The organism is Modestobacter lacusdianchii, from assembly GCF_054177765.1.
Window position 1 is genome coordinate 111,834 of record NZ_JBJJTJ010000011.1, and the last position, 41,506, is coordinate 153,339.

Sequence of the window (41,506 nt, forward strand, 5' to 3'; positions counted from 1 at the left end):
CGTCGCTGGTCGGCATCATCGGTGAGGGCGGCGGTGCGTACCACGCCCTGATGGGCACGCTGATCATCACGCTGCTCACCACGCTCATCTCGGTCCCGATCGGCCTGATGACCGCGATCTACCTGGTCGAGTACGGCTCCGGCCGGCTCAAGCGGGCGATCACGTTCCTGGTCGACGTGATGACCGGCATCCCCTCGATCGTCGCCGGCCTGTTCGCCTACGCCCTGTTCGTGCTCGCCTTCGGGCCGGGTGTCCGACTGGGCATCATGGGCGCGATCGCACTGTCGGTGCTGATGATCCCGGTGGTCGTGCGCTCCTCCGAGGAGGTGCTCAAGCTCGTCCCGAACGAGCTGCGCGAGGCCGCCTACGCCCTCGGCGTGCCCAAGTGGCGCACCATCCTCAAGGTGGTCATCCCCACCGCCATCGCCGGCCTGGGCACCGGCGTCACCCTGGCCATCGCCCGGGTGGTCGGCGAGACCGCCCCGCTGCTGATCACCGTCGGCATCACCAACGCCACGAACTTCGACCCGTTCGACGGGCGGATGGCGACGCTGCCGGTCTACGCCTACTACCAGCTCACCCAGCCGGGCGTGCCGCCGGAGTTCGCGATCGACCGGGCCTGGACGGCAGCTCTCCTGCTCATCATGCTGGTGATGGCGCTCAACGTCGTCGCCCGTCTGATCAGCCGCTTCTTCGCACCCAAGACCGGTCGCTGACCGACCCGATCCGGAGGATCTCCCTGTGGCCAAGCGCATCGACGTGTCCGACCTGGACATCTACTACGGCAACTTCAAGGCCGTGGAGGGCGTCAACGTCTCCATCGAGCCGCGCAGCATCACCGCGCTGATCGGCCCCTCGGGCTGCGGCAAGTCCACCTTCCTGCGGTCGCTCAACCGCATGCACGAGGTCATCCCGGGTGCGCGGGTGGAGGGCAAGGTCGTCATCGACGGCCAGGACCTCTACGGCTCCGACGTCGACCCGGTCGACGTCCGCCGGCAGATCGGCATGGTCTTCCAGCGGCCCAACCCGTTCCCGACCATGTCGATCTACGACAACGTCGTGGCCGGCGTGCGGCTGAACAACACGCGGATGAAGAAGTCCGACCTGGACGACCTGGTGGAGCGTTCGCTCAAGGGCGCCAACCTCTGGAACGAGGTCAAGGACCGGCTCAACCGGCCCGGCTCGGGGCTGTCCGGTGGTCAGCAGCAGCGACTGTGCATCGCCCGGGCGATCGCGGTGCAGCCCGAGGTGCTCCTGATGGACGAGCCCTGCTCGGCGCTCGACCCGATCTCCACGCTCGCCATCGAGGACCTGATGACGGAGCTCAAGGAGCAGTTCACCATCGTCATCGTCACCCACAACATGCAGCAGGCGGCCCGGGTCAGCGAGTCCACCGGCTTCTTCAACCTGAACGGCGTGGGTCAGCCCGGTCGGCTGATCGAGTTCAACCCGACCGAGAAGATCTTCAGCAACCCCGACCAGAAGGCCACCGAGGACTACATCTCCGGTCGCTTCGGGTGATCCCCCGCTGAGCCCGGCTCCCGGCGCTCAGCTGCAGGACGACGCGGCCCCGGCCTCCGTGCTCACGGAGACCGGGGCCGCCGTCGTCGGCACCGGGGTGCCCAGCCCGACCGGCGCGAGGCCCGCGTGGTCCGGGCCGACGACCAGCTGCACGGCCGCGCCGACCTCCTCGGTCTCCAGCAGCACCGAGCCGGGGACCGCGGCGGCCACCGTCCGGGCCGGCTCCAGCGCCGCCGGCCCGTACCGGACGACGGTCCGGGTGACCGCGGCCGGCTCCACGCCCCGTGCGCCCACCCGGAACCCGGCAGCCGCCAGCCCGTCGGCGACCTCCGCCGCACGCCCGGCGCCGCTGGCGTCGAGCACGTCGACGGTCACCCCGGCAGGCTCCACCGTCACCGTCGTGCCCTCCGGCACCGGGTCGGTCACCGCCGGCACGGTCCCGGCTGCGGGGTCGCCCTCCGCCGGCACCTGCTCCACGGCCGCGACGGGCACCCGGCCCTGGTCGATCACCGCGTCGAACAGCTCGCGGGTCGCGGTCGCGTCGACCACCACGGCGGCCTGGTCGCTGCCCGCCGGCAGGTAGCCGACCTGCGCCACCGGCAGGGCCGTCCGCTCCACGGCGTCCCCGTCGAGGCCGCCCAGCGTCGCACCCAGCGCGCGGACGTCGCCCAGCGTGGTCTCCGCATCGACGGTGAACGCATCCCCGACGCGGGTGAGGAAGCGGGTGAGCGTCCACGGGTCGGCCAGCGTCCCGGCGTCGAGGGCCGAGCGCAGCGTCGAGCTGAGCACCCGCTGCTCCCGCTCGGCCGCCGCCGCGCCCGTGACGTCGGACCCGTCCCCGGCCGCCTCGAGGTAGCCGCCGACCTCCGCGGCGCCCAGCTCCTGCTGCCCCGCGGGCAGCCCCAGGCCGGTGTCCGGCTGCGGCAGGCAGACCGGGACGCCGCCCAGCACGTCGACCAGGCCGGGCAGCCGGCCCACGTCCAGGGACAGGTAGTGGTCGACCCGCAGGCCGGTCAGCTGCTGCACCGACCGCACGAGGCAGGACGGGCCGCCGTCCACGAGCGCGGTCGCGAACGGCTCGGTGACCGGGCCGCGCACCGACCCGTCCGGCGTCCGGCAGGTCGGGGTGTCGCTCAGCGCGGTCGGGGGGACGGTCACGAGCACGGCACGCTCGTCGTCCCCGTCGCCGGAGACGTGCACGACCAGCGTGCTCACCGCTGCGAGCCCACTCCGGCCGGGCAGGTCGGTGCCCACGACGAGGTAGGTGCGGGAGGCCTCCTGCAGCTGCGGGGCCAGCACCTCCGGCCCGTCGACGACCAGGGCGTCGACCTCGTCGATCGACTGGTCGACGTAGAAGTAGAGCCCGACGTAGAAGCTGGCCACCAGGCCGAGCAGGGCCGTCAGCGCGAGCGCGACCCGGGTCAGCCGCCGGCGGACCGGACCGACCGGCGCCCGGGCCGGCTCGACCCGGGCCGCCGTCGCGCCGTTGAGCGGCAGGTCGCGGCCGGGGATCGGCGGGATCGGCAGGCTGCGCCGCAGCCCGGGCACGGGCACCGAGGGCTGCGCGGCGCCTGCACCCCGACCGGGGCGGACCACCGGGCTGCCCACCGCCGGTGCCGGGCCACCCACGGACACGGACGGGGGCGCGGCCGGCGGCGGTGCGGACGGCGGTGTCGGGGTGAGCGGGCGGGGCGACGACCCGGGGGACGCCACCGGCGCAGGCACCGGGCGGGCGGGCGCACCTGGTCCGTCCACCGGTCGGGACGGTGGTGGTGCCTCCGGTCGCGCCGCCGCAGGTGACGGTGCTGGCCGGGCACTCCCGGCCGAGGGGGTGGCGGGCGCCTCGGCCGGCACGGGCCGCATGGCCGGAGGTGGCGGCGTCCAGCCCTGCCCCGCGGGACCGGCGGCGGCCGGGCCGGTCGGCCGGACGGCCGACGGGGGCACTGGCGGCGGCGGGGGCGTCCCGCCCGGCCGCGGACCGGGCGACGGAGCGGCCGGGGCCGCCGACGGGGTGTCGCCCACCCGGGAACCGGGCGCTGGCGCGGCCGGGTGAGCCGTGGCCGGCCGGGGGGCGAGCGACGGCTGCGACGGAGGGACGGGAGCCGCCGGAGGTGCCGCGCCCACCCGGGGTCCGGGCGTCGCGGGGACCGGCCGATCGGGGGTCCGGGACCCCTGCTCGGGTGCGGTCGACCGGGACCCGGTCGACGACGTCCCCTCCGGGTCGGTCACCGGCCCGGGCATCGCCGGCTGCCAGCCGGTCGGCAGCACCGGCGGGGACGGTGGGGCCACCGGATCGCGGCGGACCCCGCCCCGGGGCGCCGGCCCGGTCGCGGGAGTGCCGTCCGGGACGTCGGACCGACCGCCCCGGCCGGTGGACCGCCCCGTCTCGTCCACCGGGTCCTGCCGACCGGTGGCCTCGGCCTCCCGGCGACCGGCGCGCCGCCGGGGCACGCCGTTGCCCTGCCGGGCGAGCAGTTCGGCCACGGTCAGCGGAGCGGCCGGGGTGCCGTCCTCGGCCCCGCCTCGCGTCGGCTGGTCGGCCACCGGCGTCGACATCCCATCGTGTGGTCGGTGCAGCCCCGGCCGGAGCTGCTCGTGCTGCGCGCGGTCCGACCGGTGGTCGACCTGGCGACCGGCCCACGATACGGGCGGTCCGGCCGCCTGCGGGCCCGGACGCGCGGGCAGCCGGGTGATCGTCGAGCCGGTGACGGACCCGTCCCGACCGGCAGTCCGGGCAGGCGGACCGTAGCGTCCTGGGCGTGAAGCTGCCCTTCCCCGGCCCGTCGGACGTGCTCAGCGCGGCAGGTGGGCTGCGCGACGGAGTCACCGAGGCCCTCGCCCTGCTGCCCCGCGTGGTCGGCATCGTCGACGAGTTCGAGCAGCTGCTCGGGCGGGTGACCACGCTGCTGGAGCGGGTGGAACGGGTCGCCGACCGCGCGGAGCTGGCGGTCACCGGGATCGACGCGACCCGGATGCTGGCCGACGAGGCGATGGCCCGGATCGCGGTCACGCAGGCCCGGGCCGACGAGGCGGTGGGCCGGATCGGGGTCACCAACGACGCCGCCGACGCCGCCGTCGCCCGCATCACCACCACCAACGACGCCGCCGATGCGGCCGTGGCCCGGATCGGCGTGACCAACGACGCCGCCGATGCGGCCGTCGCCCGCATCACCACCACCAACGACGCCGCCGACGCCGCCGTCGCCCGCATCACCACCACCAACGACGCCGCCGACACCGCCGTCGCCCGCATCACCACCACCAACGACGCCGCCGACGCCGCCGTCGCCCGCATCACCACCACCAACGACGCGGCCGATCTCGCCGTGGCCAGGATCGGCGGCACCACCGACGCCGCAGACGGGGCGCTCGACCGGGCAGCGGCGATGCTCCGGGCGGTCCAGCCGCTGCTGGACGACTACCGCCCTGCGCTCAGCGCGCTCGCCCCGGCGTTCACCCGGTTCGCCACCCAGCTCGACGACGAGGAGGTCACGGCGCTGATCACCCTCATCGACCGGATGCCCGCCCTGGTCGTCCACCTCGACGACGACGTGCTGCCGGTGCTCGCCACCCTGGGCGACGTCGCGCCGGACGTGCACGCCCTGCTCGACACGGTCCAGGACATGCGGCAGATCGTGAAGGGCTTCCCCGGGTCCCGGCTGTTCCGTCGCCGCGGGGCGGAGGAGATCGCCGAGGAGGAGGCCGAGGCGTCCGACGGCGCCCACTGACCCGCCGTCCGGGTCCGGACACGCCACCGGCGCCGCCCCCGGGAGGGACGGCGCCGGTGGGCGCTCGCCGCGACGGTGCGCGGCGGGCCGATCAGGTCTCGGTCGGGTACCCGAGGGCGCGGACGACGTCGCCGATCCGCTCGTAGACCTCTCCCTCGGGGAGCCGGGACAGCTCGTCGGCGACCACGTCGGGGGCCCGGTGGTCGCGCGCGGCCTCGACCAGCTCGGGGCCGCTGCTGGGGAAGTCCGCCCGGTCCAGCCAGCGGGCCAGCTCGGCGCGCGTGGCGACCGCGTCCGGCGTCATGCCGTTCGGGACCCCTCCGGTGAGGCTGCCGGCCGGGTCGGCGTCGACGTCGGGCTGGCCCTCGCCGACCGGCTCGACCTCTCGCCACTCCTCGGAGCGGGTGGCCCGCTCGGCCTTCATCATCCCCTGCACCTCGTGCTCGAGCTCCTCGTCGAGCCGGGGGTTGTGCTTGGTGCTGCGGCTCCCGATGAAGCCGGCGTCGCTCTCGCTCACGTTCTCCTCCTCCGTGCCGCCGCTCGCGGCGGGGTCAGTCCTCGTGCAGTGCGCTGCCCTTGTGCACCGCTGTGCCGCCGCTCTTCTCGCTCTTCACCTCGTACTGGGGCTCGTCCTCGCTCGCGCGCACGGTCCGGCCGGCCGCCTCGGTGTCCTCGGTGATCGTCCGCTGGACGGTGCCCTCGGCCTCGCCCCCGTGGCTCTTCCAGCTCACGTGGTCGCCCTTGGTGAACTCATCGGCCATCTCGCGTCCCCTCCTCGGCGGTCGGTAGGCCAGTGCCTGCCCGAGGGGCGGCACTGCCACACATCCGGCTGGGACGGCGATCGGGCGCGCGGGTTCACCGCATCGGACTCACTCGATCGGGGGGACTCTGCGCGGAGCGTGGTGCCGCCCGGAGGACCGTCACGTAGCGTGGCCATCCGGCGGAGCTCACGGAGCATCTCCCCCGGTCAGCGCAGTCAGCTGATCACGTTCCGTGATCGCCCCGTCCTCGATCGCCGGCCCGGTCGGCCCCATTCCCCCGGGGCTGGCCGGGTCGGCCTCGTTAGGCTCGCTCCTCGTGAACCCGCCCGAGGATGCCGCTGTCCGCCCGGTCGACGTCCTCACCGTGACCACGGTGCGGGACGTGACCCCGGCCGTCCGCCGGGTCACCCTCACCGCCCCCGCCGAGGTCGTCGCAGCCGCCGGGCCGACGCTGTCCCTGCTCGTCCCCCGCGCTGACGACCCGGCTCCACGGTGGCCCGAGGTCGCCCGCGACGGCCGGATCGTCTGGCCGCAGGGCAGCCACGGGGTCGCCCTGCGCAGCTACACCTCCCGCCGCCAGGACCCCGACACCGGCGAGCTCGACATCGACTTCGTCCTGCACGGCGACGGGCCGGCCGCGAGCTGGGCGGCCGCCGCGGCTCCCGGAGCCGTGCTGGCGGTGGCGAGCGCCGCGCCGCTGGGCGACGCACCGGCCGGCTGGCTGCTGCTGGCCGGCGACGAGACGGCGATCCCGGCGATCAGCCGCATCCTGGCGGCAGCGGACCCGCACACCCGGGGCCTCGCGTTGCTCGAGGTGGCCGGTCCGGAGGAGGAGCAGGACCTGGCCGGCCCCCCGGGTGTCGAGCTGCGCTGGCTGCACCGCGCGGACGCCGCACCCGGCAGCAGCCTGCTGGCCGACGCGGTGGCGGCCCTCCCCCGCCCGGAGGGCGAGGACCTGTTCGCCTGGGTCGGCGCCGAGTCGGCCGCCGTCCGCGCCGTCCGGGCCGACCTGCGGGGCCGCTGGGGCCTGCGCCGGCACCAGCACCACGCGATCGGCTACTGGCGCCGAGGCCGGGCCATGTCCCCCGCCGGCTGACCCACGCGGGCGCGGCACCGGACGTCCAGCGTCCTCACAGGTAGCGTCCAGGCCAGCCGCAGCCGGGCCGCCGAAGCTGGTGGGATGACGACGACGGCAGCACAGGGTCCATCGGGAGGGGTCGTGTCCAGCAGTTCCGGCCAGGCGGGCCCGACCACGCCCGAGGCCCGTCTCCTCGTGGTCGACGACGAGCCGAACATCCGCGAGCTGCTGTCGGCCAGCCTGCGGTTCGCCGGGTTCGAGGTCGCCACCGCGCCCGACGGGCAGCAGGCCCTGGCGGCCGTCGACCAGTTCCGCCCCGACCTGCTGGTGCTCGACGTGATGATGCCCGGCCTCGACGGCTTCGGCGTCGTCCGGCGGCTGCGCCAGAACGGCACGCACACCCCGGTGCTCTTCCTGACCGCCCGGGACGCCGGCCAGGACAAGGTCACCGGCCTCACCCTCGGCGGGGACGACTACGTGACCAAGCCGTTCAGCCTGGACGAGGTGCTGGCCCGCATCCGGGCGGTGCTGCGGCGCAGCCAGGCCGTGCAGCAGGCCAGCGAGTCGCCGAAGCTGACCTTCGCCGACATCGAGCTGGACGAGGAGTCGCACGAGGTGCTCAAGGCCGGGAAGCTGGTCAGCCTCTCCCCCACCGAGTTCAAGCTGCTGCGGTACCTGATGACCAACTCGGGCCGGGTGCTGTCGAAGGCGCAGATCCTCGACCACGTGTGGAACTACGACTTCAACGGCGAGGCCAACGTCGTGGAGTCCTACATCTCCTACCTGCGCCGCAAGATCGACACCACCGAGCCGCGGCTGCTGCACACCCTCCGCGGCGTCGGCTACTCGCTGCGGCTGCCGCGCGGCACGTGACCACTGCCGCCCCCGCGCAGCCCGCCCCGCCCGCGCCACCCGGCCCCGCCGGTGACGGGCAGGCGCGCCGGCGACCGTCCGACCCCGGGCAGCGCATCCCGCTGCGGGTGACCCTGGTGGCCCTGCTGGTCGCCCTGGTCGCGGTGGCCCTCACCGCCACCGGCGTCGCCGCCACCTCGTTCCTGCGCGACTACCTGCTGGAGCAGCAGGACAGCCAGCTGCTCCTCGGGCGGGACCAGCTGGCCCAGCAGCCGGTCGCCCTCAGCCAGGCCTGCGCCGGCCAGCAGCTGCGGATCCCCAACAACCAGTACGTCGCCTGCCTCGACGTCACGTCCGGGGACGACGCGGTGTCCGTGGTCACCGGCCCCCGGGACGACGACGCCCTGCCCGACGTCAGCGACCTCGATGCCGCGTCGGTCGGGCCCGAGGGGACGACGGCGTTCTCGGTGCGCTCGGAGGACCGGCACACGACCTGGCGGATGGCCGCGATCCGGGTGCCCGGCACCCCGGTCAGCGAGGAGTTCGTCCTGGTGGTGGGCCTCGACCTGTCCGACGACGAGGCGGCGCTGGGCCGGCTGGTGCGGATCGAGCTGGTCGTCGGCCTGCTGGTCCTGGCGGTGCTGGGCGTGGCCGGCTACCTGCTGGTGCGCAGCAGCCTGCGGCCGCTGGAGGACGTCGAGCACACCGCGCAGGCGATCGCCGCCGGTGACCTGTCCCGCCGCGTGCCGGTCGGTGACGAGCGGACCGAGGTCGGCCGGCTCTCCACCGCGCTCAACGGCATGCTCGGCCGGATCGAGAGCTCCTTCCGCGCCCAGCAGGCCTCCGAGGAGCAGGCGGTCGCCTCCGAGGCGCGGATGCGCCGGTTCGTCGCCGACGCCAGCCACGAGCTGCGCACCCCGCTGACCTCCATCCGCGGGTTCGCCGAGCTGCACCGGCAGGGTGCCGTCCGCGGGCCGGAGGACACCGGCCGGATCATGCAGCGGATCGAGGCCGAGGCGACCCGGATGGGGCTGCTGGTCGAGGACCTGCTGCAGCTGGCCCGGCTGGACCAGCAGCGGCCGCTGACCCTGGGCCCGGTCGACCTGGCCGAGCTGGCCGGGGACGCCGTCCACGATGCCCGGGCCGTGCAGCCCGACCGGCCGCTGGGCCTCCAGCTCGACCCCTCGCTGACCGACGTCCCGGTGGTGCGCGGCGACGAGGCGCGGCTGCGGCAGGTGATCGGGAACCTGGTCACCAACGCCCTCACGCACACCCCCGGCGACGCCCGGGTCACGGTGCGGCTGTCGGAGGACCCGGCGGAGCCGGGCACGGTGGTGCTCGCGGTCAGCGACGAGGGCCCGGGGCTGGCGCCGGCCGACGCCGAGCGGGTGTTCGAGCGGTTCTACCGGGTCGACGCCTCGCGCACCCGCGCCGCCGGCGGCACCGGCCTCGGCCTGTCGATCGTCGCCTCCCTGGTGGCGGCGCACGGTGGCCGGGTCGAGCTCCGCACCGCCCCGGGCGAGGGGGCGACCTTCGCCGTCCACCTGCCCCGGTCGGGCCCGGTCACGGCCGAGCCGGGACCCGCCTGAGCCGGCCGGGGCGCCCGGCTGGTCTGATCCACCGGTGACCACGGAGACGACGGCGGACCAGGCGGAGCTGCTGGCGGCCGTCACCGAGCTCGGCGGCGCCCTGCGGGAGCTGGTCGAGGCAGCGGTGACGACGACGGTGGACCCGGGCGAGCTGCGGGCCGCGGCCGCCACCGCCCGTGAGCTGACCACCCGGCTGGCGGTCTCCCGCCGCCGCCGCGACCAGCTGCCGGTGCTCGACGACCCGGTGCGGTTCCGCCGGGTGTTCAACCCGGTCACCGGGGTCGGCAGCGCACTGGCCCCGCCGCTGACCATCCGGCGGGAGGACGGCGGCGTGGTCGCCGAGGCGGTGCTGGGCCTGCCGTACGAGGGTCCGCCCAGCTACGTGCACGGGGGCATGAGCGCCCTGCTGATGGACCAGATGCTGGGCTCGGCGGCGATCGTCGCCGGGCTGTGGGGCATGACGGCCCGGCTCGAGCTGGACTACCGCCGCCCGGTGCCGCTGGAGACCCGGCTGCTGCTGCGCGCCGCGGTCACCGAGACGGCGGGCCGCAAGGTGGTGGTCACCGGCACGATCGCGCTGGCCGACGCCCCGGAGCAGCCGCTCGTCGAGGCGCACGGCGTCTTCGTCACCCCGCGGCCGGAGCGCTCGGCCGAGTACTTCGGCTCGATCACCGACGCCGGCGGGCGGCCCTCCCCGCCCGGGCGGCCCAGCGACGCGACCGCGGTGACCGAGGGCTGAGGCGCACCGGGCGACGGGGGCAGGGGCGCCATGCCGGACACTGGTGCCCGGGAATCCCCACCACCCCGATGGGGTTGCCCCACTGAACTGCGTCACCGGCCGGTGACGCCTGCCGCCGTCCCCGGGAGCCCGACAGCGTGACGACCCCCGATCACCGGCTCAGCCAGCTGCAGACGCTGGAGGCCGAGTCCGTCCACGTGCTGCGCGAGGTGGCCGCCGAGTCCGAACGACCGGTGCTGCTGTTCTCCGGCGGCAAGGACTCCATCGTGATGCTGGAGCTGGCCCGCAAGGCGTTCGCGCCGGCCCGCATCCCGTTCCCGGTGATGCACGTGGACACCGGGCTGAACTTCCCCGAGGTGCTGGAGTTCCGCGACAAGCGGGTCGCCGAGCTGGGCGTGGAGCTGGTCGTCGCCTCGGTGCCCGACGCGATCGCCGCCGGCACCGTGCGCGAGGAGCCCAACGGCTCCCGCAACCGGATCCAGACCCCGGTGCTGCTGGACGCGGTCGAGCAGCACGGCTTCACCGCCCTCTTCGGTGGGGCCCGCCGGGACGAGGACAAGGCGCGGGCCAAGGAGCGGGTGTTCTCCTTCCGTGACGAGTTCGGTCAGTGGGACCCGAAGAACCAGCGCCCGGAGCTGTGGGACCTCTACAACGGCCGCACCCACCTGGGCGAGTCGATCCGGGTGTTCCCGCTGTCGAACTGGACCGAGCTCGACATCTGGGGCTACATCGCCCAGGAGGAGATCGCGATCCCGCAGCTGTACCTGGCGCAGGAGCGGGACGTCGTCGACCGGCAGGGGATGCTCTACGCGGTCAACCAGTTCATCACGCCCCGGGACGGTGAGCCGGTGCTGCGCGAGAGCGTCCGCTACCGCACCGTCGGCGACGCGAACCTGACCGCCGCCGTCCGCTCGACGGCGACCACCGTCGCGGAGGTCATCGCCGAGATCGCGGTGACCCGGCTGACCGAGCGGGGCGCCACCCGCGGCGACGACAAGGTCAGCGACGCCGCCATGGAGGACCGGAAGAAGGAGGGCTACTTCTGATGAGCGCGCTCTCCCAGGCGGCGGCCGAGATCGCCACCGCCCGCAAGGACATCCTGCGGATCGCCACCGCCGGCTCCGTCGACGACGGCAAGAGCACCCTGATCGGGCGCCTGCTCTACGACAGCAAGGCGGTCTTCGAGGACCAGTACGCCGCCATCGAGCGGGCCAGCCGCGGCGACTACGTCGACCTGGCGCTGCTCACCGACGGCCTACGGGCCGAGCGCGAGCAGGGCATCACCATCGACGTCGCGTACCGCTACTTCACCACCCCGCGGCGCACGTTCATCCTCGCCGACACCCCCGGGCACGTGCAGTACACCCGCAACATGGTCACCGGCGCCTCCACCGCGGACCTCGCGATCGTGCTGGTCGACGCCCGCAAGGGGATGGTCGAGCAGAGCCGCCGGCACGCCTTCCTCGCCTCGCTGCTGCGGGTGCCGCACCTGGTCGTCGCGGTCAACAAGATGGACCTGGTCGACTGGTCGGAGGAGGTCTTCGAGGGCATCCGCGACGAGTTCGCGGCGTTCGCCACCAAGCTCGAGGTGCCCGACCTGACCGTCGTCCCGATCTCGGCGCTGCAGGGCGACAACGTGGTGACCCGCTCGGCGAACATGCCCTGGTACGAGGGGACGTCGCTGCTGCACCACCTGGAGAACGTGCACGTGGCCAGCGACCGGAACCTGGTCGACGCCCGGTTCCCGGTGCAGTACGTGATCCGGCCGCAGTCCGACGCGTTCCACGACTACCGCGGCTACGCCGGCCGGGTGGCTGCCGGGGTGCTGCGCCCGGGCGACGAGGTCCAGGTGCTGCCCAGCGGACTGACCACCACGATCGCCGCGATCGACGGCCCGGACGGCCCGCTGGAGGCCGCCTTCCCGCCGATGTCGGTGACCGTGCGGCTGGCCGACGACCTGGACGTCTCCCGCGGGGACATGATCTGCCGCCCGCACAACGCCCCGCACGTCACCCAGGACCTCGACGCGATGGTCTGCTGGATGGCCGACGCGCCGCTGGTGCCGCGGATGCGGCTGGCGGTCAAGCACACCACCCGCACGGTGCGCGCGATGGTCAAGGACCTGCAGTACCGGCTGGACGTGAACAGCCTGCACCGCGACACCGACGCCACCGAGCTGGAGCTCAACGACATCGGCCGGGTGCGGTTCCGCACCACCCAGCCGCTGTTCGTCGACGACTACCACCGCAACCGGGTGACCGGTCGGTTCATCCTGATCGACGAGTCCACCAACGCCACCGTCGGCGCGGGGATGCTGACCCCCGCGGGCTGATCGCCGCGGGCGCGCGCGACGCCGTCCGGGAGGACGGCGTCGCGGCGCCGGTCGGACTCAGGCCTGCGGGTCGGTGGCCGCGCTGGGTGCGGGGGTCTCGGCGGCCTCGCCGTTCCAGTCCTTGCCGGCCTCGTCGGCGTTCTCCGAGGCGCTGTCGGTCTGACCGGCGACGGTCTGGACCATCTCCTCGTCGGACAGCCCCTCGCCGGCGGCCTCGGTGTGGCTGGTCGGCTCACTCATGCGACGACTCCTCTGTCTGGCGATCGTGGACCTCGGGACCCTCCCCTCGGCAGGTGCGGCGCAAACCCGCGGGGTCAGCGAGCATCGGGCTCGCCGACCCCGCCGGGCGACAGCTCGAACCACACCCGCTTGCCGCCGCGGTGCTCCTCGGCACCCCACCGGTCGGCGATGGCGGCGACCAGCCGCATGCCCCGCCCGCGCTCCTCGGTGTGCGACAGCTCGCGCACGACCGGCATCACCGCGGAGTCGTCCACCACGCCGATCTGCAGCCACGCCCCGGCGAGGGCGAGCTCGAGGGTGAGCACGTCGACCCCGGCGTGGTCGACGACGTTGGCCACCAGCTCGGTGACCAGCAGCTCGGCGTCCGCACGGTCCTGCGGGGCGTCCCAGGTGCGCAGCACGTCGCGGACCAGCCGCCGAGCGAGCGGAACGCTGCTCGGCACCGGTGGCAGGTCGATGCTCGCGGTGTAGGTGGTCATGGGATCCCGTCTCAACTGTCCTGGGCCGGTTGGGCACAACCGGATCTGGACCACCATGACACTCGTCCGAGTGATCTGCAACCCCCATTGCATGCAACTGCAGTTGCATGCAATGGGCACTGCACGCAACGCCTGTTCAGTCCGGTAGTGTGCAACTCAGACCGGGGCGTGGCCCCACCGCACGAACACCAGGAGACCGCCGTGAGCGCCACCGACGTCCCGATCGAGGACGAGGCGACCCGCGCGCTGTGCACGCTGATGGAAGAACTGGACACGTGCACCGCCCAGCTGCAGCAAGCCCGAGAGCGGGCTGAGCTCCTGCTGCACAACCGGCGGGCCGGTCACTCCTGGGCCGAGATCGTCACCGGTGAGGAGCGGCCGCTGATCGTGGAACAGCTCAGCAGCGTGCTGGCCACCCTGTCCACCGCCGGAGCCGACTGGCGGCGGGAGCAGGCCGCCGCCCTCCAGGCGGAACACGTGAGCATCAACCGGATCGCCGCGATGTTCGGCGTCACCCGGCAGCGGGTCTCCGCGCTCCTCAAGGAGTCGGGCACCCCCGACCCGGACTGACCCGGCCCCGCCGCCCGGACCCGCGGGCGAGCCCGCGACGCGTGGCCAGCGAGGTCCGTCAGGCGGCGGAGACCTGGTCGATGGCCTTGTAGACCCGCTGCTCGGAGACCGGCCGCGGTGTGCCGACGTGCTGGGCGAACAGGCCGACCCGCAGCTCCTCGACCATCCAGCGCACCCGCATCACCGGGTCGTCCGGAGCACCGGACGGCGGGACGGCGGCGCGCAGCCGCTCGTACTCGGCGGTCACCGCCGCCACCTGCGCCGTCCACAGCTGGTCCCGGGCGGCGTTGGCCGGCAGCTTCTCCAGCCGGTAGGCCATCGCGGTCAGGTAGCGCACCAGGTCCGGCAGCCGTCGGCGCCCGGCGGTGGCGACGAAACCGCGGTGCAGCAGCCCGGTCATCTGCCGGCGCAGGTCGGCGATCGCCGCGTCGGGCACCCGCCGTCCGGGCGCGGCGCCGATCGCGACGGCCACCTCGCGGGCCTGGGTGAGCACCGCCTCCACCCGCCGGACGGCGTCGGTGGTCAGCGGCAGCAGCTGCTCCCGGGCCGACGCCACCAGCGCGGTGAACGCGGCCTCCGTGCGCGGCGGGCCCCCGGCCGCGGCGATCAGCTCGTCGGCCGCCGCGTCGACGCAGTCGGCGACCAGGTCGGGGATCTCGCCGTCGGGGTTGAACTGCAGCGCCAGCCGGGTGCGCGGCGAGATGCCCTTGACCACCTGCTTGACCGGCGACCCGGCGACCAGCACCAGCAGGCGGCGCGCGCCCCGCCAGCCCAGCCGGGTCGCCTCCGCCTGGGTGGGCACCACCCGGACGCCGACGGTGGCGCCCTCGTCGACCAGCGCCGGGAACGCGGTGACGACGTGCCCGCCGCGCTGCACCTCGACGGTGGCGGGCAGGTCGCCGAAGGCCCAGGTCGTCGCACCGGTGCGCTCGTAGGTCGAGGCCGCCCGCGCCAGGCTCGCCCGCGCTTGCGGGGCCACCTGGGCGCGCAGCTCGGTCAGGTCCTTGCCCTGGGCCAGCGGACGCTGCTGGTCGTCGAGCACCCGGAAGGTGGCGCGCAGGTGGGCGGGCACCTCGGCCGGCTGCCAGGCATCGGGCGGGACCACCACCGAGGTCGCCCGGCGCAGCTCGCGCTCCAACGCCGGCAGCAGCGGCTCGGCCGGGTCGATGTGCGGCAGCACCTCGCGCACCCGGTCGGGGATCGGCACCAGCCCGCGGCGCAGCTGCTTGGGCAGCGACCGGAGCAGCTCGGTGACCAGCTCGGCCCGCTGACCGGGCACGGTGAACGCCAGGGACTCCCCCGACGTCGCGGCGAGGGTGTCCAGCACGCCCAGCGGGACGTCGACGGTGACGCCGTCCTCGGCCGCCCCGGGGGCGAACGCGTAGGACAGCGGCAGGGTCAGCCCCTGGGTCAGCCGCACCTCGTCCGGGTAGTCCTCGGCCTGCACCTGACCGGCGGCCGCGGCGTTGGTGAGCATCTCCGGGGTGAAGGTCAGCAGGTCTGGCGTGTTCCGCCGGGCCTCCTTCCACCAGCGGTCGAAGTGCCGGGTGGAGACGACGTCGGCGGGCACCCGGGCGTCGTAGAGCTCGAACACCGTCTCGTCGTCCACCCGGATGTCGCGCCGCCGGGCCCGCTCCTCGAGCTCCGCGACCCGCTCGATCGCGGCCTGGTTCTCCGCCCAGAACCGGTGGTGCGTCGTCCACTCGCCCTGCACCAGGGCGTGCCGGATGAACAGCTCCCGGGAGACGACCGGGTCGATCGAGCCGTACTGCACCCGGCGGCCCACCACCAGTGGCAGGCCGTAGAGGGTGACCCGCTCGGTGGCGACGACCGAGCCGCGCTTGGCGTCCCACCGGGGCTCGCTGTACTGCCGCTTCACCAGGTGGTCGGCCAGCCGCTCGACCACCTCGGGGTCGACCCGGGCCACCATCCGGGCGAACAGCCTGCTGGTCTCCACCAGCTCGGCGGCGACCACCCAGCGCGGCGGCTTCTTGGCCAGCGGCGTCCCCGGGGCGATCACGAACCGGGTGTTCCGCGTGCCCAGGTACTCCCGGTTGCCCCGCTTGTCCCCCCGCGAGGGGCCATTGTCGCGATTTTGGCCCTTTGCGGGTTCGGCCTGCATGCCGACCTGGGAGAGGAGGCCGGCCAGCAGCGCCGCGGTGACGCCGCGCTCGTCGGGGGCCGGGGCCAGCGAGCCGGTGGTCATGCCCAGGCGGCGGGCGGTGCTGCGCAGCTGGCCGTGCAGGTCCTGCCACTCGCGGATGCGCAGGAAGTGCAGGAACTCGCGCTTGACGGTGCGCCGGAACTGGTTGCCCGACAGCGCCTCCTGCTGCTCGCCGAGGTACCGCCACAGGTTCAGCAGCGCCAGGAAGTCGGAGTTCTCGTCGGCGAACCGCTTGTGCAGCTCGTCGGCGGCCTGCTGGTGCTCGGCCGGGCGCTCCCGCACGTCCTGCACGGTGAGCCCGGCGGCGATGACCAGCACCTCCTCCAGCACCCCGCGCCGGTCGGCCTCCACGACCATCCGGGCGATCCGGGGGTCCAGCGGCAGGGCGGCCAGGGCGCGGCCGGTCTCGGTGAGCTTGCCCTCGCCGTCCAGGGCGGCGAGCTCCTCCAGCAGGGCGAGGCCGTCGGCGACGGCGCGGCGGTCCGGCGGGTCGATGAAGGGGAAGTCGGCGACGTCGCCCAGCTCGAGCGAGGCCATCTGCAGCAGCACCGAGGCGAGGTTGGTGCGCAGGATCTCCGGGTCGGTGTACTCGGGCCGGGCGTCGAAGTCGTCCTCGGAGTACAGCCGGATCGCGATGCCCTCGCTGGTGCGCCCGCACCGGCCCGACCGCTGCCGGGCCGAGGCCTGGCTGATCGGCTCGATCGGCAGCCGCTGCACCTTGGTGCGATGGCTGTACCGGGAGATGCGTGCGGTGCCCGGGTCGACGACGTACTTGATGCCCGGCACCGTCAGTGACGTCTCGGCGACGTTGGTGGCCAGCACGATCCGTCGTCCGGTGTGCGGCTGGAAGACCTTGTGCTGGTCGGCGGCGGACAGCCGGGAGTAGAGCGGCAGGACGTCGATGGGCGTGCCGTTGCGCTCCGTCGTCCCGCCCAGGGCCTCGGCGGTGTCCCGGATCTCGCGCTCCCCGGCCAGGAAGACCAGGACGTCGCCCGGCCCCTCGGCGACCAGCTCGGCACAGGCGTCCACGATCGCGCCGACCTGGTCGCGGTCGGGGTCGGCCTCCGGGTCGTCGGGGTCGACGACCGGTCGGTAGCGCACCTCGACCGGGTAGGTGCGACCGCTCACCTCGACCACGGGCACCTGCGCGCCGTCGACGGAGAAGTGCTTCGCGATCCGGTCGACGTCGATGGTCGCCGAGGTGATGACCAGCTTCAGGTCCGGACGGCGGGGCAGCAGCCGGGCCAGGTAGCCCAGCAGGAAGTCGATGTTGAGGCTCCGCTCGTGGGCCTCGTCGATGATGATCGTGTCGTACTGGCGCAGCATCCGGTCGCGCTGCACCTCGGCCAGCAGCACGCCGTCGGTCATCAGCTTGACCAGCGTGCGGTCGCCCACCTCGTCGGTGAACCGCACCTTCCAGCCGACGACGTCGCCCAGCGGGGTGCCGATCTCCTCGGCGATCCGCTCGGCCACGGTGCGGGCGGCGATCCGGCGAGGCTGGGTGTGCCCGATCCGTCCGCGCACGCCGCGGCCGAGCTCCAGCAGGATCTTCGGCAGCTGGGTGGTCTTGCCCGACCCGGTCTCGCCGGCGACCACCACGACCTGGGACTCCCGCAGCGCGGCCGCGATGTCGTCGCGGCGCTGACTGACCGGCAGCTCCTCCGGGTAGCCGACCACCGGGACGGCGGCGCGCCGCGCAGCCACGCGCTGCTCGGCGGCGGCGACGTCCTCGGCGATCCGCTCGCGCTGGCGGGCGCGGGCCGCCGGGTCCTTGGTGCGACGGGTCGAGTCCAGGCGGCGGCGCAGCCGGTGCTCGTCGGCGAGGGTGAGTGCGGACAGCCGGGACCGGAGGTCGTCGTGCGGGGTGGTCACGGGGTGCTCGCAGTTCCTTCCGGGTGGATGCCCCCCAGGGTCTCACCCCGGCGGGTGGGGTCGCGCGGATCACGGTTCGTGCACCGCGCAACTGGTTGCGTGCATCCCACAACGGCTTGTACCGTGCAACTGTTCCTCCGGCGCAGCGCGGCGCCTCCCGCCGACGCCCGGAGCCTCCCCATGACCGACCTCGCCGCACCGGCTGCCGGTGCCGCGCTGGGCGACGAGCTCGCCCGGCTCATGCGGGTCATGCACGCGTTCAAGGCCCGCGGCCCCGCGCCCGAGGCCCGCGAGCGCGCCGCCCACGTGCTGCTCTTCCCGCTCACCCGGCTCGGGCCACTGCGCCAGAGCGCACTGGCCGAGCTCGTCCACGCCGACCCCTCGACGGTCAGCCGGCACGTCACCCTGCTGGTCGACCGGGGGCTGGTCCGCCGGGTCGCCGACTCCCAGGACGGCCGCGCCAGCAACCTGGTCGTCACCCCCGCCGGCGAACAGGCCCTCGAAGCGCTGCGCGAGGAGCGCAACGGCCACCTGGCGACCGTCACCGCCGACTGGTCACCCGCAGAGCTGGCCTCGTTCACCGCGCAGCTGCACCGCTTCGTGCAGGACCTCACCACCCACCTCGGTGCCGCCGCCGGCGGCGCCGCGAACGACTCCGAGAAGGACCGATGACCCAGACCAGCGACCGCGCGACGGCTGTCGACCGCCGGACCGCCCGGGCCGCCGCGGCAGCGCCCGACGCCTCCGGGGTGTTCACCCACCGCCAGATCATGACGATCCTCGGCGGCCTCCTGCTCGGCATGTTCCTCGCCGCGCTGGACCAGACCGTGGTCTCCACGGCGATCCGCACCATCGCCGACGACCTGAACGGCTACGACCTGCAGGCCTGGGCGACCACCGCCTTCCTGATCACCTCGACGATCACCACGCCGCTGTACGGCAAGCTGAGCGACATGTACGGCCGCCGGCCGTTCTACCTGTTCGCCATCGCCGTCTTCGTCATCGGCTCGGCGCTGTGCGGCCTGGCCGACTCGATGTACCAGCTGGCGGTCTACCGGGCGATCCAGGGCATCGGTGCCGGTGGCCTGATGTCCCTGGCGCTGGCGATCATCGCCGACATCGTCCCGCCGCGGGAGCGCTCGAAGTACCAGGGCTACTTCATGGCCGTGTTCGGCACCTCCAGCGTGCTGGGCCCGGTCATCGGCGGGTTCCTGGCCGGCCAGTCCTCGATCGTGGGCATCACCGGCTGGCGCTGGATCTTCTACGTCAACGTGCCGCTGGGCATCCTGGCGTTCGCCGTCGTCTTCAAGGTGCTGCACCTGCCGCACACCAAGCGCGAGCACCGGATCGACGTCCCCGGCGCCCTGGCGCTCATCGCCTTCCTCGTGCCGCTGCTGATCGTCGCCGAGCAGGGCCGCACCTGGGGCTGGGGCAGCACCGGGGCCCTGGTCTGCTACGCCATCGCCGCGGTCGGCTTCGTGCTGTTCGTGCTCGCCGAGCGGGCCTACCGGGACGACGCCCTGCTGCCGCTGCGGATGTTCGCCAACCGCACCTTCGCGGTGAGCAGCCTGTCCAGCATCGTGCTGGGCGCCGGCATGTTCGGCGGCATCCTGCTGCTGCCCCAGTACCTGCAGATCGTGCACGGCTCCAGCCCCACGGTCGCCGGGCTGCAGATGATCCCGCTGGTGCTCGGCATCATGCTCGGCTCGGTCATCGCCGGCCAGGTCATCGCCCGGACCAGCGTCTACAAGCCGTTCCCGCTGGTCGGCGTGGTCTTCATCGTCACCGCGCTGGTGTCGCTGTCGTTCATCGTCGGCGCGGAGACCTCGATCTGGGCGATGTTCCCGTTCATGCTGCTGATGGGCCTGGGCCTGGGCTTCAACTTCCAGCCGGTGATCCTGGCCGTGCAGAACGCGGTCAGCCCGCGGGAGATCGGTGTCGCCACCTCGTCGGTGACGTTCTTCCGCCAGATGGGCGGCACCCTCGGGACGGCGGTCTTCCTGTCCGTGCTGTTCACCCGGCTGCCCACCGACATCGGGAACGCCGTCTCCGACGCTGCCGCGGCGAACCCGGAGCTGGCCCCGCAGCTGCAGGGCGCGGCCGGGAACGCGAGCGACCTGTCGGACACCTCCTTCATCCAGCAGCTGCCCAGCGCGGTGGCCCTGCCGTTCAAGACGGGCTTCTCCGACTCGATCGACCTGGTCTTCCTGATCGCCGCCGCCGTGGTGGCCGTCGGCTTCTTCGTCCTGCTCTTCCTGCCCCAGCTGGCGCTGCGCACCCAGTCCGGGATCCAGGCCCAGCAGGCCGGTGAGGGCGCGCCCGTCGACCCCGCCGCCGACGACCCGGCCACCGCCGCGGCCCACGCGGCCGGTGCCGCCGCGCCGACCTCGGTGGAGCCTCCGGTGGACGACGTCGACCGGACCGCCGAGCAGGCCGACGACGCCGTCCCGGCGCAGCAGACCGACCGCGCCGCCCCGGCACAGCAGGCCGTCGGCTCCGTCCCGGCGCAGCAGGCCGCCGCCGATTTCCCGCACGGCCGGCACGAGGCGGCCGGTGACGTGGACCGGCCGGAGGGCGGCCGGCACGAGGCCACCACCCCTGACCAGCCGACCGGGCTGGCCAGCGTGCCCGCCGACCACCTGCCGGACGACGTCCGCCGCAGCTGACCCCGACACGCAGGACGGCCCCTCTCCGCGATCGCGGGGAGGGGCCGTCCTGCGTGTCGGCGCGGGTCAGGCGCCGGGGGTGAAGACGGCGCGCACGCAGCCGTCGGCCTTGTCCTTGAACATCTGGTAGCCCCGGGGCGCCTCGCGCAGCGGCAGCACGTGGGTGGCCAGGTGCTCGGTGACCAGCTCGTCGCGGGCCATCCGCTCCAGCAGCTCGGGGATGTAGCGCTGGGCGTGCACCTGGGCCCCGCGGAAGGTCAGGCCCTTGTTCATCAGCGCACCCATCGGGAACTTGTCCACCATCGCGGCGAAGACGCCGAGGCTGAACACCGACCCGCCCTTGCGGCAGGCCAGGACGGCCTCGCGCAGCGCGGTGGGCCGGTCGGTCTGCAGCCGCAGCTGCTGCTTGACCTGGTCGTAGATGCCCGCCACGCCGGTACCGTGCGCCTCCATGCCGACGGCCTCGATGCAGACGTCGGGCCCGCGGCCGCCGGTGCGCTCGCGCAGCTCGGCGAGCACGTCGGTGGTCGTGTAGTCGACCGCCTCGGCGCCGACGTGCTCGCGCACCTGGGCCAGCCGCTCGGGCACCCGGTCCAGGACGACGACCTGCTCGGCGCCGAGCAGCATCGCCGCGCGGGCGGCCATCTGCCCCACCCCGCCGGCGCCCCAGACCGCGACGACGTCGCCGGGCTTCGTGCCGGCGAGGTCGGCACCCATCCAGCCGGTGGAGGCGGCGTCGGAGGCGAACAGCGCGCGGGTGTCGGACACGCCCTCGGGGACGACGAAGGTGCCGACGTCGGCGTAGGGCACCCGCATGTACTCGGCGTGGCTGCCGGCGTACCCGCCCATCGCGTGGGAGTACCCGAAGCAGCCGCCGGGGCTCTGGCCCCACAGCCCCTCGGTGATGCCGGGGTTGGCGTTGCCGTTGTCGCAGAGGGAGTACTGCTCCTGCTTGCAGTACCAGCAGTTGCCGCAGGCGGCGAACGGCGCGACGACGACCCGGTCGCCGACCTTGCGGTCGCGCACCGCGGGCCCCGCCTCGACGACCTCGCCGATGAACTCGTGCCCGAGCACGTCACCGGCGCGCATGAACGGGATGTAGCCGCCGAGCAGGTGCAGGTCGGAGCCGCAGGTGACCGACTGGGTGATCTTCAGGATCACGTCGTGGTCGTTGAGCAGCTTCGGCTCGGGCACCTCCTCGACGGAGACCTCGTTCACGCCGGTCCAGGTCGCGGCCTTCACAGGACGCCCTCCTTCGGTGCCTGCTCGTCCATCCCGTCCAGGGCCTTGCCCTGCGGGGTCTGCCTGCGGTGGCCGTGCGGCTGCGGTTCGTTGCGCAGCACCTCGCCCACCTCGACCAGCTGCTTGGCCTCGCGCAGCGCCGAGCGCAGCTCGCCGATCTCCTCCTCGCTGACCGGGCCGCGGAACCGGGCGGCCAGCTCGGCGCCGCGGTCGCCGGGAGCCGGGCTCACCCGCACCTCCAGCCGGTCGCCGAACGCGGCCAGCGGGGCCGGTGTCGCCGCTCGCAGCTGGTCGGGGTCGGTGAGCACGGTGACCGCGCGCCACCGGCGGGCGGCCGTGCGCGGGTCGTCGGTCACCGACGTCTGCCCGACGCCGGGGACCCGAACGTGCTGCAGCTGCTTGAGGGCGGTGCCGCCGGCCTCGCTGGCCAGCCCGGCGGCGCGGGCGACGATCTTCGGTAGGGGCATGGGGCGCTCCTACCCGGCGGTGCCGGGGGGCCAACCCGCGCCAGTGCGATGCGCTGCACGTGAGCGGCGCGGGGCTGGTCACCGAGCCCGACCGGTGCGGCCGCGGTGGCGCCTAACCTCAGGGGGTGGGCGCCGGTCGCCCACCCCGACACCGCCGTCGTCCCAGGAGTCCCCCGTGCGCTCGTCGCTCGTCCTGTCCCCCCGTGACCTCGAGTTCCTGCTGCACGAGTGGCTTCAGGTCGAGACGCTGACCAAGCGCGAGCGGTACGCCGAGCACTCGCGGGAGACCTTCGACGCGGTGCTCGAGCTGGCCGCCGAGATCGCCACCGAGCACTTCGCGCCGCACAACCGCGAGGCCGACGAGAACGAGCCGCACGTCGTCGACGGCAAGGTGGTGCTGATCCCGCAGGTCGCGGCCGCACTGCGAGTCTTCGCCGAGGCCGGGATGACCGCCGCGGCGCTGCCCGAGGAGCTGGGCGGGCTGCAGCTGCCGGCGGTGGTGAACCAGGCGGTGCACGCCTGGTTCCAGGCGGCGAACATCGGCACCTCGGCCTATCCGTTCCTGACCATGGCGAACGCGAACCTGCTGGTCGCCCACGGCACGCCCGAGCAGGTGCAGACCTACGTGCCGCCGATGGCCGAGGGCCGCTGGTTCGGCACGATGGCGCTCTCGGAGCCGCAGGCGGGCTCGTCGCTGGCCGACATCACCACCCGCGCCGAGCCGCAGGACGACGGCAGCTACCGGCTGACCGGCAACAAGATGTGGATCTCGGCCGGCGACCACGAGCTGACCGAGAACATCGTCCACCTGGTGCTGGCCAAGGTGCCCGGGGGCCCGGCCGGGGTGAAGGGCATCTCGCTGTTCATCGTGCCCAAGTTCCTGGTGCGGGACGACGGGGGCCTCGGCGAGCGCAACGACGTCGTCCTCGCCGGGCTGAACCACAAGATGGGCTACCGCGGGACGACAAACACCCTCCTCAACTTCGGCGAGGGCGTGCACACCCCCGGCGGGCGGCCCGGCGCGGTCGGCTTCCTCGTCGGCGAGCTGCACCGGGGCCTGACCTACATGTTCCACATGATGAACGAGGCGCGGATCGGCGTCGGGATGGGCGCGACGGCGCTGGGCTACACCGGGTACCTGCACGCCCTGGACTACGCCCGCACCCGCACCCAGGGCCGCCCGCTGGCCGGCAAGGACCCGCACCAGCCGCCGGTGCCGATCATCGAGCACCCCGACGTGCGCCGGATGCTGCTGGCCGGCAAGTCCTACGTGGAGGGCGGGCTGGCGCTGGGCCTGTACTGCGCCCGGCTGGTCGACGAGGAGCGGACGGCGGAGACCGAGGAGGAGCGTGCCCGGGCGCACCTGCTGCTGGAGGTGCTCACCCCGATCGCGAAGAGCTGGCCCTCGCAGTGGTGCCTGGCCGCCGACGACCTGGCGATCCAGGTGCACGGCGGCTACGGCTACACCCGCGACTACCCGGTCGAGCAGTTCTACCGGGACAACCGGCTCAACCCGATCCACGAGGGCACGCACGGGGTGCAGGCGCTGGACCTGCTCGGCCGCAAGGTGATCATGAACGGCGGGGCCGGGCTGGCGCTGCTGGGCGAGGCGATCGCCGCCACGACGGCGCGGGCTGCGGGCACGGAGTGGGCCGACCTCGGCGAGCAGCTCGACGGGCTGATGCAGCAGCTGGGCGCGGTGACCGCGACGCTGTGGGGCCAGGGCGACCCGCAGGTGGCGCTGGCCAACGCCAGCGTCTACCTGGAGGCCGCCGGGCACGTGGTGGTCGGCTGGCTGTGGCTGGAGCAGACACTGGCCACCGAGGGCCGGGACGGCGACTTCTACACCGGCAAGCGGCAGGCGGCGCGGTACTTCCAGCGCTGGGAGCTGCCGAAGGTGGGGCCGCAGCTGGCACTGCTGGCCTCGCTGGACACCACGGTGCTCCAGATGCAGGGCGACTGGTACTGACCGGCCCGCTCGCGCACCGGGCCGAGGGACGTCGCCCAGCCTGCTGACCCGACCTGGGAACAGCGATGGCGGCCCTCCAGCTGGAGGGCCGCCATGGTGGGTCGCGAAGATGTGGCGGGTGCGGCGCCGCCGGGCGCCGGGTCGCTCAGGCGGCCGCGGTGGCCGGAGCGGTCTGTCGAGCGGCGGGCTCCGGGGCGGCGTGGCGGGCGCGCGGGGCCGATGCGGCCCGCTTCTCCGCCTCGTACCGCGCCGTGGACTGCGTGCCCATCGCGATCACCAGGGCGGTCAGCACCAGGAAACCGATCAGGCTCAACGCCGGCCACAACACCATCAGTCACTCCACGTTCTCTCGGGGCCCCGCCGGAACGCTCCCGGCGGCTCAGGTCCGCAACCCCACTGCCCGCCTCCACCAGTTCCGAACCCTCCGGTACGCGATCGTCCGGTCACGATCGTGTGACGTTGCTCCCACGACGCGGCGCCGACACGCCGCGCGATGCGCCCTCCCGCCCGGAGAACCGCCGTCCAGCGGGGCACGAGACCGCCCGGGGCCGGAATCGGCCGGCACGAGGCGTGCGACCGGTCCTGCCGGGGCACCCATCGCACCGACCAGCCCGCGTTCGACCCCCCGGAGGCCCCGATGGCCGGAGCAAGCGCACGCCCCCCACACGAGGGCCACGACACCACCACCGACGACCGTGGGCCAGGCACCGGCCGCGGCGAGCGGGACATCGCCCCCGGCGACGACAACATCACCCACGAGCGGGCCGACTACGCACCCACCGGCGCCGACCCGAAGCCGACCACCGGCGGCACGCTCAAGCGGACGGTCAAGGAGTTCAGCGAGGACGGGCTGACCGACTGGGCCGCCTCGCTGACCTACTACGGCGTGCTGGCGCTCTTCCCGGCGCTCACCGCCCTGGCGTCCATCGTCGGCCTGGTCACCGACCCGGAGGAGCTCACCACCGCGCTCACCGAGGTCGTCCCGGCGGACGCGGCCGAGACGCTCAACCCGGTGATCGAGCAGGTCGCCGGCAGCTCCACCGCGGCCGGCTTCGGCCTGGTGATCGGTCTCGCCGGTGCCATCTGGACGGCGTCGGGCTACGTGGGCGCCTTCACCCGCGCGGCCAACGTCGTCTACGAGACGCCCGAGGGCCGCAAGATCTGGAAGCTCAAGCCGCTGCAGCTGCTGATCACGCTGGTCGGCATCCTGTTCGCCGCGCTGATCCTGGCGATGCTGGTGCTCAGCGGCCCGGTGGTCGACGCGATCGGGCAGGCCATCGGGCTGGGTGACACCGTGCTGACCATCTGGAGCTGGGCCAAGTGGCCGGTGATCCTGGTGCTGCTCGCGCTGATGATCGCCGTCCTCTACTACACGACGCCCAACGCCAAGCTCCGCGGCTTCAAGTTCGTCAGCCCCGGCGCCGCGGTGGCCATCCTGGTGGCCGTCGTCGCCTCGGCCGCCTTCGCGTTCTACGTGGCGAACTTCAGCAGCTACAACGCCACCTACGGCGCGCTGGCCGGCGTGGTGATCTTCCTGATCTGGTTCTGGCTGATCAACCTGGCGCTGTTGTTCGGCATCGAGCTGGACGCCGAGGTGGAGCGCACCAAGGAGCTCAAGGACGGCGTCCCGCGCGCGGACAAGGAGATCCAGCTGGACGCGCGCAGCGACCCGAAGCCGCAGCAGACCACCTGACCACCTGCTCGACGCGCCGAGCGCCACGCACGACACACCACGCACGACGGCCCCCGGTCCACCCGGACCGGGGGCATCGTGCGTCCGGGGTCAGTCGGTCGGCCGCCGCATGGACCACATCTGCGCGGGGCGCTCGAACTGGGTGGCGATCTCCCAGCTGACCCCGGGCGGGCCGGTCTCCTTGCGGAAGTTGCCGACCGCCAGCCGGGCGAGCGCCGGGTCGCGGGCCACCCGGGCGGCCAGCTCACGGGCGCGCTCCTCGACGGCGTCGTCGTCGTGGGTCTCCCAGGCCAGGCCGAGCCGCACCGCGGTCTCGCCGTCGACCTCCTCGCCGAACAGCGCCATGGCCGCGGCCGCCTCGCGGCCCACCAGCCGGGAGAGCAGCACGAAGTGCCCGCCCCCGGGGTGGATGCCGCGCTTGAGGAACCCGCAGATCAGCCGGGCGTCCCGGGCGACGATCCGCAGGTCCGCGGCGAGCAGCATGTTCATCCCGGCGCCCACCGCCGAACCGCGGACGGCGGCGATGGTGGGCACCCGCACCTGGCCCAGCCGGTAGAAGGAGTCGTAGATGGCCCCCATGCCGGCGTAGGCGTCCGGGGCGGCCGGGTCGCGGCCGGCGTCGGTGAGGGTCTGCACGTCCCCGCCGGCGCAGAACGACTTCCCGACCGCTCTCACCACCAGGGCGCCCACGTCGTCCCGGGCGTCGACCTCGTCGAAGGTGGCGATCAGCTCGGTGGCCATCGCGGGGGTGAGCGCGTTGCGCCGCTGCGGGGCGTTCAGGGTGACGACGGCGACCCCGCCGTCGACCTCGAGCTGGACCTCACCGGAGGTGCTGTCGGACATGCCGCTCCCTGCCGTCGGGGCCGGCGACGGTGCCGGCACTCCCAGGGATCAGACCACGTCCGGCTCGGCTCCTCAGCGGCTGGTCGGCCGGTCGTCGTCGCCCCGGCGGGCCAGCGGCACCCGCTCCACCCAGCCGGCGACGCCGGCCAGACCGCGGCTCACCGCCGCGCCGACCGGGGCGAACCGCTCGGGCGCGCGCTGCACGCCGGCGTCGACCAGGTCGCGGGAGCGGTCGAGCACGGACAGCGGCAGCCCGGAGACGGCGTTGCCCGGCGGACGGCGGGACACCGTCGGGTGCGGCCTGGTCGGCGAGACCCGGCGGGCGACCTCCCACTGCAGGCCCAGCCGGCGCAGCGCCTTGGCGTCCAGCGCCTCCTGCAGCCGGGGGAACATCACGTCCTCCTCGTCCCGGACGTCCTCGCGCAGCACCTCCACCAGCCGGGCCAGCAGCGTCGCGCGGCGCGGGTCGTCGTGCGGGGTGGTCTCCAGCCGGCTGACCAGCTCGTTGACCTCCTGGTGCTCCTCCTCGACCTGCAGCGTCAGCGCCTCACCGTCGGGGAGCACCCGGCGGATCACCGGCCAGAGCACGGTCTCCTCGGCGAAGGCGTGGCTGAACACCAGCCGGTCGATCCGGCGCAGCACCCGTTCCTGCTCGGTGCCGGTGGTGCCGTCGAGCTCGTGCAGCAGCCGGTCGAGCTCCTCGTGGTCCCGGCGCTGGCGGACGAGGACGCTGCTCGGGCCGCCGAGCTCCTCGACGGTCTGGTCGGCGATCGAGCGGGGCATCGGGGGCTCCTGGTCGTGCGGCGGTGCGGCGTCCGGGGCTGGGACCCACCCTGCCTGCCCCGGACCGTCACCTCCCATGCACCCGGCGGGCAGAGTGGGGGCATGGCGAACCTGATCGGACGGGCCCGGCGGACGGCGGAGGACCCGGTGGGCGAGAAGCTGGCCGGACCGCTGCACGCGGTCGAGGAGTCCGTCGGGGCACCGGCGCGGGGGACGCACGCCGACGTCCCGGCGCTGTGCGGCACACCGGTGCAGGTCATCCTGGTGGAGGACGTGCCCGACGACGCCGGGCTCTGCCAGGTGTGCCAGTACGGCAGCTGAACCGCCCGGTCCCGTCGGACCCGTCGGCGACACTGGGGAGGTGACCGCCGCACCGCCCCCGGCCGACGGCGGGCCGGTGCACCGGGTGGTGCTTGCCCGCCGCGGGCCGGACGATGTGACGGTCACCGAGCTGGCCGGGGACGGCGCCGTCGCCGGGGTGACCCGGCTGCCGGTCGAGCAGCTGGCCGCCTTCGTCGGCGACCGCGAACCGGGGCGCACCCGCTGGGTCTGGGACGACACGACCCGCTGGTACCCGGGGCTGCTGGCCGCCGGCGTCCGGGTCGAGCGCTGCACCGACCTGCGGCTGAGCCGGGCGGTGCTGCGCCGCTCCCCCCACGTCGAGGCCCTCGCACCGGACGACGCCTGGGACGCCCTGCAGCCGGTGACCGCCGACGACCCGGCGCTGTTCGCCCTCGACGACCCGGCCGACCGGCTGGACCCGGTCGCCGAGCACGCCCGGCAGCAGGCCGCGCTGGCCGGCTCGCCGCAGCGGGGGCGGCTGGGGCTGCTGCTGGCCGCCGAGTCCTCCGGCGCGCTGGCCGCCGCGGAGATGACCTCCGCCGGGCTGCCCTGGCGCGCCGACGTGCACGACGAGCTGCTGACCGCGCTGCTCGGGCCCCGCCCCACCCGGGGGCAGCGGCCGGCCGGGCTGGAGCGGCTGCTGCCGGCGATCCGCGGGCCACTCGGGGCGCCGCAGCTCAACCCCGACTCCCCCACCGAGCTGCTCCGGGCGCTGCAGACCGCCGGGCTGCCGGTGCCCGACACCCGGTCCTGGACGCTGGAGCAGGTCGACCACCCCGCCGTCCCGCCGCTGCTGGAGTACAAGAAGCTGTCCCGGCTGCTGGCCGCCAACGGCTGGGCGTGGCTGGACAGCTGGGTGCAGGGCGGCCGGTTCCGCCCCACCTACCTGCCCGGCGGCGTGGTCACCGGCCGCTGGGCCTCCTCCGGCGGCGGGGCGCTGTCGGTGCCCGCCCAGGTGCGCCCGGCGGCGGTCGCCGACGACGGCTGGCGGTTCGTGGTCGCCGACGTCGCGCAGCTGGAGCCGCGGGTGCTCGCCGGCATGAGCGGGGACACCGCGATGGCCGAGGCGGCCCGGGCCAGCGACCTCTACCAGGCGATGGTCGACAGCGGCGCGGTCGCCAGCCGGGCCGACGCCAAGGTCGGGATGCTCGGTGCCATGTACGGCGGCACCCGGGGCGAGAGCGGGCGGATGATGCCGCGGCTGACCCGCCGCTACCCGCGGGCGATCGGGTTGGTCGAGGAGGCCGCCCGGGCCGGGGAGCGCGGCGAGGTGGTGCACACCCTGCTCGGCCGCGGCTCGCCGCCGCCCACCGGCGCCTGGGCGGAGCGGGCGGTCGAGCCGGCCGAGGGCGCGATGTCCCGCGAGGACCGCGACCGCCACCGCCGGTCGTGGGGCCGGTTCACCCGCAACTTCGTCGTCCAGGGCACCGGCGCGGAGTGGGCGCTGTGCTGGCTGGCCGACCTGCGCAACCGGCTGTGGCGCCTGGGCGGCGCCGGCGGGCTGACCGACCGGCCGCACCTGGTGTTCTTCCTGCACGACGAGGTCGTCGTCCACACCCCGGCCGGGCTGGCCGAGGAGGTCGGCGAGGCGGTGCGTCAGGCGGCGGCGGAGGCCGGCCGGCTGCTGTTCGGCGGCTTCCCGGTCGACTTCCCGCTCGACGTCGCCGTCGTCCGGTCGTGGGCCGACGCCGGGTGAGCCGGGTCAGCTCTGCAGCAGCGCCAGGACGCCCCGGGGCGACTGGTTGGCCTGGGCGAGCATGGCGGTGCCGGCCTGGACGAGCACCTGCGCGCGGGTCAGGGCGACCGTCTCCTGCGCCATGTCGGTGTCCCGGATCCGCGACTCGGCCGCCGCGGTGTTCTCGATCGACACCCCGAGCCGGGCCAGCGTGTGCTCGAACCGGTTCTGCGCTGCGCCGAGCTCGGCCCGCTGCGTCGACACCGCGCTGATCGCGGCGTCGACGGTGGCGATCAGGCTCGGACCCGGCCGGTACACCGGCGTGGCCGCAGCGATCTCGGCGCTGGTCGCGGTCACGTCGGGCACCGGGCCGGTGAAGAGGACGGCGGGCCCGTCGTCCGGTGACCCGGACCCGACCGTGGTGAGGGTGAAGGCGTTGCCGTCGGTGGTGATGCCGGCGGCCTGGGCGGCCGCGTTCAGCTCGGCCAGCGCCTGGCTGCCGGCGCCGCTGTAGGGCACCCGGCCGAGGTCCAGGGTGTGCCCGTTCACGGTGATCGTGCCGCGCAGCGCGAGCAGGTCGGCCGGCGTCGTACGGGTGAACAGCAGCGCGCCGGCCTCGGGGGGCGGCGCCGCCGTCGGCGCGGTCGTCCAGACCGGCAGGCCGAGCGCCGGGGTCGGCTGGGTGAACTGCGCCGTGATCGGGGGGAGGTCGGCCGCCGTGTCGGTCAGGGCCGGCGTGGGTGACCGGAAGATCAGGTCGTCGCCGTCGTCGATGAACACGTCGGTGCCGGAGCCCTGGAACCAGGTGAAGCCGGCGTCGAGCGCCGCCGCGTTGAGCTGCGCGATCGCCGAGGCGTTGTCGATGACGCCGGGCGCGGGCACGAAGCCGACGGCGCCCAGGTCGAGGCTGACGCCACCGACCGTGATGGTGCCGGTGAGCTGGCCGACGCCCACCGGCGACACGGTCGCCCCGATGAACGAGACACCGCCGCCGAGGGGCTGGCCCACCCCGCGCGCGGCGGACCCGTGCACCGACGACGCATCCCGGGTGACGTCGATCCCGTTGACCCCGAGGCCGACCGCTCCCATCGCAGCGGCGATGCCGACGTCCATCGTCTCGCCGACGCCGGCACCGACCTGGAACCTCCCGGCCCAGCCGCCGTCCAGCAGCCGGGTGCCGTTGAACGTCGTCGTCTCCGAGATCCGGGTCAGCTCCGCCTTGAGCTGGGTGATCTCCGCCTGCACGTGGGCCTTCGCGCCGGCGTCGACCGCGCCGTCGTTGGCGGCCTGCACGACCAGGTCGCGCATCCGCTGCAGCAGGGCGGTCGACTCGGCGAGTGCGCCCTCCGCCGTCTGCACCACGCTGATGCCGTCGCGGGTGTTGCGGACGGCCTGGGTCATGCCCCCCAGCTGGGCGCGCAGACCCTCGGAGATCGCCAGTCCGGCCGCGTCGTCCGCGGCCCGGTTGATCCGGTAGCCGGAGGAGAGCCGTTCCAGCGACGTCCGCACCGCCCCGTCGGACGTAGCCAGGCTGCGGTGGGCGGACAGCGCCGCGACGTTGGTGCTGATGCCGAGCCCCACGCCGCCCTCCCTGAGTGGCCACCCGCCACGTCCGTGCGGCGTGACCTGCACGTGCACCTACGGCGGAGCGGCCGGGGAGTTGACCCGAACGACGAGATCGTGATCACCGCCCCGGCAGGAGGCCGGCTCAGCCCCGCGCCACGGTGACCAAGACGCAGCCGGAGGCGCCGAACGGCTCCACGGGGTACCCCAGCGCCTGCAGGCAGTCGGCGACCGCGGCGTTCATCGCCTGCTGCACCGCTGCGTGCGCCGCGGCGCCGCGCACCTGCTCCCGGCCCATCCGGTCGTGCTGGTGCCAGCTGACCACGATGCCGTGCCGGCCCGGCTCCGGGCTGAGGCAGACGCCGCCGGCCGGCGCCCCACCGGCGCAGTCGTGCAGCGGCAGACCGGACTCGACCAGCGCGGCCGCCACGTCGACCACCAGCGTGACCAGCTCGTCCTCGTCGATGAGGGGCGAGTCCCACTCCTCGGGCAGCCGGTCCAGCTGCTCGCCCAGGTCGGCCAGCCAGGCCCGCTCCGCCGGCAGCTGGCGGCGGACCAGCCGGCCGTCGGGACGCAGCACCCCGTGCACCGCGCGCACGGTCGCGGCCAGGCCGGTGGCGAGCACCGCCCAGTCGGCGTCGACCCGGTCGGGGAACGGGCCGGCCACCAGCTGGCCGGGCCCGTCGTCCTCGGTCTCGTCGACCAGCCACCAGGCGGGCGTCCCCGACTCGACGACCCGGGTGCCGGCCGGGTGGTTGGCCACGCCGACCGGCGCGCTCCGCTCGGCGACCGCCCCACCGCCGACGGGTGCCGGAATGCCGGCGGCGGCCGGAGCCGCCACCGCGACCGCACCGACCGCGGCGGGGACGGCGGCCTGCCGACGCTGTCCCTGCACCTGGTTGCGCTCGAACTCGTAGCGCGCGGTCGAGCTCTGCGCCAGCGCGACGACCACCGCGGCCAGCAGCACGAAGCCCACGACGGAGACCGTCGGCCAGAACAGCATCACTGGGCCGTACCCGTCACGGCGCCCCACCGGGCCGCCCGGCGCGAGGTCTGCTGGGTCCAGTCGCGCAGTCGCGCAGTCGACGCCCGGAGCGAGGGCCGCTCCGACGCGGGCGCGGTCTCCTCCGCGCCGAAGAGGTCGAGCAGGTCGGCCAGGCTCAGCTCCTCCTCGACAGGGGACGACGGACGGGGTGCCAGTTCGAGTGCGGTGGTCACGCGGGCTCCTCGGTGCTGTTCGTCGCGGCCGGGGAAGTGCCGCGGACGAGCAGAAAGGTAGGGCCCGGACCGATCCGATCGGCCCGCTCCGACGCGCCTCCGGCGGCCCCGTCACCGAATCGTTGCGCGGAGCACTCCACAGGTCGATGACCGGCCTCCGGGCGGCCTCCTTGTCGACATGCCCACCGGCGCGACCTGGGCTTTTGCCCGTGTCGAGCGCGATCGTCGAGGGTGACCCGGCCGGACGCGGCATGTCGCGCGAGTGACGCACGGGGCAGTCGTGGCCGACGACCGATGAGATCCCCGACACCGGACGGTCAGGACGTCGAACCCGTTCACACACCAGGAGGACGCATGCGCAAGGTCGTCGTGCAGATGATGCTGTCGCTGGACGGCTGCTTCGAGGGGCCGGACCACGACCTGAGCTGGCACCAGGTCGACGAGGAGCTGCACGCCCACTTCAACGCCCACCTCGCGACCATGAGCGCCTTCCTGGAGGGGCGGGTGAGCTACGAGCTGATGGAGGCGGTCTGGCCGACCGCCGACCAGGACCCGGACAACCCGCCGACCATGCGCGAGTTCGCCGGCATCTGGCGGGCGGTGCCGAAGATCGTCTTCTCCCGGACGCTGCAGGAGGTCGGCCCGAACGCGGTGCTGCGATCCGAGGTGGACCCTGACGAGATCCGCGCGCTGAAGCAGCAGCCCGGCGGGGACATGACCCTCGGCGGCGTGGACCTGGTCGAGACGTTCCGCCGGCACGACCTGGTCGACGAGTACCGGCTCTACGTCAACCCCGTCGTCGTCGGCCGCGGCCGCCGGCTGTTCGAACCCGGCACCGAGCCGATCGACCTGGAGCTGGTGGAGACCCGGCCGTTCGGCAACGGCGTCGTCCTGCTCCGCTACACCGTCCGGCGGCCGGAGTCGCCGGACGGACTGCCGCCGACGGCGACCTGACCCACGGGCGCGGCACGGCCCGGCCGTCCCGCGTCACCAGATGGCCCCGTGGCCGGGAGGACGTGCTCTTGCCAGCGACTCCCCTGCCGCCCCTACGCTCCGCCGATGAACCTCGTCGGGGCGTCAGAAGGGGAAGCTCTCAGCCGGCGCCTCGCGGCTCGGTCGCGGAGCAGGGGTGAGAACGGACCTCGGAACACCCAGCAGGGGGACACGGCCATGAGGACGACGCCCGACCACGACGCCTACATCGCCGCGGCGCCCGAGCCCTTCCAGCCCTCGCTGAGACGGGTGCGCACGATCCTGGCCGGCGCCCTGCCGGACGCGGAGGAGATCGTGGCCTACGACATGCCGGGGTTCAGCATCAACGGCTCGGTCGTGGCGAGCTACGCCGCGTTCAGCAAGCAGTGCGGGCTGTACGTCCTCGCCGGCGCCATCTCCGGACACACGGAGGAGATCGCGGCCGCCGGCCTGAAGGCGACCAAGACCGGCGTCACCTTCTCACCGCGCAGACCGATCCCGGACGACCTCGTCGAACGACTGGCGCGGGCGTCGCGAGCGGACGCCGGGGCCTGACGGCCGCTCCTGGGTGGGCCCCGTGGGGATCGAACCCACAACCCGCGGATTAAAAGTCCGCTGCTCTGCCAGTTGAGCTAGAGGCCCGGCGGGTGCGGGGGCTTCGTCGAGCGACCCACGAGACGGCGTGGACCTCGGCGGCCCCGCGGCCCGGGACGAGGTTACCGCCGGGGGTGGCCGCGCCCCCGACCGTGCCGACCGTCAGGACTCCCGAGCCGCCGCCCGCTCCAGCCCGTCCAGCACCAGGTCGAGGCCGAACTCGAACTCGTCGCCGTAGTCGTAGCCGGGCTGCAGCACGTGCACGGTCGCCAGCTCGACCAGGTGCGGGTACGCCCCGGCCGGGAACTGGGCCAGCATCGCCTGCGCCACCTCGGCGGTCTGCTCCGCGGTGTCGAAGGGGAGCGCCCGCTCCTGGAGGACGAAGCCGTAGACGTAGCTGTCCATGGCCGAGAAGGCGTGCGCGGTCAAGGCCACGGAGAACCCGCCGGCACGCAGGCAGCCGAGCACCGCGTCGTGGTGCCGCAGGGTCGCCGGCCCGGGCGTCGTCCGGGAGTCCATCAGACCGACCGCCCAGCCGTGCCGGGACAGGACCTCGCGCATCGACAGTGCCCGTCGCCGCATCGCCGTCTTCCACCCGACCCCGGCGGCCGGCAGGTCGACCTCGGCGAACACCGCGTCGACCATCCCGTCCAGCAGGTCGTCCTTGTTCGCCACGTGGTGGTAGAGCGACATCGCCTCGACCCCCAGCGACTGGCCCAGCTTCCGCATGCTCAGCGACTCGATGCCGCTCTCGCCGGCCAGCGTCATGGCCGCGCGCAGGACGAGCTCCCGGTTGAGCGGTGCACGCGCGGCATCGGACGGGCTCATGGGCGCTCCTCTCCCCTTGACGGACTTACGTCGTAAGGTACAGCCTTACATCGTAAGGAACCCGACGAACGGAAGGCCTGCGATGACCACCGACCACGAGGCAGCCGCCCGGCCCCCTGTCCCCACACCCGTGGCCGCGGACCGGATGACGGCGGTCGTCCAGGACCGGTACGACGCCGCCCCGGAGTCCGCGCTCCGGGTCGCGGAGGTCGACCGGCCGGCGATCGGCGCCGACGAGGTGCTGGTGCGCGTGCACGCCGCGAGCATCGACCGCGGCACCTGGCACCTGATGGCGGGCCTGCCCTACCCGGTCCGCGCCGTCGCCGGGCTCCGCCGCCCGAAGGACACCAACCCGGGGCTGAACCTGAGCGGGGTCGTCGCCTCCGTGGGCGCGGACGTGACGGACCTCCAGCCGGGCGACCAGGTGTACGGCATCGGCCGCAGCACCTTCGCCGAGTACGCCCTGGCCCGGCCCGGCAAGCTCGCCCGGAAGCCCGCCGGCCTGTCCTTCGAGCAGGCCGCTGCCGTGCCGGTCTCCGGGCTCACCGCCCTGCAGGCCGTCCGCGACCGGGCGCAGGTGCAGGCGGGACAGCGGGTCCTGGTCCTGGGTGCGTCCGGCGGCGTCGGCACCTTCGCCGTCCAGCTCGCCGCGCACCTCGGGGCGGAGGTCACCGGGGTCTGCAGCGGTCCGAAGGCCGACGTCGTCCGTTCCCTCGGGGCCCAGCACGTCATCGACCACACCCGCGAGGACGCCCTCGCCGGGGACCAGCGGTACGACGTCGTCCTCGACACCGGCGGCAACCGACCGATCGGCCGGCTGCGCCGGGTCCTCACCCCCCGCGGCAGGTTGGTCATCATCGGCGGCGAGACGGGCGGTCGGTGGCTCGGCGGCATGGGCCGCCAGCTGCGCGCGCACCTGCTCTCCCCGTTCGTCGGTCAGACGCTGGGCACCTTCGTCTCCTCGGAGAACGCCCAGGACCTCGATGCGCTCCGCGAGCTGATCGAGGCATCCGCGCTCACCCCCGTCGTCGACCGGGCCTTCCCGCTCGACCAGGTCGCCGCCGGCATCCGCCACCTCGTCGACGGCCACGCCCGCGGCAAGGTGGTCGTCACCGTCGCCGACCCCTCGTCCTGACGGGGCCGGAGGGGCGACGGCTCGGTCGGCGCACCGCTCAGAGCAGGGTGAGCAGCAGGAAGAGCAGCGCGGTGAGCACGAGGCTGACCAGCAGGGAGCCCAGGCAGCCGAGCCGGCTGGTGAAGAAGAGGAACACGGCGGCTCTCTGCCCGCCCAGCGCCCGGGTCAACCCAGCTCGCGCGGACGGTGCCCACCCCGGGCAGGCACCGTCCGCGCGTCAGCTCACTTGGACACGTGCCGATCCGGGAGCTTGCCGAACACCCGGCCGCCCTCGTACTTCACCTCGAGCTTCTCCTGCGCCGACGCCGTCGGGCCGCGCCGCGGTTCGCCGTTCTCCAGGTCGAACGCCGACCCGTGCCACGGGCACACGATGCAGTCGCTGCCGCGCACCTGCTCGACCGTGCCCTCGGCCAGCGGCCCGCCGACGTGCGCGCAGGCACCGACGAACGCGTCGACCCGGGCACCCCGCCGGACGACGGCCAGCGGCACGGGCGCGCCCTGCCCCTCACCGGTGCGCAGCGTGGGGCGCCCGTCGGGCAGGTCGTCGAGCGGGCCGAGGTCGATCCAGTCGGTGGTCAGTTGCCGGGCGTCGACCACCGAGTGGTTGGCGCCGGAGGACTGCGCATAGGACATGTGCCCACCGATCGCCGCCGAACCGCTGGCCAGCCCCAGCCCGCTGTAGGCCAGCACCCGGCCCAGCGTCCCGTTGCCCTTGCCGCGGGCCACCAGCGAACCGACGTAGAGGCCCAGCGCGGCGACGTTGGCCGCGGCGTGCAGCGCGCCCAGCCGGCGGACGGCGTCGTCCTGCTCGGACCAGTCGGCCGCGCCGGCCATCGCGGCGGGCACGCTGGCGGCCACACCGGTGCCGATCAGCGCGGTGGCGGCCGGGCGGGCCGGGGGCAGCAGGTCGAGGATCCCCGCCGACAGCCAGGTGCCCACCGGGACCATCGCCAGGATCGGGTGCAGCGGGTGGCCCAGCCAGGTGCCGTGCAGCAGGTCGCGGAACGCCTGCGGCTGCAGCGCCTTGTTCACCGCCGTCCGGGCGGTCTCCAGCGACTTGTCGAACGACGACACCTCGGACAGGCGGTCCAGCACACCGAACAGGCTCATGCACCGGCCCATACCCGTGGCGGGCGGCCGGAACCCGCCGAGTGCAGCGCCAGTGCGCCGGCGACCAGGCAGCCCGCCGCCAGGGCGCCGGCCCCGTTGAGCAGGGCGTCCACCGGGGAGACCACCCGGCCCAGCGGCAGCGCCCACTGCAGCACCTCGATCGCCACCCCGGCCGCGGCGGCCGCGGGCACCAGGGTCAGCGGCCGGCGGAGCGCGGGCCAGCGGAGCACCGCGAGCACCGCCGTCGGCACCAGCAGCACCAGGTTGCCGACCAGCTGGGCGACGGCCGTCGCGGAGCCGGCGGCGTACCAGTGCAGTTCGGTGGCCGGGGCGCCCCACGCCCAGCCACCGGCGCCGGTCGGGGTGAGGGTCACCAGCCCGACCAGCAGCAGGCTGGCGACCAGGGCGACGTCCAGGGCCGGCGAGCGGCCTCGCCCGGTCATCGCCGCACCGTCCAGTCGGCCTCCTCGGCCAGCAGCGCGATCGCCGCGGCACCGACGGCGTCGACGTCGGCGACGACCGCCGCGAGCAGCGCCGGATCGCCCAGCTCGGCGTCCGGCGAGCCCAGGAGCGCGGCCAGCCGGTGGGTCGCCGCCCGCAGCCGGGCCCGGGCGGAGTCGTCGGCGTCCACCGCCCCGGCCGGCACGCCGGGCCAGGCCAGACCGGCCGCGACGCACAGCCCGGGCAGCCGGCGCAGCAGGGCGGCCGAGGTGGCCGCCGTCCGCCACGCGGTCCCGGTCACCAGCTCCGGCGGGCAGTCCAGCGTCGCCGTCGCCCAGCGGACCAGCCGCAGCACGTCCCGCCAGACCGCGTCGGAGACCACGTCCGCGGCCGCCCCGGCCGACGGCGGCCGGTGCGCGCGGACGAGGAGGTCACCTGCCGACGGGTCGTAGAGCCAGGGGCGACGGGGACCGGGTGCGCTCATGTGCCGACCCTGTCCCCTGAACCGGGGATCCTCCTGACCGGTGCCTGTGAGTCGCCCGTGAACACTCTCCGTGAGGGACGTCACGGACTGTGTCCGGGACGCACCGGGAATTCACATGCGCCTCACCGGCTTCGTGCCAGAGCATGGGCAGCACACGTCACCATGGCGTGCGCACCCACCCGAGGAGAGACCGTGACCTGCCCGTCCCTGATCCGCCGCAGCCCCGTGGGCGGCGTGCGCGAGGGACGACCGCAGGCCCTGGAGGCCGGGCAGCTGGTCGCCCTCCTGCGCGAGCGGCTGCGCCAGGACGACGCGGGCGCCCAGTTCGCCCGCTACGTCGTGGTGGGCGTGGTCTCCAGCGCCCTGTACGCGCTGGTCTTCATCGCCCTGCAGGTCGCCGGTGACCAGGCGGCGAACCTGGCCGGCGCCATCGCCTCGACCCTCCTGGCCAACGAGCTGCACCGGCGGCTCACCTTCCACGCGGGCGGCCAGGTCTCCTGGTTCACCGCGCAGTGGGAGGGCGGCGGCCTCGCCGGGATCGGGCTGGTCGCCACCTCGCTGGCGCTGGCCGGCGTGCACGCGCTGATCGGCGACGTCGGCACGGTGCCGCAGCTGGCGCTGATCGCCGCGGTCACCGGTGCGATCGGCCTGGTGCGGTTCGTGGCCCTGCGCAGCTGGGTCTTCTCCGCCGGCCCGCGGGACTGACCCCTCGGGTCCCGCACCGGGGGGTCCTCCCGCCCTACGCTGCGGCCATGGCGACCCTGCACCGACGCACGCGGCTGGCCTCCGGCGCCGTGGCCGCGGCCCTCGTCCTGCTCCCGCTGACCGCCTGCAGCTTCAGCTCGGGCAACGTCTCCTGCTCCGACGGCGAGTGCACCGCCACGCTGAGCGGCGACGGCGCCACGGCGACCATCCTCGGCACCGAGGTGACCCTCGGGAGCGTCGAGAACGGCCAGGCGAGCCTGTCGGTGGGGGACACCAGCGTCTCCTGCGGCGAGGGCGACAGCGTCTCCCTCGGCCCGCTGTCGCTGACCTGCACCTCCGTCACCACCGACTCGGTGGAGCTCAGCGCCTCGGTCAGCTGAGGCTCAGCCGGCGTCGGCGACCTCGACGACCACCCGGGAGGGCCCGGTGAGCGCGTACACCCGGAACGGCCGGCGGTCGGGCGTCCCGATCCAGGCCACCGAGGTGCCCTCGTAGGTGGCGTCGTAGACCACGCCGGCGACGTCCTGGGTGGCCGCGACCGCGACCTCCCCGGCGGCGACCTCCTCGGCGCCGGTCTCGTACGGGTAGCTGGTGCCCTGCAGCACCACCTGCAGCGCCGCAGCGCCGGGCACCTCCACCGCGTCCCCGCTGCCCTGGGACGACGGGGTGTCGACGTACTCGACCTGCCACCCCGGCGTGCCGGTGCCGCTGAGCTCGAACACCACCCGGTCGAAGCCCTCGTGCCGGCCGGCGCGCACCTCGGTCACGGTCAGCCCGGCCGGGTCCACCGGCTCGGCGCTGTCCGCTGCGGCGTCGGCCGGGAAGGCGCTGGTCTCCGCCGCCGGCTCCGCGGCAGCGGAGGTGGCCGCCGCGTCGTCCCCGGCCGGGGAGCTGCTGGCGGCGCTGCCGGTGGAGGAGGCCTCACCGGTGGCGGGCTGATCGGCGCAGCCGGCCAGGAGGACGGCGGCCAGGACCAGGGGGACGCCGCAGGTGAGGCGGAGCGGGTGGCGGGTCTGCACGGCGCGATGCTGGCACGGCGGACGGCGCGGACGCGGTCGCCACGCCCCGTCCGCAGCGGCCGTCCGCGCGCCTCGGCACGCCGCCCGGGGTACCCGGTGCAGAACACCCCCGGAGGCCATGTATGGTTCTCCCTGCCTCCAGCGACCACGAGCCCCCATCGTCTAGCGGTCCAGGACGCCGCCCTTTCAAGGCGGTAGCACGGGTTCGAACCCCGTTGGGGGCACGCAGCACGAACACCAGCAACACGCACCACACAGCAAGGCCCTGTAGCGCAGTTGGTTAGCGCGCCGCCCTGTCACGGCGGAGGTCGCGGGTTCGAGTCCCGTCAGGGTCGCCACCCGGCACCAGTATCGACTGGTCCCGGCGCTGGGGCCAGGTAGCTCAGTCGGTACGAGCGCTCGCCTGAAAAGCGAGAGGTCGGCGGTTCGACCCCGCCCCTGGCCACCCTGAGAGGTTCACGCTCTTCGCACTGATCGGATAACGGCCCCGATGTCGCCTCTGACCTGCGAAGATGGACGTATGGAGCGTCAGTCGGTGTGCCGTTTTCGGACTCCGCAGCTCACCGTGCCTCGACGCCGTCGACTCTCGGAAAATCGGCAGTCGAACATGCTCTCCGCGTCAGGTCCGCGCATGCCGGTCGGGGCGTGAGGACGCTGTCCGACGAGCTGGAATCGACGCCCACTGCGGCGCGTGAAGAGCAACTCGCACACTTTGGCGCCCGGGTCCGAGAGCTGCGGGAGAAGGCCGGACTGACGCAAGCCGACCTCGCTGAGCGAGCCGGGATGGACCGGATTGCGATAAGCCACATCGAGCGCGGCCAGCGGGACGTCGGTGTCGTCCGAGCGTCGGCGATCGCCCGGGCACTCGGGGTCCGCCCGGGAGAACTTTTCCCCGAGTTCTGACCAGCGGCTCTTGACCTCAGCAACGGACGTGGCGAGGCGATGGTCGGGCGTGTTGCTTAACCGGGCCAGATTCGTCGCCCCCGACTCGTAACCTGCGCCAGTGGCGGACAAGCTCAAGCGGCGGCATCACACTGTGCCGAAGTTCCACCTGGCTCGGTTCGCCAACGACCGAAGCCAGTTGGCCAGGGTTGCCCTGCCCGGAGACAAGCGTCATCTCATCTCGATTCGAGATGCGACCGTGGAGCGCGACTTCTACCTCATCGAGGAGGAGGACGGCACCCGATCGGACGCCCTGGAGGATCTGCTCGCCGACAGTGAGGGGCGAGCAGCGGCGGCCGTCCGAGCACTCGTTGACGAGGGCGTGTGGCCGATACCTGACCAGGTGCGCTGGGACCTGGCGGGGTGGGCCGCGAGCCAAGCCCTTCGCACAACGGCCAACCGGCAATCCAGCAACGAGGTTGCCGACATGATGTTCAAGCTCGCGATAGGTGTCGGAGGGAAGACGAAGACGGCTCGCGGACTCCGCGAGGCTCTGGGCCGAGAGCCCTCCTCGGCCGAGATCGACCGGGAGTGGGAGCGGCTCAACGACTTCGATGGGTACACCATCAAGCCGCACCCGAACGGTCATCTCAACCTCTTGATGACGCTGTGGCCCGGTACGGCTCACATGTTCCACGATCGAGGCTGGTCGGTCGTTCGCTTCAAGCACAAGGCGCTCGTCACCAGCGACAACCCGGTCCACCTAGTGCCGGCCCCAGACCATCCGGAGTGGTCCGGCGTCGGACCCGCGACTGCGGCGCAGGGGACTGCTGCAGCTTCGGTTGACGGTTCTTGGGACTGATCATGCCGCGATAGCGGCCTGAGTGGTGAAGGCGAGTTCGAACTCGACCGGGGTGAGCTTGCCGAGGGCACGCTGGCGCCGGCGGCGG

General features: G+C 74.2%; 42 protein-coding genes and 4 tRNA genes (1 of these 46 running past the window's edge). 26 read left to right on the forward strand and 20 right to left on the reverse strand.

All coding sequences use genetic code 11. The features are described from left to right. Both pstA and pstB read left to right on the forward strand, forming a co-directional pair. Window positions 1-716, forward strand: partial view of a phosphate ABC transporter permease PstA gene (gene pstA, locus ACJTNH_RS10515; protein WP_458175332.1) — the 3' portion only. Its footprint begins 370 nt before the window's first position; 716 of the gene's 1,086 nt are visible here — the last part of the coding sequence; the start codon falls outside the window, past its left edge; it ends in the stop codon at window positions 714-716. Window positions 717-741: 25 nt separating this feature from the next. Then, a complete protein-coding gene (gene pstB, locus ACJTNH_RS10520) occupies window positions 742-1,521 on the forward strand; it encodes a phosphate ABC transporter ATP-binding protein PstB (protein ID WP_458175334.1) in 780 nt (259 codons plus the stop codon). Window positions 1,522-1,548: 27 nt separating this feature from the next. Here the strand turns inward: pstB and ACJTNH_RS10525 are convergent, their stop codons facing one another. Next, window positions 1,549-3,075: an LCP family protein gene (locus ACJTNH_RS10525; RefSeq protein WP_458175336.1), complete on the reverse strand. Its 1,527-nt coding sequence runs from the start codon at window positions 3,073-3,075 to the stop codon at window positions 1,549-1,551. A 1,205-nt stretch (window positions 3,076-4,280) separates the two neighbouring features. On the opposite strand from ACJTNH_RS10525, the gene ACJTNH_RS10530 reads away from it, so the two are divergent. Beyond that, complete coding sequence (locus tag ACJTNH_RS10530; protein ID WP_458175338.1) at window positions 4,281-5,249, forward strand: hypothetical protein; 969 nt, start codon at window positions 4,281-4,283, stop codon at window positions 5,247-5,249. A gap of 91 nt (window positions 5,250-5,340) precedes the next feature. Here ACJTNH_RS10530 and ACJTNH_RS10535 read toward each other — a convergent pair whose 3' ends face one another. Both ACJTNH_RS10535 and ACJTNH_RS10540 read right to left on the reverse strand, forming a co-directional pair. Next, window positions 5,341-5,766, reverse strand: a complete 426-nt coding sequence (locus ACJTNH_RS10535) for a DUF2795 domain-containing protein (RefSeq protein ID WP_458175340.1) — start codon at window positions 5,764-5,766, stop codon at window positions 5,341-5,343. Window positions 5,767-5,800: 34 nt separating this feature from the next. Beyond that, window positions 5,801-6,010, reverse strand: a complete 210-nt coding sequence (locus tag ACJTNH_RS10540; RefSeq protein ID WP_458175342.1) for a DUF2945 domain-containing protein — start codon at window positions 6,008-6,010, stop codon at window positions 5,801-5,803. 316 nt (window positions 6,011-6,326) lie between these two features. On the opposite strand from ACJTNH_RS10540, the gene ACJTNH_RS10545 reads away from it, so the two are divergent. The 6 genes from ACJTNH_RS10545 (at window position 6,327) to ACJTNH_RS10570 (ending at window position 12,600) form a co-directional block, all read left to right on the forward strand. Further along, window positions 6,327-7,106 carry a siderophore-interacting protein gene (locus ACJTNH_RS10545; protein ID WP_458175344.1) on the forward strand — a complete coding sequence of 260 codons (780 nt, stop codon included), beginning with the start codon at window positions 6,327-6,329 and terminating at the stop codon, window positions 7,104-7,106. 123 nt (window positions 7,107-7,229) lie between these two features. Next, window positions 7,230-7,961, forward strand: a complete 732-nt coding sequence (locus ACJTNH_RS10550) for a response regulator transcription factor (RefSeq protein ID WP_458175346.1) — start codon at window positions 7,230-7,232, stop codon at window positions 7,959-7,961. Continuing rightward, window positions 7,958-9,529 carry a sensor histidine kinase gene (locus tag ACJTNH_RS10555; RefSeq protein ID WP_458175348.1) on the forward strand — a complete coding sequence of 524 codons (1,572 nt, stop codon included), beginning with the start codon at window positions 7,958-7,960 and terminating at the stop codon, window positions 9,527-9,529. The genes ACJTNH_RS10550 and ACJTNH_RS10555 overlap by 4 nt, the downstream gene beginning before the upstream one ends. A gap of 34 nt (window positions 9,530-9,563) precedes the next feature. After that, entirely contained in the window at window positions 9,564-10,268 is a 705-nt protein-coding gene (locus tag ACJTNH_RS10560; RefSeq protein WP_458175350.1) for a PaaI family thioesterase, read from the forward strand. A gap of 137 nt (window positions 10,269-10,405) precedes the next feature. Next, the gene (cysD, locus tag ACJTNH_RS10565; protein WP_222194426.1) at window positions 10,406-11,314 is read left to right on the forward strand and encodes a sulfate adenylyltransferase subunit CysD; all 909 of its coding nucleotides are present in this window, start codon (window positions 10,406-10,408) and stop codon (window positions 11,312-11,314) included. Further along, a complete protein-coding gene (locus ACJTNH_RS10570; protein WP_458175352.1) occupies window positions 11,314-12,600 on the forward strand; it encodes a sulfate adenylyltransferase subunit 1 in 1,287 nt (428 codons plus the stop codon). The genes cysD and ACJTNH_RS10570 overlap by 1 nt, the downstream gene beginning before the upstream one ends. 57 nt (window positions 12,601-12,657) lie before the next feature. Here ACJTNH_RS10570 and ACJTNH_RS10575 read toward each other — a convergent pair whose 3' ends face one another. Beyond that, window positions 12,658-12,840: a hypothetical protein gene (locus tag ACJTNH_RS10575; RefSeq protein WP_458175354.1), complete on the reverse strand. Its 183-nt coding sequence runs from the start codon at window positions 12,838-12,840 to the stop codon at window positions 12,658-12,660. A 74-nt stretch (window positions 12,841-12,914) separates the two neighbouring features. After that, window positions 12,915-13,319, reverse strand: a complete 405-nt coding sequence (locus tag ACJTNH_RS10580) for an ATP-binding protein (protein WP_458175356.1) — start codon at window positions 13,317-13,319, stop codon at window positions 12,915-12,917. Window positions 13,320-13,520: 201 nt separating this feature from the next. Here ACJTNH_RS10580 and ACJTNH_RS10585 point away from each other — a divergent pair, with 201 nt between their 5' ends. Beyond that, a complete protein-coding gene (locus tag ACJTNH_RS10585; RefSeq protein ID WP_458175358.1) occupies window positions 13,521-13,889 on the forward strand; it encodes a hypothetical protein in 369 nt (122 codons plus the stop codon). Between the two features lie 58 nt (window positions 13,890-13,947). On the opposite strand, the gene hrpA is transcribed toward ACJTNH_RS10585, so the two are convergent. Then, on the reverse strand, window positions 13,948-17,925 hold the full coding sequence (gene hrpA / locus ACJTNH_RS10590; protein ID WP_458175360.1) for an ATP-dependent RNA helicase HrpA: 3,978 nt from the start codon (window positions 17,923-17,925) through the stop codon (window positions 13,948-13,950). A gap of 180 nt (window positions 17,926-18,105) precedes the next feature. Between hrpA and ACJTNH_RS10595 the strand changes: the two genes are divergently transcribed. Both ACJTNH_RS10595 and ACJTNH_RS10600 read left to right on the forward strand, forming a co-directional pair. After that, complete coding sequence (locus ACJTNH_RS10595; protein ID WP_458175362.1) at window positions 18,106-18,597, forward strand: MarR family winged helix-turn-helix transcriptional regulator; 492 nt, start codon at window positions 18,106-18,108, stop codon at window positions 18,595-18,597. Further along, on the forward strand, window positions 18,594-20,591 hold the full coding sequence (locus ACJTNH_RS10600; RefSeq protein WP_458175364.1) for an MDR family MFS transporter: 1,998 nt from the start codon (window positions 18,594-18,596) through the stop codon (window positions 20,589-20,591). Before ACJTNH_RS10595 ends, ACJTNH_RS10600 begins: the two co-directional genes overlap by 4 nt. 66 nt (window positions 20,592-20,657) lie before the next feature. Here ACJTNH_RS10600 and ACJTNH_RS10605 read toward each other — a convergent pair whose 3' ends face one another. Both ACJTNH_RS10605 and ACJTNH_RS10610 read right to left on the reverse strand, forming a co-directional pair. Beyond that, window positions 20,658-21,833: a zinc-dependent alcohol dehydrogenase gene (locus ACJTNH_RS10605; RefSeq protein WP_458175366.1), complete on the reverse strand. Its 1,176-nt coding sequence runs from the start codon at window positions 21,831-21,833 to the stop codon at window positions 20,658-20,660. Beyond that, on the reverse strand, window positions 21,830-22,300 hold the full coding sequence (locus tag ACJTNH_RS10610; RefSeq protein ID WP_458175368.1) for a hypothetical protein: 471 nt from the start codon (window positions 22,298-22,300) through the stop codon (window positions 21,830-21,832). Before ACJTNH_RS10610 ends, ACJTNH_RS10605 begins: the two co-directional genes overlap by 4 nt. A 175-nt stretch (window positions 22,301-22,475) precedes the next feature. Between ACJTNH_RS10610 and ACJTNH_RS10615 the strand changes: the two genes are divergently transcribed. Continuing rightward, window positions 22,476-24,269 carry an acyl-CoA dehydrogenase gene (locus ACJTNH_RS10615; protein ID WP_458175370.1) on the forward strand — a complete coding sequence of 598 codons (1,794 nt, stop codon included), beginning with the start codon at window positions 22,476-22,478 and terminating at the stop codon, window positions 24,267-24,269. Window positions 24,270-24,414: 145 nt separating this feature from the next. On the opposite strand, the gene ACJTNH_RS10620 is transcribed toward ACJTNH_RS10615, so the two are convergent. Further along, complete coding sequence (locus ACJTNH_RS10620) at window positions 24,415-24,600, reverse strand: hypothetical protein (protein WP_458175372.1); 186 nt, start codon at window positions 24,598-24,600, stop codon at window positions 24,415-24,417. 306 nt (window positions 24,601-24,906) lie between these two features. Between ACJTNH_RS10620 and ACJTNH_RS10625 the strand changes: the two genes are divergently transcribed. Further along, entirely contained in the window at window positions 24,907-25,962 is a 1,056-nt protein-coding gene (locus ACJTNH_RS10625) for a YihY/virulence factor BrkB family protein (RefSeq protein ID WP_458175374.1), read from the forward strand. A gap of 90 nt (window positions 25,963-26,052) precedes the next feature. Here ACJTNH_RS10625 and ACJTNH_RS10630 read toward each other — a convergent pair whose 3' ends face one another. Then, the gene (locus ACJTNH_RS10630) at window positions 26,053-26,805 is read right to left on the reverse strand and encodes an enoyl-CoA hydratase/isomerase family protein (protein ID WP_458175376.1); all 753 of its coding nucleotides are present in this window, start codon (window positions 26,803-26,805) and stop codon (window positions 26,053-26,055) included. Between the two features lie 72 nt (window positions 26,806-26,877). Beyond that, entirely contained in the window at window positions 26,878-27,588 is a 711-nt protein-coding gene (locus ACJTNH_RS10635) for a hemerythrin domain-containing protein (RefSeq protein ID WP_458175378.1), read from the reverse strand. 102 nt (window positions 27,589-27,690) lie between these two features. Here ACJTNH_RS10635 and ACJTNH_RS10640 point away from each other — a divergent pair, with 102 nt between their 5' ends. Both ACJTNH_RS10640 and ACJTNH_RS10645 read left to right on the forward strand, forming a co-directional pair. Next, on the forward strand, window positions 27,691-27,909 hold the full coding sequence (locus ACJTNH_RS10640) for a hypothetical protein (protein WP_458175380.1): 219 nt from the start codon (window positions 27,691-27,693) through the stop codon (window positions 27,907-27,909). Window positions 27,910-27,949: 40 nt separating this feature from the next. Then, entirely contained in the window at window positions 27,950-29,626 is a 1,677-nt protein-coding gene (locus ACJTNH_RS10645) for a bifunctional 3'-5' exonuclease/DNA polymerase (protein WP_458175382.1), read from the forward strand. A 6-nt stretch (window positions 29,627-29,632) separates the two neighbouring features. On the opposite strand, the gene ACJTNH_RS10650 is transcribed toward ACJTNH_RS10645, so the two are convergent. The 3 genes from ACJTNH_RS10650 to ACJTNH_RS10660 form a co-directional block, all read right to left on the reverse strand. Then, window positions 29,633-31,186 (reverse strand): flagellin N-terminal helical domain-containing protein, encoded by a 1,554-nt coding sequence (locus ACJTNH_RS10650; protein ID WP_458175384.1) that lies wholly within the window; start codon window positions 31,184-31,186, stop codon window positions 29,633-29,635. A 127-nt stretch (window positions 31,187-31,313) separates the two neighbouring features. Next, window positions 31,314-32,171: a hypothetical protein gene (locus ACJTNH_RS10655; RefSeq protein WP_458175386.1), complete on the reverse strand. Its 858-nt coding sequence runs from the start codon at window positions 32,169-32,171 to the stop codon at window positions 31,314-31,316. Then, on the reverse strand, window positions 32,171-32,386 hold the full coding sequence (locus ACJTNH_RS10660) for a hypothetical protein (RefSeq protein WP_458175388.1): 216 nt from the start codon (window positions 32,384-32,386) through the stop codon (window positions 32,171-32,173). The genes ACJTNH_RS10655 and ACJTNH_RS10660 overlap by 1 nt, the downstream gene beginning before the upstream one ends. Before the next feature lie 354 nt (window positions 32,387-32,740). Between ACJTNH_RS10660 and ACJTNH_RS10665 the strand changes: the two genes are divergently transcribed. Beyond that, entirely contained in the window at window positions 32,741-33,340 is a 600-nt protein-coding gene (locus ACJTNH_RS10665) for a dihydrofolate reductase family protein (RefSeq protein WP_458175390.1), read from the forward strand. Window positions 33,341-33,556: 216 nt separating this feature from the next. Beyond that, window positions 33,557-33,913, forward strand: a complete 357-nt coding sequence (locus ACJTNH_RS10670) for an iron chaperone (protein ID WP_458175392.1) — start codon at window positions 33,557-33,559, stop codon at window positions 33,911-33,913. A gap of 14 nt (window positions 33,914-33,927) precedes the next feature. Here the strand turns inward: ACJTNH_RS10670 and ACJTNH_RS10675 are convergent. Next, a tRNA-Lys gene (locus ACJTNH_RS10675) sits at window positions 33,928-34,000 on the reverse strand. Between the two features lie 114 nt (window positions 34,001-34,114). Next, window positions 34,115-34,780: a TetR/AcrR family transcriptional regulator C-terminal domain-containing protein gene (locus tag ACJTNH_RS10680; RefSeq protein ID WP_458175394.1), complete on the reverse strand. Its 666-nt coding sequence runs from the start codon at window positions 34,778-34,780 to the stop codon at window positions 34,115-34,117. Between the two features lie 82 nt (window positions 34,781-34,862). On the opposite strand from ACJTNH_RS10680, the gene ACJTNH_RS10685 reads away from it, so the two are divergent. Then, window positions 34,863-35,915 carry an NAD(P)-dependent alcohol dehydrogenase gene (locus ACJTNH_RS10685; protein WP_458175396.1) on the forward strand — a complete coding sequence of 351 codons (1,053 nt, stop codon included), beginning with the start codon at window positions 34,863-34,865 and terminating at the stop codon, window positions 35,913-35,915. A 222-nt stretch (window positions 35,916-36,137) separates the two neighbouring features. On the opposite strand, the gene ACJTNH_RS10690 is transcribed toward ACJTNH_RS10685, so the two are convergent. The 3 genes from ACJTNH_RS10690 to ACJTNH_RS10700 are packed head-to-tail and all read right to left on the reverse strand — an operon-like array spanning window position 36,138 to window position 37,950. After that, window positions 36,138-37,025, reverse strand: coding sequence for a Rieske 2Fe-2S domain-containing protein (locus ACJTNH_RS10690; protein ID WP_458175398.1), 888 nt, complete (start codon window positions 37,023-37,025; stop codon window positions 36,138-36,140). Further along, on the reverse strand, window positions 37,022-37,468 hold the full coding sequence (locus ACJTNH_RS10695) for a VanZ family protein (protein WP_458175400.1): 447 nt from the start codon (window positions 37,466-37,468) through the stop codon (window positions 37,022-37,024). The genes ACJTNH_RS10690 and ACJTNH_RS10695 overlap by 4 nt, the downstream gene beginning before the upstream one ends. Further along, entirely contained in the window at window positions 37,465-37,950 is a 486-nt protein-coding gene (locus ACJTNH_RS10700) for a hypothetical protein (RefSeq protein WP_458175402.1), read from the reverse strand. The genes ACJTNH_RS10695 and ACJTNH_RS10700 overlap by 4 nt, the downstream gene beginning before the upstream one ends. 192 nt (window positions 37,951-38,142) lie before the next feature. Here ACJTNH_RS10700 and ACJTNH_RS10705 point away from each other — a divergent pair, with 192 nt between their 5' ends. Together ACJTNH_RS10705 and ACJTNH_RS10710 are read left to right on the forward strand one after the other, a co-directional pair. Next, the gene (locus tag ACJTNH_RS10705) at window positions 38,143-38,655 is read left to right on the forward strand and encodes a GtrA family protein (protein ID WP_458175404.1); all 513 of its coding nucleotides are present in this window, start codon (window positions 38,143-38,145) and stop codon (window positions 38,653-38,655) included. Between the two features lie 47 nt (window positions 38,656-38,702). Continuing rightward, window positions 38,703-39,035, forward strand: a complete 333-nt coding sequence (locus ACJTNH_RS10710; protein ID WP_458175406.1) for a hypothetical protein — start codon at window positions 38,703-38,705, stop codon at window positions 39,033-39,035. Between the two features lie 3 nt (window positions 39,036-39,038). Here ACJTNH_RS10710 and ACJTNH_RS10715 read toward each other — a convergent pair whose 3' ends face one another. Beyond that, window positions 39,039-39,674 (reverse strand): AMIN-like domain-containing (lipo)protein, encoded by a 636-nt coding sequence (locus tag ACJTNH_RS10715; protein WP_458175408.1) that lies wholly within the window; start codon window positions 39,672-39,674, stop codon window positions 39,039-39,041. A 151-nt stretch (window positions 39,675-39,825) separates the two neighbouring features. Here ACJTNH_RS10715 and ACJTNH_RS10720 point away from each other — a divergent pair. The 5 genes from ACJTNH_RS10720 (at window position 39,826) to ACJTNH_RS10740 (ending at window position 41,418) form a co-directional block, all read left to right on the forward strand. After that, window positions 39,826-39,898, forward strand: a tRNA-Glu gene (locus tag ACJTNH_RS10720). Window positions 39,899-39,935: 37 nt separating this feature from the next. Further along, a tRNA-Asp gene (locus ACJTNH_RS10725) sits at window positions 39,936-40,012 on the forward strand. Window positions 40,013-40,045: 33 nt separating this feature from the next. After that, window positions 40,046-40,119 (forward strand) — tRNA-Phe (locus ACJTNH_RS10730). Window positions 40,120-40,319: 200 nt separating this feature from the next. After that, window positions 40,320-40,577, forward strand: coding sequence for a helix-turn-helix transcriptional regulator (locus tag ACJTNH_RS10735; RefSeq protein ID WP_458175410.1), 258 nt, complete (start codon window positions 40,320-40,322; stop codon window positions 40,575-40,577). A gap of 100 nt (window positions 40,578-40,677) precedes the next feature. Further along, window positions 40,678-41,418, forward strand: coding sequence for a DUF4238 domain-containing protein (locus ACJTNH_RS10740; RefSeq protein ID WP_458175412.1), 741 nt, complete (start codon window positions 40,678-40,680; stop codon window positions 41,416-41,418). Window positions 41,419-41,506: the final 88 nt, after the last annotated feature.

What these genes read in the sequence shown, in the direction of transcription:
- ACJTNH_RS10665 (WP_458175390.1), top strand. Translation starts at nt 32,741, where the DNA reads ATGCGCAAGGTCGTCGTGCAGATGATGCTGTCGCTGGACGGCTGCTTC.
- ACJTNH_RS10680 (WP_458175394.1), bottom strand. Translation starts at nt 34,780, where the DNA reads ATGAGCCCGTCCGATGCCGCGCGTGCACCGCTCAACCGGGAGCTCGTC.
- ACJTNH_RS10595 (WP_458175362.1), top strand. Translation starts at nt 18,106, where the DNA reads ATGACCGACCTCGCCGCACCGGCTGCCGGTGCCGCGCTGGGCGACGAG.
- ACJTNH_RS10540 (WP_458175342.1), bottom strand. Translation starts at nt 6,010, where the DNA reads ATGGCCGATGAGTTCACCAAGGGCGACCACGTGAGCTGGAAGAGCCAC.
- ACJTNH_RS10570 (WP_458175352.1), top strand. Translation starts at nt 11,314, where the DNA reads ATGAGCGCGCTCTCCCAGGCGGCGGCCGAGATCGCCACCGCCCGCAAG.
- ACJTNH_RS10620 (WP_458175372.1), bottom strand. Translation starts at nt 24,600, where the DNA reads ATGGTGTTGTGGCCGGCGTTGAGCCTGATCGGTTTCCTGGTGCTGACC.
- ACJTNH_RS10625 (WP_458175374.1), top strand. Translation starts at nt 24,907, where the DNA reads ATGGCCGGAGCAAGCGCACGCCCCCCACACGAGGGCCACGACACCACC.
- ACJTNH_RS10710 (WP_458175406.1), top strand. Translation starts at nt 38,703, where the DNA reads ATGGCGACCCTGCACCGACGCACGCGGCTGGCCTCCGGCGCCGTGGCC.
- ACJTNH_RS10630 (WP_458175376.1), bottom strand. Translation starts at nt 26,805, where the DNA reads ATGTCCGACAGCACCTCCGGTGAGGTCCAGCTCGAGGTCGACGGCGGG.
- ACJTNH_RS10670 (WP_458175392.1), top strand. Translation starts at nt 33,557, where the DNA reads ATGAGGACGACGCCCGACCACGACGCCTACATCGCCGCGGCGCCCGAG.
- ACJTNH_RS10700 (WP_458175402.1), bottom strand. Translation starts at nt 37,950, where the DNA reads ATGAGCGCACCCGGTCCCCGTCGCCCCTGGCTCTACGACCCGTCGGCA.
- ACJTNH_RS10575 (WP_458175354.1), bottom strand. Translation starts at nt 12,840, where the DNA reads ATGAGTGAGCCGACCAGCCACACCGAGGCCGCCGGCGAGGGGCTGTCC.
- ACJTNH_RS10695 (WP_458175400.1), bottom strand. Translation starts at nt 37,468, where the DNA reads ATGACCGGGCGAGGCCGCTCGCCGGCCCTGGACGTCGCCCTGGTCGCC.
- ACJTNH_RS10610 (WP_458175368.1), bottom strand. Translation starts at nt 22,300, where the DNA reads ATGCCCCTACCGAAGATCGTCGCCCGCGCCGCCGGGCTGGCCAGCGAG.
- ACJTNH_RS10635 (WP_458175378.1), bottom strand. Translation starts at nt 27,588, where the DNA reads ATGCCCCGCTCGATCGCCGACCAGACCGTCGAGGAGCTCGGCGGCCCG.
- ACJTNH_RS10655 (WP_458175386.1), bottom strand. Translation starts at nt 32,171, where the DNA reads ATGCTGTTCTGGCCGACGGTCTCCGTCGTGGGCTTCGTGCTGCTGGCC.
- ACJTNH_RS10580 (WP_458175356.1), bottom strand. Translation starts at nt 13,319, where the DNA reads ATGACCACCTACACCGCGAGCATCGACCTGCCACCGGTGCCGAGCAGC.
- ACJTNH_RS10640 (WP_458175380.1), top strand. Translation starts at nt 27,691, where the DNA reads ATGGCGAACCTGATCGGACGGGCCCGGCGGACGGCGGAGGACCCGGTG.
- ACJTNH_RS10685 (WP_458175396.1), top strand. Translation starts at nt 34,863, where the DNA reads ATGACCACCGACCACGAGGCAGCCGCCCGGCCCCCTGTCCCCACACCC.
- ACJTNH_RS10690 (WP_458175398.1), bottom strand. Translation starts at nt 37,025, where the DNA reads ATGAGCCTGTTCGGTGTGCTGGACCGCCTGTCCGAGGTGTCGTCGTTC.
- ACJTNH_RS10600 (WP_458175364.1), top strand. Translation starts at nt 18,594, where the DNA reads ATGACCCAGACCAGCGACCGCGCGACGGCTGTCGACCGCCGGACCGCC.